Here is a 57,671-nt window from a genome sequence, read left to right as displayed (position 1 = left end):
CGTACACGGCGTCGGCACGCGGCGGCTGATAGCGGACATCCGGAGCGCGGCGTTCGGGCGAGAACGGGTCGCGCGCCAGCACCGCTTCGGCATCCACCACCGGCACACGCGACATGGTGGCCGTTGCGGCACCCCCGGCGGCGGGCACCGCGGTTGTTGCCGCGAACGCCGCGAGGGTTGCCGTCATGAGCAACGGCGCCGTCCCGTCATCGGCGGCACCGCTGCTGGGGGCGAGCTCCAACTGCTCCACCCGCACCAGGCGCGGCCCGTGCTCGAGCGCCTCGAGGAAGCCAAGCAATCCGGCCATGTCGCTTTCGGCGCGAACATCCACGCGCAGGGTGCGCAGCTGCGCGTCACCCGGCACGGCCGTCCGGTTGGAGACGAGCTGCAACCAGACGCCGTGCGCGGTAGCCAGCGCCTCCACATGTTCGGCAAACGCCGCGGCCGTGGCGACGTCGTCGCTGCCGACAAAGAGGCGCGCGATTGGATCGCGCCCGGCTGCCGCGTCCGCAGTGGCGCCCCCAGTGGAATCGCCGGACGCCGTCAGCGCCTCCTGCTCACGCGTGAGCAGCGATTGCTCGGCGTCAATCTGGTCGGCCAGCAGCGTGCGCCGCGCGAGGGATGGCCGCACCACGAGCGACACGAGTACCGCCAGCATCGCCACGGCGCCGCCCAGCAGCAGCGCGCGCCGGTCACGGGGCGAGAGGGCGCGCCACCGGCTCATGGCGTACCCGTCCCGGAGAGGGTGAAGGCAAAGCGGTCGAGCGGCACGCCATCCACCGCCGTTTCGCGACGCACCGGCGACGCCGCGGTGACCGTGCCAATGGCCGGCGCGCCGGTGAGCGCCGACCAGACCGCGCCGGCCCGCACCGCGCGCCCTTCGAGCGTCATGCTGTCGCCGCGCACGCGAACGCGCGTGAGATACGCGGCATCCGGGAGGGCCGTGCTGACGGCCGCCAGACGACGGGACACGGTCTGCCGGTTCGTGGCGTCGAGGGTGCGCAGCAGCCGGGCGCGTTCCACCTGCAGGCGTTGCGGCGCCGTGCGCTCGAGCTGCGGTGCCAGGGCTGCCCGATCAGCGCGCAGCTCGTCGAGCGCAGCACGTGCTCGCCATTCGAGCCCCAGCACGGCAACGGCTGCCAGCGCCGCCATCGCGATCACGGGTGCGACCCAGCGCGGCATGACCGTGGCGGCATCGTGGGCCGCACGGTCGGCGTGGTCGAAGCGCAGCGGCCAGCTTCGGGGTGACGTTGCAGTGAGTGACACCGCCGCCGCCAGTGATGCATCGCCGATGGTCGCCAGCGGACCGAAGGCACGCACCGCCTCGGCAAGGGCCAGCTCGTCACCCGCCTCGCGGAAGCGCCGCAGTGCACTCGGGGTGCCACCCTGCACCTCGATGAGCTCCTGCTGTCCCGCGTACGACACCAGCAGGCCGCGCTGGGCTGGTGAGACACCGCGGCTCCAGGCCGTCACGGCAGGCACGATTACGTCGACCGTGCATCCGGCGTCGCGCGCGGCCTGCCGCACCCGGGTGAGTACGGGCGCGGCCACGGCGGCCGCCAGCCGATCGACCAGCGCCCCTGCCTGCGCGACGGCCCCTCCACCACGTGCCGGCGCCACACCGACTACCGGCGCCTCGCGCACGTCGAGAAAGTGCCGGGCCGCCGTACGCGAGAGCAACCGCTTCGCGTCCGCCTCATCCACCGGAGGCAGGGCCACCATGCGCACCTCGGCGAGCGGCGGCAGCAGCGCCACGCGCAAGGTGAGCGCTGCGCCACCGCGACGCGCACGGTATGCCACCAGCGCCTCCTGCAACGAGGGCCAGCGATCGCCCAACGGGGGCTGCAGCGTCGCGCGGAACGTCTCCGCGTCACCGGTACCCGTGATCACGACGTCGGTGGCGGACAGCGCCATGCCGGCGGTGGCCGTGGCTCCGGAGGTCATCATCGCCGCCACCGCACATCGGTCGTGCCGTCATCGAAGCGGCGCAGCACCACCACCATGCCGGTCGTCGGCGGACCGGGTTCTCCCACCACCGTGAACTCCAGCGCGACCTCTCGGGTCTCGAGCAGCGTGCGCTCGGTCAGATCACGCACTAGGGCCTGATACGCCCCGTTGGCCGCGTCGTCCCCGCGCTGTGGCCCGCGTGTTCCACCAGCAAGCGCCGGAATGGACTCCACCCGGCGTCCGGCGCTGCGGAGTGCGAGTATGGTGGCGAGGACCGGCGGGGACATACCGGGCAATGTACGCAGGATCGGCTCCGGTGCAGCGTTCAGGTTGACGCGCACGTTGGCCCCGTCGACGGTGAGGAACGGGCGAATGGTGGCGAGGATCTCCGGCGTCATGCCAAGGACGTCCCGCAGGTCATCGAGGGCACGGAACGGTCCGTTCGTTGGCAGGGCACTGCGCAGCGCGCGGCGATACTCGGCCGCTTCGGCCCCGTTGGGACGCGACAGCGTGTCGGCATCGCGCCAGTCCGCAATGCGCCGGGCGAGTCGATCGGCCAGCAGGTCGTCCCGCAGCAGTGTTCCGAACAGCAGCCCCAACTCCCGCTCGCCGGCGAGATTCACATTCAAGACGGTCCCCAAGTCGGTGCTGCGCACGGCCACGAGCACCTCCCCCACACGCACCCCGTCGCCAAGCTGGGCATCGAGCGCCCGCCACGGATCGACGCGCGTGCTGCCGACCGCCGACCGGCGCCGGGCAGCTCGACCAGAGGGCATGCGGGACGGTGCGCGCAACTCACTCTCCAGGCGGGCCTGCACGATGGCCAGCGCCCCCTCCAGCGCAACGTGGTCACGTCCGCGATCCACCGCCGACAGCGCCAGAAAACGCCGGTCGCGCGAGACGGCGGCGAACTGCAGTCCGGCGGTGGTGATCATGACCACCAGCCAGAGTGCCGCCAGCAACGCCAGGCCACGCCGGGGGCGGCGCGGCCGGGGGCCAACCGGGCGGGCGTGACCGCGTACGGTGCGGGAACCGGTCACGAGGCGCCCCCGGTCAGCGGCGGGGAGTCCACCACGAGGGTGAGCGGCAGCTGCCAGAGCGGGGCCTGCGTGTCGTCTGGCGGAAGGGTGAGGCGCACCGCGCGCGGTCGTCCGGCCAGGAGTGCCGGTTCGCCGACCCACTGTCCCGTGGCGCGATCGAGATACTCGACCCGCAGCGCCGTCATGGTGCCGTCGAGTTCCTGCGTTCGCTGCGCTGCGCCACCGGTGGCACGAAAGGTGGCGCACAGGCCGCGTGTGGGAGTTTCCGGATCCGTGTCGATGTACAGGCGCACACGCGCACCGGGCGTACCGGTGGGCGTTCGCGCGTTGGTGATGATGTGCAGTTCGCCCGGTGGGGCAATGAGCGTGTCGAGCGACGCCGTGCTGATCCACTCCCGCAACGTGGTCCGCAGCGCGGCCGCGCGCTCGGTGCTGCGCGTGGCCTCCACCACAGTGATCCGGCGGTCCACCACCTGGCGAAACGCCAATGCCCCCACGGCGGCCACGGCGGCGGTGATGACCAACGCCACCACCAGTTCGAGCATGGTCGTGCCGCGGCGGACGGTCACAATCCCTCCTCCAGCGCTGCGGCCGGCGCACGACGATACAGTGCGCTGGCGAGGCGATGCGCCCCCTCGGGCCACGTCACCGCGATCTCGACTGTCACGAGGCCGGCCCACTCCGCGTGCGGACGTACCGTCGCGCGCCAGTCGTACTCGGCAAACGGTTCGGGAAACTGTCCGCCAGCCAGGGAGTCCGGGAGCGCACGCAGCGCGGCGTCGCTGGCGAGGGCGAGTCGGGCGTACACCTCCAACGCGAGCGCCTCGGCTTCGACCACATGGCGCGCGCGCGTGGCGGTGCGGAGTCCCGCACCTGTTGCGGCCAGCACCCCTGCACTCGTCGCGCCAACAATGGCCAGGGCTGCCACCGCTTCCAGCAGCGACAGGCCGCGCCGCGGGCGAGCCAGACGTCGTGCCGCACCGGGCACGGGGCGTGGCCGGTCAGTACGCATGGCGCGACACGTCGCCGCTGAGGGCATCGATGTGCACGGCCACCCAACCCTCGCCGTGACGAACACGCAGCGATTCGCCGAACGCCGCGCCGGAGGGATGAAAGGTGACGCTGGTGAGCAGATCACCCGGCTCGAGCGATTCACCGGCGGCCAGTGGCAGCGGGCCTTCATGCCAAACGCCGCTCCCGGCGGCGCCACTGGTATCGGCCCGCATGGTACGATTGGCCACGTCGAACCGGACCGTGACCACCTGACGCGTGGCGATGGCATGCCCGCGCGCCAGCAGGAGGGTGCGCGCGAGCAGGGTGCCCGGGGCGTCGCCGTCGAACAGCGCGTCGGCGCCCGCGGCATCGGTGGCCAGCGGGCGGTTCCATCGCGGCAGCACGAGGAGCCCGCCAATGACCGTGATGGCCAGCACCACCGCCACCTCGAGCAGCGTGAATCCGGGGCGGGCGCGCGTTCCGGTCATCGCGCAAAGGTCCCGGCATTGATGCTGTAGATGGCCTGCAGCAGGGAAAACGCGATCAACGCGACGACCCCACCGAAGAGCACGATCATGGCGGGCTCGATCAGTGCCGCAGTGCGTTGCGCGGCGCGCTCGGCGCGTTCGTCCAGCAGATCGGCCGCCTTGAGGAGAAACTCCCGCAGGCGGGAGGATTCCTCCCCGACGCCAACCAACTGCGAGAGGACCGGCGGAAAGAGCGAGCCGGCCTCGAGAGCGGCCCGCAGCGACAGCCCTTCGCGAATACGCGCGCGGACGGCCGCGGCCTCCTCACGAGCCACAGGGTCGTCAAGCGATTCGATGACGTCGCCCAGCGCCGCATAGAGCGGCGCACCACCACCAAGCAACCCGCTCAGCAGTCGGGCGAAGCGCGCGGCCAGCACCTGGCGCCGCAGCGTGCCCACCGCCGGCAGGCGCAGCAGCGATCGGGCCAGCGTGCCTCGCCCCGCCTCGCTGCGCTGCAGCCACAGCAGCGTCACGACTCCACCCACGCCGAGCGTCACCAGCACCGGCCAGCCGCGCACGGCCAGTGCCGAAACGGCCACCAGCAGTTGCGTGCTGCGCGGTAGCGCCGCGCCGGCATCGGCGAGCAGCGTGGTGAACTGCGGGAGCACGACGACCAGCAGCACCCCAATGGCGAACGCACCAGCGACCGCGAGCAGTGCCGGATAGAGCAGGGCAGAAACGAGACGACCACGCAGCTGCTCGTTGCGCTCCAGCTGTGCGGCCAGCTGGGCGAAGGCCACGGCCACTTCCCCACGTCGCTCCCCGGCCCGCACCACGCCGACGTAGAGGGGAGAGAAGAGCGTGGGGAAGGCGGCGAGCGCCTCCGCCAGCGATTCCCCGCGGATGACGGCGGCGCGGCATTCGGCGAGGGAGCGGCGGGTGGTGTCGCTGGTCAGGTCGGTCGCACTGTCCAGGGCCCGCGCCAGCGGCAAACCCGCCGGCAGGAGCGCGGCCATGGCCCGCGTGAACTCCAGCACGTCGCGCCGTTGCCGCGTGGCGAACAGCGATGGGCGCTCGACGGCGCCCTCGGTCGCATCGAGCAGATACAGTCCGCGCCCTTCGAGCGTCCGCGCCAGCGCGTCGGCATTGACGGCACTCTCGGTGCCGCGCGTGCGGGCTCCGCTGGCGTCGACCGCTTCGAAGGAGAACTCGGGCATGCGCGCGTGTCTGGCTACTGCCAGCCGAGGATGTCGGCGTTCTCGCCGTCGCCACCCGGGCGGCGGTCGGCGCCGTATGACAGCAGGTCGAACCCGTCGGGGTTGCTGGTCCCGGGTGCGAGATACACGTACGGCGCGCCCCACGGATCAACGGGGACGGCTCGCCGCAGGTAGGGGCCCCGCCACGTGGTCGTCGGATCCCCCGCGGGTGCGCTGACGAGTGCCGCGAGCCCCTGCTCGGTGGTTGGGTACCGGCCCAGGTCGAGGCGATAGGCGTCGAGCGCGGTCGCGAGCATCTCGAGCTGGGAGCGCGCGGTCGTGGAGCGCGCCGTTCCCACGTGCTGGAAGACGCTCGGCGCCACCAGCGACGCCAGAATGGCGATGACGGCAATCACGACGAGAATCTCGATGAGCGTGAAGGCCGCCCGACCAGCGGCGCCAGGACGGGGGCGGGGGTGGTTCAGGAAAGTCGGCCTCATGCGGAAAGTCTATCTCCCGGGCAAAGCGCCCACTACCAGTGGCAGACAGTTGCGCGCCGTGAGGCGCCGTTGCGCGATCCTGCCGTGACGCGTCCCCTCCGCGCGGGTGGCGGACCCGGCCCTTCTGGCAGAGGAGACTCCACGCGATGTAGCGTTCCACTTCACGTGACGTGGAAACCAGGGCGTTTGTAACGGCGCGATCCACCGCGGTGATACCAATCACGTGACTCCCGGCTGATTTGGCATTAACGTTTCGGCCGGAAGCGAGGTCGACAGCAGGACTCGGTTCACGGAGGCGACATGCAGCAAGTCGGACCACAGGAGCTGGCCACGCCGGAGTCGCGCCGCGACTTCCTGCGCATGATGAAGCGTCGTCCGGCTGAGCCGCCGTCGGCCCCGTCCGCTCCGCCGTCGTCGGCGTCATCGCCGTCGTCGTCGGCGAGCACACACTGGGACCCCGCCATGGCGCGAGTGGCCCCGCCGTCGCCATGGGCCGATGCACGCATACGCCTCGTGCGGCGTGCCACCTACGGACCGCGCGCCGCCGACATTGCCGACGTGCGCGCCGCGGGTTACCAGCGGTGGCTCAACGACCAGGTCTCGCTGCGCATCGATGACGCCGCCGTCGACGCCGAGGTGGCCGCGCGCTGGCCCAACCTGTCGCGAAACGGCATCGACCTGGTGAACGTGAATGCCGGCACACTGCGCGCCGAGCTGCAGGCGGCCACGTTGTACCGGGCCACCTTCTCGCGCCGCCAGCTGTACGAGCGTATGGTGGAGTTCTGGACCGACCACTTCAGCATCGACATCGAGAAGGTCGGTTACCTCAAGGTCCTCGATGACCGTGAGGTCATTCGCAAGCATGCGCTGGGCAAGTTCAGCGACCTGCTCAAGGCGAGTGCCAAGAGCCCGGCCATGCTGGCCTACCTCGACCAGAATCTCAGCCGCGCCGGCGCACCCAACCAGAACTACGTGCGTGAGCTCATGGAGCTGCACACGCTGGGTGTGGACGGTGGGTACACCCAGCAGGACGTGGACGAGTTGGCGCGCGTGTTCACCGGCTGGACCATTGCCGGCGCCGGGGATTTCGCCTTCAACGCCTCGCGTCATGATTTTGGCGCGAAGACGGTGCTGGGCACGACCATTCCGGCCGCGTCGCCGAGTACCGGTGCGGAGGGCGTGAAGGAAGGCGAGCTGATGCTCGACGTGCTGCTCAAGCACCCCAGCACCGGCCGCTTCCTCGCCACGAAGCTGCTCAAGTGGTTCGTCACGCCGGAGCCCACGACCGAGCAGATCGACGCCGTGGCCGGCGCCTACCGGGCGACCGGCGGCGACATCAAGCGCATGGTGCGCGCGACGCTCAACGAAGGGTGGCTTGCGCAGGCGCCGCTCAAGCTCAAGCGCCCGTTTCACCTGGTGGCGTCGGCGCTGCGTGGCACGTCGGCCGTGGTGGCCAACATTTCGGGATCGGTGAACAACGTCACGGCACTCGGCCAGCCGCTGTTCCTGTGGGACACGCCCGACGGCTTCCCCGATCTGATGGAATACTGGGTGGGCAACATCACCCCGCGCTGGGCCTTCGCCACTTCGCTCGCGAGCAGCAACTCCACCACGACGGTGCGCGTGAACGTGGCCCCGTATCTCACCGGTACACCCGACGCGGCGCTCGATCGGCTGAACGCCGAGATGTTCGGTGGCGAGATGGCCCCGGCCACCCGCGACCAGCTTCGTGCGTATCTCACCGGCGGCACTTTCAACGAGACGCGCATGCGCGAAGCGCTGTCGCTCGCCATGTGCAGTCACGACTTCCAGTGGTTTTGAACCCCGGAGCCTCCCGATGAGCGACCACGATCATTCGCACCACACCGGCTGCTCCGAGTATCGCGACCTCTCGCGCCGCCAGTTCCTCGCCAGTTCCACGGCTCTCTCCGCCGCCGCGATCGTTTTTCCCGAGTGGCTGCCGAAGGTCACGTTGTCGAATCACTTCTCGTCGACGCGTGACATCCTGGTGTCGGTATTCATGCGCGGGGCGACGGACGGTCTCGCCATGGTGATTCCGCACACCGAGGCGCGGTACTACGCCATTCGCCCGACCATTCGCACGCCGGCGCCCGATTCCATGGCGGCCAACCGCGCCATCGCGCTGGACAACCGGTTCGCGTTCCCGCCGGCCATGCGCGCCATGCTCGCGCCGTATCAGGCCGGCGACCTGCTCATCACGCACGCGACGGGGCACATCAACAACAACAACCGCTCGCACTTCGACGCGCAGCGGTTCATGGAAGTGGGCAGGCCGGTCGACCCGGATCTCACGACCGGGTGGCTGGGACGCCACCTCGCCTCGGTTCCGCCCATGCACCCCTCGCCGGTGCTGCGCGGAATCGGCATTTCCTCGGGGCTCGCCAAGACGCTGGTGGGCGCCCCGCAGACGCTGCCCATTGCCGACCCGGCCAACTACGGTATCGGCGGCTCGGCCGCCACGCGCACGGCGCGCATGGCGACGTTGCGTTCCAACTTCGAAGGCAGCGCGAATCCGCTGCGCGCGGCGGCGCTCGATGCCATCGGCACCATCGACCTGCTCTCGCGGCTCAACATCAATGCGTATGCACCGGCCGGTGGCGCGGTGTATCCCAACACGTCGTTCGGTCGTGGGCTGCGTTCGGTGGCGGCCCTCATCAAGGCCGACATCGGCATTGAAGCGGCGTCGGTGGATATTGGTGGCTGGGATACACATGCCGCGCAGGATCCCAACGCGGGGCAGATGGCCACGCTCATGACCGGCTTTGCGCAGGCCATGACCGCCTTCTGGATCGACGTCATGAACACCGGGCAGCGGGTCACGCTGGTGGCGGTGTCCGAATTCGGACGTAACGCCATTGAGAACGGCAGCCAGGGCACCGACCATGGCCGTGGTACCGTGATGTTTGCCATGGGCAAGGGCATTGCGGGCGGCCGTGTGTACACCAACGGCTGGCCGGGGCTCGAGGCCGCGCAGCTCGAAGACCGGCGCGACCTCCGGGTAACGCTCGATTACCGTGACGTACTGGCGGAAATCGTCCAGCGCCGCCTCGAGAACAACAACCTGGGGTACATCTTCCCCGGGTGGCGACCGACCTTCCGCGGCGTTACCCGTTAGGCGCGTCGCTCAACGCACGACCACGTCACCATCCATGCCGGGATGGATGGTGCAGGTGTAAGGGAAGGTCCCGGTACGCGTGAAGGTGCGCGGCACGACCACGCCCTTCACGATGGGGATGTCCGCCGGCTTCCCCGGCGCGTTCCCCGAGAAGATCACGTTGTGCCCGCGGCCATCGGGGGATTCGGAGATGCGCCAGCGGATCGTGCCACCCACGCGGATCTCCGCGCTGGTGGGCGAGAAGATGTTGCCGGGCGTGAACACGTCGAGCGTGTCGGGGCGCGCGGGGCCGGGGTTGGTGACCGCGTTGTCGGTCCCACCGGTATCGCCGGACGAGCAGGCCGCGAACAGCAGGAGCAGCGCAGCGGATCGCAGAATCGGATTTGCCGAACGAGGACGCATCATGATCGGATTGGGCGTGAGAGACAACCGTTGGACGCGCAATACTCGGGACTCGTTACGGCCGCGTGCCACCCGATGGACGGCGCTGGCCGCGCTGGTGATGCTGGCGGCGTGCGGCGACAGCGCCACCGGCCCCAAGCCGCCCAGCGCCAACGATCCTGCCGCCGGTACATTCGCGCTCACCACGGTGAATGCGCAACCGTTGCCGTTCACCCTGTTCAACGAAGCCGGTTTCCGTCTCGTCTTCGCGGCAAGCACGCTGGCGCTGCAAACCGATGGTCAGTTCGTGCTGGCCGAATCCACCGTGGAAACGGTGGCCGGCTTCGCGTCCACTTACGTCGATACGGTGCGGGGCACGTGGACGCAAAACGTGGGCACCATTGCCATGCGTTCGACTGACGGCGCCACCACCAACGCCACGTGGGATGGTCGGCAGATTGCGCTTGACCTGGTGAGCGAGGGGCAGCAGCTGCGTACCATCTACCGCAAGAATCCGTAGCAGCCTGCGGGCGTCTGCCTGATGCCGAGCCTGATGCTGTTCCTGGTGCCGGACAAGACGTGACGGCCGCCGAACGTCGCGCGCTGCTGCAGCAACTCGAGACCCGCTTCCTCGCCCATGCGGTGCGCCATCCAGGCGTGGCATGGACTGACGTGCAGACGTTGCTCACGAGGCGGCCGTCGCTGCTGGAGACCGTGCATCGCATGGAATCGTCGGGCGGGGAGCCCGATGTGCTCGTGCTGCCGGACGGCGCACTCGCCATGGTCGATTGTTCCGCGGAGAGTCCGGCCGGCCGTCGCAGCCTCTGTTACGACGAGGCGGCCCGCACCGGGCGCAAGGAGGCGGCGCCGGCCTCGAGCGCCGCGGAGATGGCCGCCGACATGGGCGTCGCGCTCATGACGGAAGAGGAGTATCACGCGCTGCAGCAGGTCGGGGCCTTCGACCGCAAGACCTCGAGCTGGCTGGCCACGCCGGCCCCGCTGCGCGCCCTCGGCGGCGCCCTCTTCGGTGATCGGCGCTACGATCGCGTGTTCATTTATCACAACGGCGCACCGTCATACTACGCCGTCCGCGGCTTTCGCGGCGTGCTGCGGCTGTGAACTGATCCGGCGCACGCCGCGGGGCGCCACGCCGCCATGGCGATCATGACCACGAATTCTCCACGCCAACGGTCCTGACTACCTTGCAGGAGCAGCGGGCGTTCACGGCTAGCATAGGAGAGTCGGTGTGAAGATCGGGATCATCGGCATGGGCAAGATGGGCGAAGCCGTGGCCCAGGGGCTCGCGAGGAACGGCGTGGACGCCACCATGCGCGGCGCCACGCGTACCACCGAGAGTGCGACCGACGTGCGCGATCGCCTCGGGATTCCGTGCGGTACCGACAACATCGAAGCGGCGCGCGGCGCCGATATCGTGCTGTTGGCGGTCAAGCCGCATCAGGCCGAGCGTGTGGTGCGCGGTCTGTCGGAGGCGTTCACCAGCGACCAGGTGCTGCTCTCCATTTGCGCGTCCATCACCACCGCGCAACTGGCGGAGTGGTCGGGCGGCGTGCCCACGATCATTCGCGCCATGCCCAATACGCCGTGCCTCATTGGTGAAGGCATGACGGTGTTCAGCGCCGGTGCGGGCGCACGGCGCGATCAGCTGGAAGCCGCCGAACGCCTCTTCGGGCCGCTGGGGCGCACCGCGGTGGTGGAGGAGTCGCTCATGGACGGCGTCACCGGTCTCAGTGGCTGCGGTCCCGCCTACGTGTACCTCATCATCGAGGCGCTGAGCGAAGCGGGGGTGAAGATCGGCCTGCCGCGTGAAACCGCCACGTTGCTCGCCGCCCAGACGCTGGCCGGTGCTTCGCGCATGGTGCTGGAACGTGGGGTCCATCCCGCCGCGCTCAAGGATGAGGTAACCACCCCGGCGGGATGCACGATCGACGGCCTCATGGCGCTCGAGGACGGCAAGCTGCGCGTGACGTTGATCAAGGGCGTGCTGGCAGCCACCGAGCGGAGTCGGAGCCTGCGCGGGGCGTGAGGCCCGCCGGAGGCGTAGCCCCGTGGTTCCCGCGCACCGGGCGCAGGAGGGCGACATGGTCCGACAGGCCGCTGATCATGGACCGATGCGGGATGTCGACATGCTGCTCCCCCGGCGTCTGTTCTGCCCGCATATTCGTCCCCGGTTGGTCTCCTCTTTCTCCGGAGTTGCCGGTGCGCCACCTCGTTCCTCTCGTGACCGTTGCGTCATGGCTCGTGTCCGGCGCCGCTCAGGCGCAGCGTCCCACCACGCTGGCCGGACGCTCCACGGTGTATGCCCCGCGCGGCATGGTGGCCACGAGTCAGCCACTGGCGTCGGCGGCCGGCCTTGAAGTGCTGCGCACCGGAGGCAACGCGGTCGATGCCGCAGTGGCGGCGGCCGCCGTGCTGGGGGTCACCGAACCGCACATGACCGGAATTGGTGGCGACATGTTCGCCATCGTGTGGCTGGCGAAGCAACAGAAGCTGGTGGCCATCAACGCCAGCGGACGCGCCGGCAGCCGCATGCTCCGCGACACCCTCGCGGCGCGCGGGTTTCGCAGCGGGTCGCAGCAGGGAGCCATGTCGGTCACGGTGCCGGGGGCGCTGGCCGGTTGGGACCTGCTGTTGCGTACGCACGGCCGCCGCACGCTCAAGCAGGTGCTGCAGCCCGCCATTGCCTATGCGCGCGACGGCTTTCCCGTGTCACCCATCATTGCCGCCCAGTGGGCCAACGAAACCGACTTCCTCAGGCGCGACAGCGCGGCCGCGGCCACGTATCTCCCTGGCGGACGCGCGCCGAAGGCGGGCGAGTGGTTCACCAATCGTGACCTCGCCCGCACCATGCAGACCATCGCCGACAGCGGCATTGGCGTGTTCTACGGCGGTTCGGTGGGACGGCGGCTCGTGCAGCATCTGCAGGCGCGCGGCGGGTTCCTCACCCTCGACGACCTGCGCCGCAACACCCCCACGTGGGTGACCCCCATGTCGGTGCCCTTCCGCGGCTACCGCGTGTGGGAGTTGCCCCCCAGCAACCAGGGGATCGCGGCACTCGAGATGCTGCGCATCCTCGAGCCCTACGATCTCGCCGCCATGGGGCACAACTCGCCGGCCTACCTGCACCATCTCATCGAAGCGAAGAAGCTGGCGTACGCCGATCTCGATCGCTTCGTTGGCGATGCGGATCATCTCGACATGCCAGCCGAGGAGATGCTGACCGACGCGTTCATCACGGCGCGGCGGGCTCTGCTCGATCCGGCGCGCGCCAAGGAGCGGGTGGATCCGGGGCCGCTGCGCACGAAGAGCGAAACGGTGTACCTCTCGGTGGCCGATGCCGAAGGCAACATGGTGAGCTTCATCAACTCCGTGTACGACTACTTCGGCTCGGGGCTGGTGGTACCGGGCACCGGCTTCGCGCTGCACAATCGCGGCGCGGGGTTCACGCTCACACCAGGGCGCCCCAACACGGTGGCGCCCGGCAAGCGTCCGTTCCACACGCTCATCCCCGGCTTCGTGACGCGCACGGTGAACGGGCGCGATGAGGCGTACATGAGCTTCGGCCTCATGGGCGGCGGCGTGCAGGCACAGGGGCACGTGCAGTTCCTGCTCAACCACTTCGTCTTCGGCATGGACCTGCAGGCCGCCATCGATGCCCCGCGCTTCCGCCACTACGACGGATATCGGGTGGCGCTCGAAGCGCCCATCACCGATGGCGTGCGTACGGCGCTGCAGGGCATGGGACACGTACTGTTCGAGCAGCCCCCCATAGCCTTCGGCGGCGCGCAGGCGATCGTGCGACTCCCCAAGGGGTGGGGCGCGGGGAGTGATCCGCGCAAGGACGGCATGGCGGTGGGGTACTGAGGCAGGCTACGCCTTCACCTCGCACGCCTCCAGCGCGTTGCCGTCGAGATCGGCGAACCGGAAGAACCACACCCCCGGCGTCTCCATCAGCACGCCCACCTCCACGCCCTGCGCCGTGAGCGCCGCATGCGCCGCCTTCGCATCGGGTGTGGCAAGGATGGGATACGTGTTCGACGGCGCCCATGCCACACCGTCGTCGAGCTGCCAGAGGGTGAGCGTACTGGCGCCGCTCCCATCGTCGTCCCCGCCGATTTCGATCACCGCGAGGCGTTGCTCGGCGTCTTCGTAGATCGCCTCGGCACCAAGGTGCTGCACATACCACGCGGTGGCCGCGCTGATGTCGCGCACGCGAATGATCACGGTGTCGAGGCCGGAGAAGTGGTGCGGCACAGGCAAGGTCTCGAAGAGGAAGTCACGGGGCCGCAGTGACACGGCCCGGTCATGCACGCGGTTATGGAAGGGCAGGGGCGCGTCGATCAGGAAGCCGGGGCCGCGGCCCTTCGTTCTTCCCCCTGACCGCCTTCTCCCTGCTTCCTCAGTGTCAACCTAAGGACGCGCCGCGAGCCGCGCTCGCAGCCGCGTTGGCAGCACTTACAGCCGGTACGCCATCCCCAGCTGCACCAGGCGCGGCAGCCCGGGGAGCAACCCGCGCGTACGGTCCACCACCACCGTGCGATCGGTGAGGTTCTTCACCGCCACCCACGCTGACAGCGCCGTGTTCGGCACCGGCACATTGGCGGTGACGTTCCAGAGCACGTTGCCCGCCAGCGGCCCCTGCTGCCCATCGGCCACCAGCACGCGGGTGTTGGCGGCATCGCCGAACTGTTCACTGATCGCCACCGCCTCGACCCGCAGTTCGCTTCCCGAGTGATGGCGCGCGCCCACCGTGGTGGTGAGCGTGTACTCCGGGGCGTAGGGGAGGCGGTTGCCCGTCACCGAAACCCGTGTGCGCGAACCGCCGGCGTTCTGTTCGGCGTACACCTTGCCTGCCACATCGCCGCCGCCGACGCCGAGGTACGCGAAGCGGCGGCCTTCGAAACGGGCCACGGGCGTCCATGCCGCGGCCACTTCCGTGAACAGACCTATGCCGGCCACGGTACGTGCCGGCTCGGCGCGCAACGACAGCTCGGCCCCGCGATGCAGCGTGCGGCCGGCGCTGGTGAGCGTGGCGCCGGTGCCACCGGCCACGCTCGCCGGCACGATCTGGTTGCTGAAGTCGAGATTGAACACCGTGGCTTCCACGCGCAGCGGACGGACGGGAAGCCAGCGCAGCCCCACTTCGCTGTTCCAGCTGAGTTCCGCGTCGATCTCCACGACACCACCGGTGCTGTTACTGATGATGTCTTCCGGACGCGGCGGTGCGAAGCCGCGGTGAATGCCGGCAAAGGCCGTGAGTCCTTCACGCAGCTGCAGGGTGGCCCCGGCGCCCGGAATGAGCGTCTGCATGGTGGTCGCGCCCTGCACGCCATCGGGGGTCGCGGTCGTGGGACGCCGGTTGATGCGCGTCAGCCGCAGCGCTTCACCGCGCAGCCCGCCGCTCAGGGTGAAGCGGCCCGTGGCCACGCGGGCCTGCACATACGAGGCGAAGGCGTCGGTGGTGCGTCGGTTGTCCTCCACCAGGCCGGCATTCACGTTGCCGCTGAGCCCCACCGTGCGCCCGCGTGGCGTGGAGGCGTTGACCTGCTGCCGTTCCTGCGTCTCATGGTGGGCGCGCGCGCCGGCATCGAGCTCGATGATCGCCGCCGCACGCACCCACTGCCAGGTGGCGCGTGGCTCGATCCCCACCACCACATACTCGCGCAGGCGCCCTTCGTTGCCGCAGGTGGTGACGAGGTTCGTCATCCCGCCGCAGGTGGGATCGTTGCGATCGTTGGGACGCTGCGCGGAGTTGGAGCTCTGTCGCCACCAGTCCCGGTTGATGCGATACCCGTACAACGTCGTGGTGAGGTTGCGCCGCTCCGAGCGCCCCACGCGGTGCGAGATGGCGCCACCCACCCGCGCAATGTCGAACCCGTCGTTCACGAAGGGATTCTGGCGCGCATCCGCTGCGTACTCCGCTTCGGTGAGTCCCGAGTACGTGACGGTGGACTGCTCCCGATAGGCATTGCCGCGCACGGTGAGCTGCTGGGTGCGGCTGAGCGGCACGAGCAGCTTGAACGATGCGTCGTCCACCGCGGAGGAGGTGTTTTCGCGCGCCCCGTCGCCGCTGCGGCGGATGTAGTCGGCAAAGACACCGGTTCCGCCGGCCTCGCCGAAGGTGCCCCCCGCCCTGGCGTGCACGTTCGTGAAGGCGCGCGAGCCACCGGCAATGGAGAGCCCGGCGCCCGGCGTGCGCGGAATGGACGGCGTGAGATAGTTGATGACGCCCCCCACGGTCTGCGGGCCGTACAGAATCTGCCCGGCGCCCTTCAACACCTCGATCGACTCCATGCGCTCGATCGGTGGGTGGTAATAGGCGGCGTTGTCGCCGTAGGGAGCGACGGTGAACGGAATACCGTCTTCGAGAAGCAGGACCTTGGTGGAGCGGGTGGGGTTGAGTCCGCGCACGCCGATGTTGGGGCGGAGCCCGAACCCTTCTTCGTCGCGCACCACCAGGCCGGCAACCTTGCGCAGCGCCTCGTTGGTGGTGAACACGCGGCTGGCCTTGAGCTGCCGCGCGTCCACCCGGTCCACCGAGCCGGGGATGCGGGAGAGCCGGTCGGGAGCGCCCACCACCGAAACGCCCGGGAGCTGGACGGTGTCGCGGCCAATGCGGGGCGTGGTGCCTTGCGCCTGGGCACGCAGGGCCTGCGGGAGCGTCAGGAGCAAACCGATCAGCGCGAGGCCGGTGCCGACACGAAGCGTGGAGAAACGAACGAGGTCCATCTTAGATGAGAATAAGTTTCAACAAATGTCATTGCAACTAAAACAATCGGGATTGCCTCGTCAAGGACGGCCAACCCTCGCGACTCCGGTGCGTCTACGGCTCGTGGTTGACGATCACTTCGAGGAAGTAATCGCCGTAGCGCTCGAGCTTCGCCTGGCCGACCCCGGGGACCTGCAGCAGGGCCGCGTGCGTGAGCGGTCGCCGGGCCACCATCTCCAGCAGCACCCGGTCGCCGAACACGATATAGGGCGGCACGCGCGCCTCCTCGGCCAACTCGCGCCGCAGGGTGCGCAGCGCGTCGAAGAGCACGCGATCGTCGCCATCAAGGTCGTCGGCCCCAAGCGTGGCGCGACGCACGCCGCGAGCAAGCGACGACGGACCGGTGCGCCATCCGGCCCGCGCGACACGCTCCAGCTCGAGCGCCTCGGTCAGGCGCGCTTCGACCGTCTGTCCGGTGCACGCATCGCAGGACTCCCCGCACGGAGCGATCTGTTCGTCGAAGTGCCGGACGAGCGCCTGATGCCGACACCCGGGCCGCTCGATGAGGTTGAAGAGCGCCTTCGTGGCGGCCCGGGTGCGCTCACGCAACTGTTCATCCTCCAGCCGATCGGTGAAGCGCTCGTGCGCCATGACATCGGCCCACGAGTAGAACATCACGCAGTCACTCGGCAGGCCATCGCGTCCGGCGCGGCCGATCTCCTGATACCACGACTCGATGTCCTTGGGCATGTCGCGATGGATCACGAACCGCACGTTCGACTTGTCGATCCCCATGCCGAACGCCACGGTCGCCACCATCACATCCACGTCGTCGCGCTGAAAGGCGTCCTGGTTGCGCGCGCGCTCCTCGGGGGCGAGGCCCGCGTGATACGGCAGCGCCTTCACGCCCTCCGACACCAGATACTCGCACGTCTGCTCGACGCTCTTGCGGCTCTGGCAATACACGATGCCGCTTTCCCCGCGATGCGCGCCAACGAGCGTGAGGATTTCGCGTCGGGTGTTGCCGCCCTGGCCCTTCTTGCGCAGGCCAATCCGCAGGTTGGGGCGAAAGAACGAGCCCTTGAAGCCGGCGGGCTTCCTCATGCCCAGCTGCCGCAGGATGTCGCGCGCCACGTCGCGGGTGGCGGTGGCCGTGAGCGCCAGCACGGGCACGTCGAGCTGCTGCTTGAGGCCCTGCAGGCGCCGATAGCTGGGGCGGAAGTCGTGCCCCCACTGGCTGATGCAATGCGCCTCGTCCACCACCAGCAGCGACACGGGGCACCCCTGCACGAAGTCGCCGAGGTAGCCGTCGAGCGCTTCGGGGGCGAGGTACACCAGTTCGTACCGGCCCGCGCGGAATCCGTCCAGGCGCACCCGACGTTCGTCGGGATCGAGCGTGGAGTTGATGGCGGTGACGGCGTAGCCGAGCCCGGCCACGGCGTCCACCTGATCCTTCATGAGCGAGATGAGCGGCGAAATCACCAGCACCGTGCCGCCCAGCAGGCGCGCCGGGATCTGGTACGTGAGCGACTTGCCGGCCCCGGTGGGCATGAGGGCGATGCAGTCGCGCCGCGCGAGCACCGCGTCGATCACTTCGCGCTGGCCGGGCCGGAATGCGGTGTAGCCGAACACCTCGCGGAGAATGTCGTCTGGCGTGCGGGTCGCGGGCGGTATGGCGGTCACGGGCAGATGGCGAGGCGAAGAGCGGGCCGGGCGTCCTGCAGGTTAAGGGAACGCGTCCCCAAAATCACCTGCCGGTGTCGCGCCAGATGCACGGCGCGCCATGGCCCGCCCGGTTGCGCGCCGTCAGCGCGGCGCCGTATTCACGCGCGCGCCGCCAATCCACACCGAATGCTGGCGACGGATGTTGCGGATGTCCTCGATCGGTGACGCGTGCAGCACCACGAAATCGGCCTGCTTTCCCGCCTCGAGGGTGCCCACTTCGTGGTCGATGCGCAGGCAGCGCGCCGCGTCGCGCGTGGCGCTGGTGAGCACGGCTGCCGGCGTGAGTCCCGCGTCCACCATCATCTCCATCTCCATCCACTCGAAGAATCCCTGGAAGCGTCCGACCGGCCCCGTATCCGTGCCCATCGCAATGGGCACGCCGGCCGCCACCAGCGTGGCCAGATTCCGCATGGCCACCGGCAATTGCGCCTTGTAGCGCTGTGCGCTCACGCTGCGCCGCGTGGCGGCCATGCGGGCCGAGTCGGTGACCGTGGCCATCCAGGCGCGATTGGCGTGCGCGCGGAACTGCGAATCGGCGAAGAACGCCGGCACCGTGTCGTACACGAAGGTGGAGACCTCGCGCATGAGCGTCGGGGAATAGCACACGCCACTTCGCCGCAGCGATTCCACGAAGGCGGCATCCACCGGCTGGTCCCGCACGCTGTGCGCGAGGTAATCCGCTCCGGCCGCCAGCAGGGCGCGGGCGTCGTCGAGATAGTAGAGGTGCACCGCCACCCGCTGCCCACGCGCGTGCGCTTCCGCGATCACCGCGCGGTACACCTCGGGGGGCATCTTCGGCGCGGTGCCCAGGTTGTCGTCCACGCGAATCTTGATGATGTCCACGCCGCGGGCCACCGCCGCCCTCACCTGCGCGCGCGCCTCGTCGGGAGTCGCCGGTGCAAGCACCGGGCCCGCCAGGTACACCCGGGCATGTGCCGGTGGGGCACGCCGCTGCGCGTCGCGCGCGCCGAACACCTCGGGGCCCTCGTCGCCGAGGGAGTACACCGTGGTCACCCCGTACGCGGCGTAGGTGGCCAGATTGGCCACGGTGGAGGCATGCCCGTGCCCATTGATGAGTCCCGGAATGATGACCGTGCCATCGAGCGGGACCCGGGTGGCGCCGGCGGGCACGGTGATGCTCCCGCCCGCACCGGCGGCCAGCACCTTCCCCTCGCGCACCAGCAGGGTGGCGTTGGGTACCGGGGCGCGTCCGGTGCCGTCAATGAGGGTGGCGCCGGTGAACGCCGTTACGTTGGGCGCCGGCTGCGCGGGCAGCGCGTGCGCGAGCGCCACGCCAGCCGCGGTGATGACCCGCATCAGGAGGCGGCGGCCACGCTGGGAAGCGGCGGGCGATGGGAGACGATGCAGCATGGGGAGAACATGCCGCGCCGGCGGAACGCGCGATAGCCAGCCATGCCGCCGTCTGCCACGCAGCGAGCGGAACGGCCCACTGCCGCCGAACGTCGGGCCTCGGCAATATGGAGCCATGCCGCCATTGTCCGTGCTTACCGACCTGACCCTCGTGCTGGGGCCGCCGTTGCACGACCGCACGCGGTTTCTCGATTTTCAGGCGGCGTCGAAGTCTGGCAACACCGCGGCGCCCCTCGCCGATCACGAGTGGGTACGGCACGAGCATGCCGCCGTGGATGCCCTCACGGCGCGCGACGGTTCGCTGACCGCCCGCACGCTGCTCGAGACCATGATCGGGAGCGTGCTGCAGGTGGACGTGACGATTGCCGACGCCGATCGCTGCTGGGTGCGGCATGCCGATGGGCAGCTCCACGCTGCCGTGCGGGTGACCACCGCCGACGTGCGCCCCCGCGCGGCGGCGCTGGCGTTGCAGCAGGCGCAGGCGATCGAGGCGCTCAACGCCGTGGCCACGTCGTTGGCGACGCTGGATGGACGGGCCTGGCTCGCGTGGAGCAGTCACAGCGAGCCCGACGAGGGCGGCGAGGAGCAGACGGCACGTGTCGTGAACGTCGTGGCGGCCATGGCGACGGCCGTGCTGGGCGAGGCATCGGTTGCGACGCCGGCCCTCGCGCGTGACGAGGAGGCTCCACTCGACCTGATCAGCGAACTGCTGTTGGCGATCGAGACCGGTGTGCAGCACGCAGATCAACCACAGCGGCCGCTGTCGGTCGAGTTGCGGGCACTCCGCCATCGCGACCCGTTGTGTCACGAGTGGCAGCGTGTAGCAATGGATGCCTACTTCCTCGCGGCGCAGCCCCCCGATCGGGTACGGGCTCACGTGGCCGAAACGGATGCGGCGGCGCTGGCGTACCTGTTCGTGGGGAAGGAGCGCACCGACCGGCTCAAGGCCGATCCCTTCGTGTCACCGCGCTTTCGCCGTGAACTTGCCGCGCGGGCATTCATGACGGCCTACGCGCTGCAGCGCCTCGCGCCGGCGGTGTGCGCGGCGCTGCGCGCGTACATGGCCGCGGCGCGCGCCTAGGCCGCCGGGCACCCGCTACCAGCGCACACGCGTCACGGCGCCAGCCCGCGGGGCCGACCAGCGGGTGTCCACGAACGGCGTGAGGCGACGCACGAGGGCTTCCGCATTGGTGCCCCGCACCACCCGCTCGGGGCGGCTCGAGGAGCGGAAGAAGTCCTCCCAATGCCCCACCAGCACATGCTGCGGCGTGAGGTGCGCCAGCAGCACGTCGGGGTACGCGTTGGCCTGATCGAAGTTGGCCGCCGTCATGATCACCACGGTCACGTGGGCTGGGGGCATCGTTGCCATCACCTCGGCGGCGCGGCGTTGCACGTCGGCATCGGCTGCCGCGTCGTGATACACCAGGCGCACGGCCACCGCGGCGGAGGGATCCGGCCGTTGCCGTACGTCCACCACCCACGCGTAGGGGGTGCCCATCTTCCAGCCGTGTACGGTGCGCGGAAGCGTGCGGCGCGGGGTGCGTTGGTGGCCGGGGGCGATGGTGAGGGAACCGATGTTGGGGGCATGCGCCCACGTGATGGCGCGCAGCTGGATGAGCGGACTCACGGCAATCGACTGCCCGGCCTGCGCCCCATGCCGCGCGGCCAGCGTGTCCACCGCCACCCGCATCGAGTCGGCAAGTGACGTGACAGGGGCCAGCAGGTTGCGTACGGTTTCGCTGCCGTAGACGCGCGCGTGAGGCATGCGTGGCAGCAGCGGCGGCAGATCGAGCAGGTGATCGTAATGGCCATGCCCCACCAGCACCGCCCGGACCCGGCCGAGGCGCTCGGTGCCGGCCGCCGGCATGGCCGCCAGGCGTCTCGTGATCTGTGCCGTGTCGGGACGTGTCCCCAACAGCAGGTCGCCCAACACCAGCCACGGCACGGTGGGGTTGGTGAACATGGGCGGGGTGAGCACGAGGCGGGTGGTGTCCTGCCACGGCACGAGCAGGTAACCGGCCACGCCCATGGCCACGAGATCGAGCGAATCGGCGCACGCGCTCGCACACGCATCCACGACCTGCACCGCATTGGCAGGCGCCGGACGCAACGCGGTGGGCGAGCCAGTGGTCACCCAGCGGCAGGCGGAGAGTGCGAGCACGGTCAGGACCGCGACGGATGCGCGAACGGGCCGGATTCGTGTTGCCCACGGTTTCACCATGGGGCAACGCTGAACCCGACCCGTGATTCGCACAAGCGGCGCCACCACCGCGACGCGCAGCACGTGTCACCAGGGGGAGGTACATCACGAGGACTGCGACGTGGTCCCCGTCGCCAAGCGTGAGCGCCGGCGTGCTGCGCTCGGCCGCGCCGGCCGGCCGAGCGAGGATCCGTACGGTCCCCGCGCTCAATCGCATGGCCGTGGGCGGAAAGGTGCCGCGCCCGCCCGTCCGGCACCCTGCGGGGCCGACCGGCGCCTGGGGCGCCGGGCGTGGTCGGGGGCGGCGCGCCGCCGTGAAACGCCCAATCCTCCGCTGACGTATCTTGAGTATCGCTTCGCAATTCCCCCATCTTCAACGCCATGACCAACTCCCTGACGCTCCTGTCCCGTGGCCGTGTCGGCGTGGCTCTGGCCGCACTGGCACTTGCCGCCTGCGGCCGTGCGCCCAAGCCCAGTACGGCCCCCTCGCCCGCCACTGATCCGCGCAACACGCTCAAGGCCGGCCTCTTCGATGCCGGCGAGTTCTCGTCCAACATGCGTGTGCTGGCCAAGGTCCCGAGCCCCAAGGGCTTCCTGGGCGAGACCAACTCCGATCTGGCCTTCACCGGCAATTACGTCATCCAGGGCAACTACAACGGCCCGGTGGTGTGGGACATCAGCAACCCCGCCAAACCGGAACTGGTGGTGGCCTACGAGTGCCCCGCGTCGCAGAACGACGTGTCGGTGTACAAGAACCTCATGTTCATGTCGGCCGAGGCGATGAACGGCCGCGTGGACTGCAAGCCGGGCGGCGTGCGCGAGGCGGTGAGCAAGGACCGCGTGCGCGGCGTGCGCATCTTCGACATCAGCAACATCCGTGAGCCCAAGCTGGTCGCCAACGTGCAGACCTGCCGTGGTTCACACACGCACACGGTGCTCGAGGATCCGAAGGACAAGGAGAACATCTACATCTACGTGTCGGGCTCCTCGGCCATCCGCCCCAAGGGCGAACTCGAGGCGTGCAGCAACATCGCGGCCGACGACCCCAACTCGTCGCGTCTGCGCATCGAGATCATCAAGGTGCCGCTCGCCGATCCCGCCAAGGCGGCGGTCGTGAATCGGGCGAACATCTTCTCGGGGCTGACCGCGCCCACGAACCATGGGCCGTCCGATGCCGACCGTGAGGCAATGGAAGCGGCCAAGCGCCGCGGGGCCTTCGTGGCCTTCATCCCCAGCATTGGCGTGGAGTTCGAACTGCCGCCGCAGATGGTCAAGCCGACCATCGACAGCATCATGAAGGCGCGTGGTGCCACCACGCCATCGGCTGCCGACTCGGCCGCTGCGCGTCCGGTGGTGGACGGCCTGGTGAAGCGCATGCTCGCGATGCAGGGGATGGGCGAAAACACGACCGGCAAGCTCAGCGAAACGTCGCAGTGCCACGACATCACGGTGTACCCGTCGCTTGGCCTGGCCGGTGGTGCGTGCGAAGGGCATGGCCTGCTGCTCGACATCAGCAACCCGGTGAATCCGGTCCGCCTCGACGCCGTGGCCGACTCGAACTTTGCCTACTGGCACTCGGCCACGTTCAACAACGATGGCACCGCGATGCTCTTCAGCGATGAGTGGGGCGGCGGCGGCGGCCCGAAGTGCCGCGCGGGTGACAAGCAGGAGTGGGGCGCCAACGCGATCTTCGACATCGTCACCGATCCCGCGTCGGGTCGCAAGTCGCTCAAGTTCCGCAGCTACTACAAGATTCCCACGTACCAGACGTCGAACGAAAACTGCGTGGCGCACAATGGGTCGCTCATCCCGGTGCCGGGGCGCGACATCATGGTGCAGAGCTGGTATCAGGGTGGCATCTCGGTGTTCGACTGGAGTGATCCGGCGAAGCCGTTCGAGATCGCCAGCTTCGACCGCGGCCCGGTGGACGGGACGCGCATGGAGATGGGCGGCTCGTGGTCGGTGTACTGGTACAACGGTCACATCGTGAGCTCGGAGATTGCGCGCGGCCTCGACGTGGCCGAACTGGTGCCCAGCCAGTTCCTCACGCAGAACGAGATCGACGCGGCCAACACGGTCAAGTGGAGCGAGCTGAACGCGCAGGGGCAGCCGAAGATTTCCTGGCCGCCCAGCTTCCCGCTGGCCAAGGCGTTCACCGACCAGCTGGAGCGCAAGGGGTGTGCGGCGGGTGCGGTGAGCGCCCTGCGTACGCAGATCGCCGCGGCCGAGAAGGCCACCGGCGCGGCGCGCAACAGCGCACTCGACGCGGCAGTGTCGGCGGCGGAAGGGGCACGCGGCTGCGATGGCAAGAAGACCGACCTCCTCAAGAAGGCGCTGCAGGATCTCCGCTCGCCGGCCATGTGAGGTACGGGACGAGGGCGGCCCGATGAACGATCTGCCGGACGGGCCGCGCCTCGTCACGCGTCGCACCCAACGCACGGCGCGCTACACCGTGCTGGGCGCACCTGTCGAGTCGGCGCAGTGTATCTGGTTCGTGTTGCACGGGTATGGCCAACTGGCCACCCGGTTCATCCGCAAGTTCGCCGGGGCCATCCCGGCGAACACGTGCGTGGTGGCACCCGAAGCGCTGTCGCGCTTCTATGTCGAAATGCCACGCGTGGACGGGCGGCACCTGCAGCGTGTGGGGGCCACCTGGATGACGCGGGAAGCGCGTGAGGATGATATCGCGGATACCCTGGCGTGGCTCGACCTGGTATACCGGGACGTCATGTCGCAGGCCTTGCCGGCGGCTCGCGTGGGTGTGCTGGGCTTTTCGCAGGGGGTGGCTACGGCCACCCGCTGGATCGTCAGCGGTTCGGTGTGCCCCGAAGCCTTCGTGGCGTGGGCCGGCCGCCCGGCGCACGATGTGCCCGATGCGCAACTCGCCACCGCGTTGGCGAACGCGACGGTCACGTTTGCCTGTGGTGACGCCGACGAGTTCCTGAACGCCGAGCAGCAACAGGATGTCGTCGCCACGCTGCAGCGGATACAACCGCACGCGGCAATGGCGCCGTTCGCCGGCGGCCATCACCTCGATGGCCCTCTACTGTCGAGCCTGTTGGCACTGCCTGAGCGCGAGGGGCCAAGGGACTCGCCGGAAGGGCCGCCCGCAGGATAGCTTCGCGGCATGTCGCTCTTCACGCATCCCATTGCGCGCGCCACGTCCGCCCGATTGCGCGCCGTCCTGCTCCCCGTCGCTGCCGGCGCCTGCGTCGTCCTGCAGGCATGTGCCACCGGACGCGAGCAGCTCGCCGACAGCACCGCCGCCGGTGCCGTGGCCGATACCCTCGCCTGGTCGGAGGGGATGATCGATGTGCCGGGTGGCCGTGTGTGGTACCGGCGCATCGGGAGCGGACCGGGGACGCCGCTGCTTGCCCTGCATGGGGGGCCCGGAGGGACCTCCTGCCGCTTCGAAGTGCTCGCCCCGCTGGCTCGTCAGCGTCCGGTGATCTTCTACGACCAGCTCGGCTCGGGACGCTCCGATCATCCCAGCGACACGTCGCTCTGGAACGTGTCGCGTTTCGTGGCGGAATTGGATGCCGTGCGACAGGCCCTGCGGCTCGAGCGCGTGCACCTGCTGGGTCATTCGTGGGGCGGAGCACTCGCCGCCGAGTACATGGCGGCCGCCAAGCCGGCGGGGGTGGAGAGCGTGATCTTCAGCAGCCCGCTCATCGACACGCCGCGGTGGATTGCCGACGCGGATTCCCTGCGGGCGCAGCTGCCGGTGTCGATCCGTACCGTCCTCGACGAGGAAGAGCGCAAGGGCACGCTCGACTCGCCGGCCTATCAGGCGGCCACCGACTCGTTTTATGCGCGCCATGTCCGCCGCCTGCCGGTGGCCGACGAGCCGCGGTGTGCCGGGGTGGCGAGCAACGACACCATCTATCGCCATATGTGGGGCCCCACCGAGTTCCTGAGCACGGGGAGCCTGCGGCAGTGGAGCCGCGCCGCCGATCTCGACGACATTACGCAGCCCACGCTGTTCGTGGCGGGGGAGTTCGATGAAGCCCGGCCGTCGACGCTGGAGGAGTTCCGGCGCACGATGCGCGATGCGCAGCTGGTGGTGATTCCCGGGGCCGCGCACGCGGCCATGCGCGAACGTCCGGCCGAGTACCTGGCGGCCATCGACGCGTTCCTGACGCGCGTGGAGCGACGGCCGGCCCCGTGACCGATACGGTGCCGACCAATCTGACGCGGCTCACCTTGCCCGCCCTGGTGGCGCAGTGGGCGCGCATCGTGGACTATGTGGCGCGCCATGAGGTGGCCACGCACGATCTGGCGGCCGACCTGCAGGTGCGGCACGAGATCGCGCAGCGGCTGCGGGCGAAGCCCACGACGCTGGAAACGCGCGAGATGCTGGCCGAGCTGGACGAGCACTTTCGCGAGGCCACGATCGAGTCGGCCGACTGTGTGCTGGGCGCGGACCGTGCGGCGGCGTCGGGGTGGAGCGCGGGGCGGGAGTGGTACCTGTGGCGTCGGGTTGCGGAGCGGGGGAATCACAAACCTGCTCTTGGCGGCTGATCTTGTGAAACTTTTCACAAGCGGCGATCGTTCACGGCGTGTACCCATGCCGGAGCCGTCATGCCATACCGTGCCACCAACCGCCCCGCCGATCCCCGCGCCGCTGACAACGGGAGCGCCGCGCGCGGCATTCATCATTCGCTGACGGCAACCGGCACGCATCGCGCCGACCCGCGGCCCCATGTCGTCATCATCGGAGGCGGCTTTGCCGGCCTCTCGGCCGCGCGCGCGCTCGCCAAGGCGCCGGTTCGCATCACCCTGCTCGACCGCACCAACCATCACCTGTTTCAGCCGCTGTTGTATCAGGTGGCCACGGCGGTGCTCAATCCGGCTGACATCAGCGTGCCCATCCGCTGGCTCCTGCGCAAGCAGCAGAACGCCACGGTGGTGATGGCGGAGGTCGACCGCATTGACCCGGAGGGCAAGACGGTGTCACTCGACAGTGGTACGGTGCTGCTGTCGTTCGATTACCTCGTGGTCGCGGCCGGGGCCCGGCACGCCTACTTCGGACACCCCGAGTGGGAGCAGCATGCCCCGGGGCTCAAGAGCATCGAGGATGCCCTCGAAATGCGCCGGCGTTTCCTGCTGTCCTTCGAGGCTGCGGAGCGCGCGAGTGCGGCGGGTGAGCGCGACGCGCTGCTCACCTTCGTCATCGTGGGTGGCGGGCCAACCGGCGTGGAACTGGCCGGCATGATCCCCGAAATCACGCACCATGCGCTCACGGGCGAGTTCCGGCGCATCGACCCGCGTCAGGCACGCGTGCTGCTGCTGGAGGGCGGACCACGCATCCTGCCGGCGTTCCCGGAGGAGCTCTCTGCCCAGGCGCAGCGTGATCTCGAGTCGCTGGGCGTCGAAGTACGGACGCGCTGCGTGGTCACGCACGTCGACAGCGATGGCGTGGTGGCCGGGGGCGAGCGCATCGATGCGCACACGGTGTTCTGGGGGGCCGGCAATCAGGCGTCACCGCTGGCGCGTCAGCTGGGTGTGGCGCTGGACCGGGCGGGCCGTGTGGTGGTCAATCCCGATCTCAGCGTGCCGGGGCACCCGCACATCTTCTGCGTGGGAGACATGGCGGCGACCACCACCGCCAACGGCGCGCCCGTGCCGGCTGTCGCTCCTGCTGCCAACCAGATGGGCAGCCTGGCTGGCCGCAACATTGCGCGCCACCTGGCCGGCGAGACGGCGGAACCGTTCCGGTATCTGAACAAGGGTGACCTGGCCACCATTGGCCGACACAAGGCGGTTGCCGTGATTGGCGGACTCCGGCTGCGCGGCACCTTCGCCTGGCTCACCTGGCTGTTCGTGCACGTGCTGTATCTGGTGGGCGTGCGCAACCGCGTCAGTGTGGTGGTCCAGTGGGCGTACCAGTACTTCACGTTCCAGCGTGGGGTCCGGCTCATTACCGGCACCACGGTGCACCGGCTGCTCAAGGCCAGCCGCGCCGCGCACGAGAAACGCCGCGTGGCCTGAGCCGGCACGTCCTCACCGGCGAAACCGTCGCGCCCGCGCCGTCGTACAGGTGACATGATCTTCCTCGTCAACCTGCTCTGGTTCATCTGCGGCGGCTTTCTCGCGTGGCTGGGCTGGATGCTCGCGGGCGCCGCCCTCGCCATCACCGTGGTGGGGCTGCCGTGGGCATTCGCGGCCTTCCGCATTGCGCCATTCGCCGCCTGGCCGTTCGGCCGGACGCTCGTGGACGCGCGCGTCGTGGGCGAGGGGCGTATCGTGGGTACCGGCCTCGCCAACGTGCTCTGGATCATCTTCGCCGGCTTCTGGCTGACGCTCGCGCACATCGTGGCCGGCGTTTCCCTGTGCCTCACGATCATCGGCATTCCCTTCGGCCTCGCGCACTTCAAGCTGGCCGAGGTGAGTTGGGCGCCGCTGGGCAAGCGCATCGTCCACCGATGAACCGCGCCGGGGACCGCTCGCTGTCACGCGATCTCCGGCGCGGGTGACGTGATCCCGGTTACGGGATGATCGTACGTGCGGGCAGCGCAATGGCGCCCAGCTTGAGTTGACTCGCGGCGGCGTTGAGTGCCGGAATGTCCGTGTTGAGGATCTCGGTCCACTGCGCGCGCAGCACCGCCCAGCGGGCGTTGAGCTCCTGCAGCCGTTCTCCGGCGCCACGTGTGGGCTTCCCGTCCACGCCGCCATTGATATAGCCGTTGGTGCCGGTGAGGTTGCCGTACAGCTCCGCCCACTGGTTGTCCAGCATGCCGGCAAAGCGAATCGGATCCTGGCCGCTCTTGCTCCGTACCTGCGTGAGCTGCACTTCGAGCCGGGTCAGCTTGCGCGCGAGTGAGTCGGCGAGTGCCGCGAGCGCCGCTTCGCTCCCCGCGCGCGTGGCGGCAGCCATGAGCGCCTCCCGCTGCCGCTGCACGTCGCGCAGGTCGCTAAGCGTGGTGTTGAGCGTGTTCATGGAATCGCGCACCTGGCTGGCGAGTCGATACTGCTCGGCGTAGTCGGCTGCCGTGATATGCGGCAGCCGCGGGTCGGGGAGCACCTGAAAGGCCTTGCGCATCGTCACGCCATTGGCGGTAAGCACGGCTTCGTAGCGTCCCGGTGGCGCCTTGACGCCACCGAGATACCCCCACGTGACCACGCCTTCCACGCGCTGCGGGCCGGGGTAGGTGATGTCCCACACCACCCGGTGCAGCCCGCGGCGAACAGGAAGCCGCGCCGTCTGGGCCGCACGCGCGGCCGCCGAATCCGACGAAAAGCGCTGCACGACGCGCTGTGTCGCGTCGACGATGTCGAGCGTGACCGGCGCCGTGGCCTCGCGACCCAGCCAGAGGTGAATGGCGGCCCCGCGATCGGCGGCATCAGGCACTTCCGGCACCGGATCGAAACTGTCGCCACCGCGCTGGGCGCGCACGAAATCGCTGGGCGTGAAGAGGTGGGCTGCCGACGCCACGATGGAGGCCGAGAGTTCACGCAGCGGGGCCAGGTCGTCGATGATCCACAGCGCGCGTCCCTGCGTGGAGATCACGAGATCGTCGTGCCGCGCCTCGAGATCGGCGATGGGGGTAATGGGCAGCCGCCCCGGCATGGGCTGCCATGCCCCGCCGCCATCGAACGAAACGAACAGGCCGTACTCCGTGCCGGCATACAGCAGCGAGGCCACCTTCGGGTCTTCCGCCACCGAACGCAGCGGGTAGTCCGCCGGGATGCCGTTCGTGCCCGTCGTGAGGCGGGTCCAGCTTCTCCCGTAGTCGTCCGTGCGCCACAGATACGGCCGGAAGTCGTCGAGGCGATAGGCCTGCACGGCAACGTACGCGCGCCCCGGCCGGTGCGCCGACAGGGCGATCTCCTCCACCGTCCCGTACTGCGGCATGCCGGGCGGCGTGATGTCGTTCCACGACGAGCCGCCGTCGCGCGTGATGTGCACGCGGCCGTCGTCGGTACCGGCCCACAGCGTACGCGCATCGGCCCGGTCCTCGGCCAGCGCAAACACGGTGTTGAAGATCTCCACGCCGGTCACGTCGTTGTTGATCGGCCCGCCGGCGGCCTGCTGATGCTGCGGCGTGTTGGTGGTGAGATCGGGGGAGATCCGGTCCCACGTCATGCCCGCGTCCCGCGTGCGCAACACGTACTGCGCGCCGTGGTACACCACCTGTGGGTCGTGACGCGACACGAGAATGGGCGCCACCCACTGGAAGCGATAGGTGAGATCCCTGGCCGCCTGCCCGAGCTGCAGCTGCGGGTACACGATGACGTTGCGGCGCTCGTCGGTGCGCGTGTCCCAGCGGTTGATGGCGCCACCGTAGCAGCCACCCCAGATCACGTCGGGTGCATCGGGGTGCAGCGCCACGGGGCCGGTTTCACATCCGGCGGCGTACCGATAGTCGGCGAACGGATGCACCGAGTTGGACGACGACCAGCTGGGCACGCTGATCGCGTTGTTGTCCTGCTGCGCCGTGTACACCCGATAGGGGAAGCGATTGTCGGTGATGACGTCGTAGAACTCGGCCGTCGGCTGATTCCAGTAGCTGCTCCAGGTGCGGCCCCGGTTGAGCGAGACCTGCGCGCCCCCGTCGTCGGCGACGATCATGATGCGCTTGTCGCCCGGATTGATCCACAGGTCGTGCACGTCGCCGTGCGGCACATCGATGGGGGTGAAGGTCACGCCGGCATCGATGCTGCGATAGAGTGACGTGTTGAGCGCGTACACGACGTTCTCCTCCATCGGGTCCGCGCGCACGTGCGTGTAGTACCAGGCGCGCTGGCGCAGCTTGTTCTCGCTGTTCGTGCGCGTCCAGCTGTCGCCGCCGTCATCGCTGCGATACACGCCGCCCTGCGGTTCGGCCTCGATGATGGCCCACAGCCGTTGCGGGTTTGCCGGCGACACCGTGAGACCGATCTTGCCGGTGAGTCCCGTGGGGAGTCCCCCGCTGAGCTTCTTCCAGCTGTCGCCACCATCCGTGGAACGCCAGATCCCGCCCTCGTTCGAGCCGGAGATCATCGTCCACGGCTTGCGCTCGGCGCGCCACATGGCCGCATAGAGAATGCGGGGGTTGCGCGGGTTCATTGCGAGGTCGACGGCGCCGGTGGAGTCGTTGAGGTACAGCACCTTCTCCCACGAGCGGCCCCCATCCTTCGTGCGGAAGATCCCGCGCTCGGCATTGCGGCCGAACGGTCGGCCGAGGACGGCGGCATACGCCACATCGGCATTCTGCGGGTGCACCTGGAGGCGGCCGATCTGGCCGGCGTTCCGCAGACCAATGGGCTGCCAATTGCGGCCGCCGTCGGTGGAGCGCCATGCCCCTCGGCCCATGGAAGTGTTGCCGCGCACGTCCACCGACCCCTCGCCCACGTACACCACGTTCGGATCACCCGGCGCGACCGCCACGCTACCAATGGCGCCGCCGAAGAATCCGTCGGAGACGTTGCGCCAGGTGGCGCCCGCGTCGTCGGTGTACCAGCGCCCGCCGCCCGTGCTGCCCATGAAGAAGGCATGCGGCTGGCCGGGCACACCCGACACGGCGGTCGAACGGCCACCGCGGAACGGCCCGAGCATGCGCACCTTGAGTCCCTTGAGGGCGGTGGTGTCAAGCGCGGCGGAGACGGCGGCGGACGGTGTCGAGGCGGGTGTCGCACGCGCATTCCGCTGCGCGCGGGCGGCGTGCGGCCACGCCACCAGCGTGGCGACGAACAGGAAACGCGACAGGGAGCGGGGCATGAGGGCGAACGGAGACGGGGAAAGGGGAGCGATGGGCAGCGCCACCGCGCAGGTCAGAGCTGTCCCAGCCACGACAGCTTCACGATGAGGGAGCGCGCCAGGGGGGTATTGCCACCCTGCACGGCCTGCCGGTCGTTGTAGACCACGTACAGGAACGAGAGCGGGAGAAACTCCCAGCTGAAGCGGGCGTTGAGCGACGCGCGCTCGGCGGCCGTGTTGTACTGGTAGAACGCACTCCACTGCACGCGCGGATTGAGGAACACGCGCAGCTCCGGTCCTGCGAGGTGCGTGGTGAACGACGAGTCCCGCGTGCCGAGGCTGCGCAACCGGTTGATCTCGTAACTGCCGCGCAGCGAGACGTACGGGTTGGGAGACCAGCGGCCCACCACTTCAACGCGGTTGAGCGCGCCATCGAAGAAGGCGCCCGTTGATGCCGTGAGCGTGGCGGCCAAGGGGGCGCTCTGGTCGCTGCGCGCGCTGAGCCCCGCGCGCAGGTAGCCGTACGATCCGGGAGCGATCTGCACGTTGGGAAAGAGCGGCACCGCCACCGTGGGGCGCTGCATGTTGTGCTCGATGGATGGCGTGATCGTGGCGCCGTTGCGAAAGAGCACTTCACCCGAGTAGGTGAGATTGGACTCCTGCAGCGCGCCCGATTGCGGGTCGTTGAAGGCGATGCCATTGGGGCCATGCCGCAGCCACACCACCCGCGAGGGGAGCCACGCCGGCTGCATCGTCCAGGTGGCAAACGGATTGGTCATGACCACGTCGGGGCGCGAGACGAAACCCATCTGCGGGTTGTAGTCGCGGGTGACCACGGCACCAAGAATGCCGGCAAGACTGGTGTTGGTGTTGCGGGTGATGCCGTACGTTCCCGCAAACCCCGTGCGCCCATTTTCGTTCGACGCCGACACCATGCCCGTGAACTGCACGAGTTCCCCGATGCGCGTGAGCGCATCCATGGCCACGACCACGTTGCGTCGCGATACCACGTCGAGATCCGCCTCGAGGGCGTCCCCATCGCGCAGCGCTGCCGTGGCCCCGATGCGCGTGGCGCGGCCGAAGAAGCGGCTGCCACGCATCACCCCGAAGGTGGCCGCGCCCTGTGAGCCCAGGGCCGCCTGCCGCATGGCCAGGGCGCCGGCCGTCGTCTTCCCGGTGCGGTAGGCGTAGCGCACCCCGGCATCAATGGGCTGCGGGGTGCCGTCCTCCCCCAGGCCGATGCGTCGCGTGAAGAAGGGTTGCACGAAGTAGCGACCGGACACGCCACCGATGCCACCGATGGTGCCGGCGCCCAGGCCTCCCGCGTTCAGCAGATCGGCGTTCTCGAGGAAGAACTGCCGGCGTTCGGGGAGAAAGACATTGAAGCGGGTGAGATTCACCACCTGGCGGTCCACATCGGCCTGCGCGAAGTCGGTGTTGACGGTGGCTTCCAGCAGGCTGTTGGCCGTGGGGGCCCAGATGATCTCGCCACCCACATCGCCGGTCTGGCCGTTGAAGGCCCGCGCCGTGCGATCGGTGACGCGCGTGCCCAGCACATATGGCCGCACGCGCACGTTGGTGCGCGGGGGCGGTGGCTGAATGGAGTCGAGGGCGCCGCCGTACGTGATGCGCCACGACGACAGCTGCCGCGGGTACGGCATCCAGGCACTCCACTGCGCCACGCGGCGCGTGTTGCGGACGAAGTTGATGTCCCAGGTCGTGAGGCCGGGGGCGTACCGCAGCGAGCGCCACGGAATGGAGAACTCGGCCACCCAGCCGCTGTCGCTGCGCGTGGTGCGCACGCGCCACAGTGCGTCCCAATTGAAGTTGAACGCGTCGCCGCCGTCGAAGGCCTGGACATCGGCCTGTGAACCGAGCGGCGTGGTGGAGAACTGCAGCACGGTGCGGCGATCGCCCAGCGGGCCGATGGTGATGCCGAAGACGTCGTTTTCGGGGGGTTCGAAGTCGCGTCGCAGGTCGGGCATGCGCAGCGACGAGAGTCCCGCACTGTCGCGGTTGAACGCGCCCACGTAGAGATTCTCGTCGTCGTACAGCACCCGCACTTCGCTGGGATAGCGCGTGGTGGGGAGAAAGTCGGGACGTGCCTGGACGAAATCGCCCCCCACAGGGGCGCGCCGCCAGTCTGCCTCGTCGAGTCGCCCGTCGATGGTGAGCCGCCCCGTGGTGCGCCGCGCCACGAGTCGCTTGCGCCCCTCTTCCGTGGGCTCGGGAACGGTCGGGGTCTGCGCACGCGCGGCATGCGTCAGGGACAGGCTGCCCACCACAAGGGCAAGCAACAGCGAGCGAGTGCTGAACGGGACGCGACACATCCCCGCAAGGTACGGCCGTCCGGGGCGTTCGTCACGCGCGGGTGTTCAAGCCGCGGCCGGTGCGCTAGCCTTGTGCCATGTCCAAACGGAACCTGCTTGCCGTGGCGCTGTCGCTGCTGTCGCTGGCCCTGCTGTGGCCCGGACTGGTGGAACCGGTGCTCACGATTCGCGCCACCATCGAGCTGTTCGGCACGGAGCGGGAGCTCACCAACGAAACGCGCAGCGTGCTCGGCGCCATTCGCAGCCTGCACGAATCGGGCAACGACTTCGTCGCGGGACTCATTCTGCTCTTCAGCGTCCTCGTCCCGCTCACGAAGGCCGCCCTGCTGGTACCCATCTTCGCGTGGCGGTCCACCCCGTCCGCGTACCGCCTTTCCCGCGTGGTGCAGGCGATCAGCAAGTGGTCCATGGCCGACGTGTTCGCCGTGGGCATGCTCATCGCCCTGCTGGTGGCCAAGGGGACCGCCAATCTGTCGGCGGTCGCGGGGCCCGGGTTCTACTTCTTCACGGCGTACTGCCTGGTCTCCAACGCGGCCTTTCAGGCGCTCAAGATCGACGAGCCGGTCAGCACCCGCTGACGAGGGCCCCCGGGGCTGGTGGCCTGTGCCCTATGGCTGCGGCTCGAGGCGACCCTTGGACTTGCCTGAGGCTGGCGGGGTGGCGGCGGGTTTCGCCGGAAGCGCGCCCGGCGCGATGCGGAACTTCGCCACTGGCTGCCCATCGAGGTTGACGAACCCCTCGATGGACCCGTTGGCGGCAATGGTGCCGCTGTGCTCGAGCAGCTTCCCCTCACCCGCCGTGACCCGGAAGCGCAGCGTGGCTCCCTGGCGCACCACGTTGCTGATCGCGCCGGTGCCTTGGCCAGGCACCATGGCCGTGCCGGTAATGGCGGGGGCGGTGCCGGTGAACTGGTAGGTCACGGGAACGACAATCGTGCTGTCGCCGAGTTGGACCGTGGCGGTCCCCGCATAGCTGCCGCTCACGCCCTCCGCCGGCTTGGTGGCGGACCCCCTGGCGCCGCTGCCACCGGTGCCGGTTCGCGCACCGGCGGGGGCCGCTGCCCGTGCCCCTTGTGCCTGCAGGTGGACCAGTGGCAGGGCGCTGCCGGGAGCGGCCGCGAGCAGGGCGGCCGCTGCGAGGACGGGGAACGAGTGGCGCATGCGCGGGGTGGGTGCGAGGCAACGAGGTGGAACCGAGCGCGATAAACTACACCACCCATGGCTGAACCGTTCAAGACCTTCATCAATCCGGAGGTCGTGACCCGTGCCGCCGGTCACCTGGCACGGCATGACCCTGGCTTCGACGGCGACGCGTTCTGCGCGGCCGTGGTGCCGCACCTGGCGGCGCTCGAGCTCAAGGCCCGCGCCATGTGCGTGGCGGACGCGCTCGAGCGGCATCTCGCCGCCGACTTCGAGGACGCGGCGGCGCATCTCGAACGGGCGTTGCGGCCGCTCAACGCGCCTCCCGGGACCGGGGGGCTGGATGGGTGGTTCCTGTGGGGCGCCGGGGAGTTCGTGGCCCGGCGGGGCATGGCCCAGCCGGTGCGAGCGCTCTCCTGCCTGCGGGAAATGACGCAGCGGTTCACGGCCGAATTCGCCATTCGCCCCCTGATCGCACAGCACCCCGCCCTCGTCTTCGACACCCTGCGGCAGTGGGTGCACGACGACAGTGAGCACGTGCGCCGGCTGGTCAGCGAAGGAACGCGGCCACGGCTGCCGTGGGGGCTGCAGCTGCGCGGGCTGATCGCCGACCCGTCTCCCTCGTTGCCGCTGCTTGCGGCGCTGCAGGACGACACCAGCGCGTACGTGCGTCGCAGCGTCGCGAATCATCTCAATGACATCGCGAAGGATCATCCGGTGGTGGTGGCCGCGTGGCTCGAACGACATCTCCCCGACGCGTCCCCCCACCGGCGTGCCCTGTTGCGCCACGCGAGTCGGACGCTGGTGAAGCAGGGGTATCCGCCGGTGCTCACGCTGTGGGGACGAGCCGAGCCTCTGCACGGAACCGCCACGCTCGCGCTTGCGCCGTCCCATATCGCGCTCGGCGACGACGTGGCGCTCACGATCACGTTGCGGTCGCAGGCCGGGGAGCCGCAGGCGCTGACCGTGGACTACGTTGTGCACCATGTAAAGGCCAACGGACAGACGTCGGCCAAGGTGTTCAAGGGATGGGAGACCCGGCTGGACGCGGGGCAGTCACTCACGCTGCGCAAACGCCACCCGGTGCGGCCGATCACGACGCGTCGGTACCACGCGGGGGAGCACCGTGTGGTCGTGCAGGTCAATGGCAAGGCCGTGGCCGAGAGCGCGTTTCACCTGACGGTCGGGTCGCCGGCCGCCCCGGGGTGAGCCGCACGCCAGTGCCGCCGCACGCCGAGGGTCGCCAGATTCCCGCTCGTCCTGTGTTCGCTCCCTGACCCGTCTGCCCGTTCCGGTTCGCCATGCCCCAGCTCTCCGACTTCTCGCTCGTGTCGCTCGACGGCGCCCCACTGCCCCTCAGCGCCTACCAGGATCGCGTGGTGTTGGTGGTGAATGTGGCCAGCATGTGCGGCTTCACGCCGCAGTATGCCGGACTGGAGCAGCTCTGGCGCAGCTACAAGGCGCGCGGCCTCACGGTCATTGGGTGCCCGTGCGACCAGTTCGGGCATCAGGAACCGGGCACCGAGGCGGAGATTGGCGCCTTCTGCAGCAGCCGCTACGACGTGACGTTCCCCATGTCGGCCAAGCTCGAGGTGAATGGCGACGGGGCCGACCCGCTCTGGCGATGGATGCGCGAAGCGGAGCCTGGGGTGCTGGGGACCACCGCGGTGAAATGGAACTTCACCAAGTTCCTGATCGGTCGAGACGGGCAGGTGATTGCCCGGTATGCGCCCACGACCACACCGGAGTCGATCGCCAAGGACATCGAGACCGCACTGGGCGGTCGCTGACGCGGCTGCGGAAGGGGCCGTAGAAAGACCGAAGAGGGGAACCGCCCCGGTTGTATGGTCATTCAATCGATGTCGCGGGTTTCCTCTTCGTCCATGTCTTCCTTTCCCCCAGACGTACTGCCTGCTCAGGCCGCCGCCATTCGCGCCGGCGATGAGGACGCGTTCCGCCAGCTCTTCGATGCGCTGCACGGGCCGCTCCTCGGCTTCGCGTCCTCGTTCATCAAGGACGATGCGGTCGCGCAGGATGTGGTTCAGGAGGCGTTCGTTCGCCTCTGGGATCGCCGGCAGCGTCTCGACGAGGAGATTCCCCTTCGGGCCTGGCTCTTCCGTACCGTGCGAAACCTCGCGCTCAACATCCGTCGCGACGACACCACCCGTGCGCGGTTGCTCGACGACCCCGCTGCGGCTGACAGTGCCGCCGCTCCCCGCGCCGCGACGCTCCCCGATGCCGCCACCGAGGGCGCGGAGTTGCAGGACCGCGTCGCGGTGTTGGTAACCGAACTCCCCAACCGACAGCGCGAGGCGTTGCTGCTCTCGCGCGTGGAAGGGCTCTCACATGCCGAGGTGGCGGCGGCGATGGGGTGTGCCCCGCGAACGGTGAACAATCACCTGGTGGCCGCGCTCTCCACCCTGCGGCGGCGTCTCGCCGAAGTGGGTACGTTGGTCGCCTCGCTCTCGGTGTGGCTGCCGTGAGCCGGCCCCATGATGCGGGCGCGGAGGCGCCCATGAACCCCGAGCTCTCGAGCATGCTGGAGGCGCGCCCCGATGCGCGCGAGCTGCACGCCGTGTACCGCGCGGTGCCGGTCACGCGGGCCCCGCTGTCGGCGGCGCAGCACGAGGCGGCATGGAAGCGCCTGCAGAATCGCCTGCAGGACCCGGCGCGGGCACCGTACGTCGACGACGCGCGCGCACCGCTCGAATTGGTGCGCGACGACCGGGCCGACGGTCGCGTGCCGGAGGCGCGGCATCCGGAGGCCACGTCGGTGCCACCGACCGGTGTGCGCCCCACCGCCTCACCTCGAGGCCGGTGGGGGCGCTGGGCTGCTGCGGCGGCCGTCGTGGGAATGCTGGTCGGCGGTGGGGGGTGGGCCACCGGGAGCGTCACCCATCAGGTGCCCGCCGGGGGGGCGCCGCGCGCCGTGACGCTGGCGGAAGGAAGCACGGTGTGGATGGCGGCGGGGAGTGAACTGTCCGTTCCCCGTCGGCTGGGATGGCCCGCCGTGCTGGCCACCTCGACGCGTGACGTGCGGCTGACCGGCGAGGCGTTCTTCATCGTGCAACGTGACGGACGCCGCTTCACCGTGCACACGGCCGACGCGCAGGTGCAGGTGCTGGGGACGCAGTTCGCGGTTCGTCGTGAGGCGGCGGGGGGCGTCACGCGCGTCGACGTGAGCGAGGGGCGGGTGGCGGTGGTCGCTGGCGCGCAGCGCGCGGAACTCGGTGCCGGGGAAGGCGTCACTGTGGGTGCGCGCACGTGGCTTCGCCGCAGCGTGACTCCCACGCGCGTGGCCACGTGGCGGACCGGCGGGCTGGCCGCGTTCGACGAGCCGCTCGGCGACGTGCTGGTCGAGCTGGGCCGCCGATATGGTGTGCGCATCGAGCATGACGCCAACGTCGACGTGGCGACGACGGTTTCGCTGGTCTACGCCAGTGCGCCGTCGGTGGATGTGGTGCTCGGTGATCTGTGCACTGCCGAGGGCCTCGTGTTCGAGCGCACGAGTCGCGGGTACCGCATTACCCGCCCGTGAACGGAACGCGGTCGGCGCTCGAGGTCACCGGACGTGTGCGGACGCGCCGGAGCGCGTCCGCGTGTGCCGTTGCGGCCGTGGCCGGTGCCCTCCTGTGGGGCGGGCAAGCGCCGGCACTGCAGGCACAGGACACACGCCCCGGCGCCTCCGCCCCGCGCCCACCGTCCCGCATCTCTCTGGCCCTCATCGACGTCCCGCTCGTCGAGGCGCTCGAAACACTGTCGCGTCAGGCGCAGCTGAACCTCGTGTGGCAGGCGGGTACGCTGGGTCCACGGGGGATGAGGCGCATTTCCTGTCGCCTGGAGGGCGTGCTTCCCGAAGACGCCCTCGTCTGCGTGACGCGAGCCGCCGGTCTCGACTTTGTGCGGTTGTCGTCGGGCACCTACGTCGTGATTGCCGGCGCCGAGCAACCGGCGTCGTGGGGTGCCTTTGCCGGTCGTGTGTTGGATGCCGCGTCGGGTGAGCCTCTGCCGCAGGCCCGCGTGCAGCTGGCCGAGGTCCCTGATGCCGTGCTGTCCGCCGACGATGGTGGCTTCAGTTTCGCGCGGCTGCGCCCCGGCACGTACGAACTGCAGGTTCGTGCCGTGGGCTATCGCCCGCATCGTGAAACGTTCGAACTGCCGCCCAACGGGTCGCGACTCGTGCGGTTGCCGCTCGTGCGTACCGAAACCGTTGCGCGTCCCATCATCGTGAACGGGCTGCGCGCCGGCGCCCTCAGCGCCACGCTGGGGTCGACCGTGGTTGCCGACAGTGTGGCGCGTCGGACGCTCATGGGGCCGTCGCTGTTCCTTCCTGGGGCGCCGGTTCCCCTGGGGCTTTCGCGTCGCGATGGCACGGCGGATCTGCACCTGCAGGGGGGGGACATCGGCGAGCATCCGTGGCGGCTCGATGGCATTCCCCTCTACGATCTCACCGCCCTCTCCGGGCTGCTCGGCCTCGTTCCGCCCGTCGCCATCGACGAACTCGCCGTTCGGCGCAGCGGATATCGCGCCAGTGAGGGAAGCTTCGCCACCGGGGTCATCGACCTCAAACACGCCGTGGGTGGCGAGTCGGCGGGCGGTGCAGACGTGCACGTGGACCCCATTGCTGCATCGGGACGCTGGTCACTGCCGGTGACCGTGGGGGGCGCGCGTGGCACCGTGATGGTGGCGGGGCGCACGGGACTCTGGCAATGGACCGCTCCGCCGGCGCTGACGCGCGCGCTGCGCCATTGGAGCGTGCCCGATCCCGTGCTGCTGGCGCGCCTCAGTGACTTCGGGGCGCAACCCGGCATGGCGGGGCTCGACGGGGCCGCGTTCAGCAGCAGCGTTGGTGACGAACGCGTCCGGCTGCACGATGTGCACACCGCCGGGCGCCTGCAGTTCGGTGTGGCGCACACGCTCTCGGCCTCGGCCTTCCTCAATGAGCATGGCGTCTCGTATCTGGGAGCCGCCGACGATGGGGCGGGGCGCACGTTGCGCACGGCCGATCGCTACGACAAGCGCACCATGGGAGGACAGCTCTCGCATCAGTGGTTGCTGGGGACACGGGTACGGCAGTCGCTGCAGCTGCGGGCATCGCAGTACGAGCTGGGGCACGGGGGCAGCATGGGCATGAATGCCGCGCCACTCGCGGGGACCACCGCCACCGAGAGCAATGCGCTCACCGAGCTTGCGGCCTCGGGAGAGTGGCGCGTGCGTGGCGGGGCGCGTACCGATCTCACGTTCGGGGCGGAGGTCGTGCACGATCGCGCGCATCTCGACCTGTCCAATCGTGTGCTGCGGCCGCTCGCCTACAAGACGGTGGTCACCCGTGGTACCCTCGTGGCCGATGTGACCCGTCAGCTCTCCGCCACGCACTTCCTGGACGCGGGGATGCGCATCACGCAGCTGCAGACGGGGCGGACGTACGCGGAACCGCGACTGGCGTTGCGCGGTGAACAACGGTGGGATGCGCGCACCTTCACCTGGCGCGTCGCGGGTGGCGGCTATCATCAATTCGTCAATCAGTTCGATGTGGCGAGCACCATGCCGGTGGCCTTCGTGCCGAGTGTGCGCTTCTGGCTGCCCAGCGATGGCAACGCCCCCGTGGCGCAGGCGTGGCATCTGGCCGGCGAGGGCGCCTACTCGCCGGCTCCCGGTTGGGAGCTGCGCGGTGAGTTGTACGCGCGGTGGCATCCCACGCTTCCCATGTTCGACTACGGGGTGATGTACGGCCCCGGGCTCACGCCCAACGTGCTGACTGATGCGGCGCAGTTCATCCGGCCCATGAGCGGGCAGGCGTTCGGTGGTGGGGTGCGCCTGCTGCGTGAGGCCTCGTGGCGCGGCAAGGCCATGCGCACCGAACTGGCGTATGATGGGGGCTCGAGTGTCCGGCGTTATCCGTCCCGCTTCGACGACCGCCTGCAGCCCACCCCGTGGCTGGAGCCGCATCGTGTGCTGCTGGCCAGTGAAGTGCGCCCCGCGCGCGGGCTCGTCATGGCGGTCCGTACGCGCGGCGTATGGGGCCGGCCATGGGCGTTGCGTCAGGTGTACTACGACCTGTTCGGGGCGGCACCCATGACGTCGCAGCTTCCCGTGTCCATGCCGGGGGTCATGCGCCGCCCGGCCTTGATTGACGTGGACCTGGGGCTCACCTGGCAGCGTGACGTGGGAACCACGCGCATGGAGCTCGGCGCCAGCATGCTGAACGTGATCGGCCGCAGCAACGTGCTCGACTACGGACTGCGGCGCGGTGCCGACGGCACGTACACCATGGTGCCCCGCTTCCTTCCCATGCGCCAGCCGGCGCTGACGGTGCGGTTGTTGTATTGACCTGCTGGTGGAAACGATGCCGGGGCGCGGCGGGTTGGTCCGACACCGCTGGTCCTGTCTTCGATTCCATCCCGCTCCAATGAAGCGTGCACTGCTGCTGTGTTTGCTCCTGCGTCCGGCCCTGCTTTCGGCGCAGGTCGCCCCGGCTACCGCCGGGTCAACCGGCGTCGTCACCGGGCGCATCGTGACCGCCACGACGGAGGCACCCATCGCCGGGGCCACCATCCGTGTGGTGGGGCAGGAGGCAGGCGCGCAAAGTGAGGCCGATGGACGGTTCACCGTGCGCGGCGTGCGCGTGGGAATCGTTACGCTCGAGGTGCGGCGCCTTGGCTTCGCGCCGGTACGGCGCGGCGACATTGCGGTCTCTCCCGCCAAGCCGGCCGAGGTGACCATTGTCCTGCAGCCGGTGGACGTCCAGCTCGATGTCGTCACCGTGCGTCCGGAGGCCTTTCCGGCGCGCATGCCCGCAAGCACGCCGGTCTCCACGCAGCGCTATGATGCGGAGGAGGTCCGGCGTCAGCCCGGCGCACAGGAAGATGTGCTGCGCGCCATATCCATCGCGCCCGGTGTGGGGGTCACCAGCGCCGCCCGCAACGACATCGTGGTGCGAGGTGGTGCGCCGTTCGAGAACCTGTTCGTGGTGGACAACATCGAAGTGCCCAACATCAATCACTTCGGTTCGCAGGGCTCCACAGGCGGTCCCATTTCGCTCATCAACATCCGGTTCGTGGAGAGCGCATCGCTCTCGGCCGGCGGCTTTGGGGCCCGCCTGGGCGATCGCACCTCGTCGGCCACCACGCTGACATTGCGTGAAGGCAATCGCGAGCGCGTGGCCGGCGAAGTGAACGTGGCGGCAACGCAGGTGGGCGCCGTGCTCGAGGGGCCACTCGGTCGCAATGGGTCGTTTCTGGCCAACGTCCGCCAGAGCTATCTCGACCTGCTCTTCAAGGCGATCGGCCTCAGCTTCATTCCCAGCTACACCGACGCCACCATGAAGGCCACGTGGCGCCCCAATCGGCGCGATGCCTTCAGCGTCCTGGCCATCGGGGCGCGCGGAACGATTTCCTTCGACAACAGCACGGACTCGGCGCGGGTGAACAACGCGCAGGTGCTCGCGCCAACGCAGGATCAGTACTTCAGCGGCCTCACCTGGAAACGGTTGCTGGGTCGCGGGGTGGCCACCACCACACTGGGGCGCACGTATACGCGCTACGTCACGGCCCAGCGCGACAGTCTGCTGGCGCCCATTTTCGAGAGTCGCTCCACCGAAGGGGAGAACTCGCTGCGTACCGACGTGACGCTGGTGGCCGGGCGCGGCGTGGAGATAGAAACGGGCACGATCTTCAAGTACGCCAGCACGCTGCGCTACGACGCCACGCTCGCCGGGTTCACGCGTCGCGATCAGGCCGGTGCACCGCAGCCACTGTCGGTCGATACGTCGTTCACCGCGTGGCGCAACGGGAGCTACCTGCAGGCCACGTGGCAGAGCACGCCCACGGTGCGCCTGTCGGCCGGCGTGCGAGGCGACTGGTATGGCTTCCTCGACAACGCGGTGCGCCTCGCGCCGAGACTGAGCCTCAGCTACCAGGCCAATGCGGTGACCACGCTGTCGCTTTCCGGCGGGCGTTACTGGCAGGCGCCCAGCTACATCTGGCTCGTGGGGGATCCCGGAAACGCCACGCGCCTGCGCCCGTTTCGCGCCGACCAGCTCATTGCAGGCATTTCCCGACTGGTAGGCCGTGACCTCAAGGTGCAGTTCGAGGTGTACGGCAAGCGGTACGGCGACTACCCGGTGCGTCGATTCCGTCCGCAGGCGGTGCTGAGTCCCAGTGGCTTCGACGATGCCACCACGGATATCCCCTTCGGACTCGAACCGCTGGCCAGCAGCGGTACCGGTACGGCGTACGGCGCGGAGCTGTTCCTGCAGAAGAAGCTGGGGGCGTCGCCGTTCTACGGGCAGCTGAGCGCGAGCCTCAACCGCACACGCTTCACCGGCCTCGATGGCACGGCCACGCGTGGCGCCTTCGATACGCCGGTGCTGGCCAACGGCGTGCTGGGCTGGCGCCCCAACGCCAAATGGGAAGTGGCCACGCGTCTGCGTGGATCGAGTGGCTTGCCCTTCACGCCCTTCGTGGCGCAGGGCAGCCTGGCCGGCACGCTCGACTTCGCGCAGTACAACGCGTTGCGCGTCCCCTTCTTCTTTGCGGCCGACGTGCGCGTCGATCGGCGCTTCCTCGTGGGCAACCGTCAGTTCATTGCCTTCCTCGACCTGCAGAACGTGACCAACCGGGTCAACACCACGGCGCCGCAGTGGAACCCCCGTCTGCGTCGCGCCGAGCCCAACGAAAGCATCGGGTTGCTGCCATCCATTGGCCTGAACTTCGAATTCTGAGGGTGCCGGGATGCAAGAACGGCCGCCGGCAGGTAGCTGCCGGCGGCCGTCTCGTTTCCTGAAGCGGTAGGTTACCGCAGGTTGGGATTGGTCTCGAGTTCGGAGAGCGGAATGGGGAAGCAGAGGTTGCGTCCCGTCATGTTCTCCTGGTCGCCCGGCCGGTTGAGCGCTGCCCAGCGGCGGAAATCGCCAAGGCGACGCCCTTCGAGCCACAGTTCGATACCGCGCTCGCGCTTGAGCGCCGTCCACGCTTCGGTCGCGTTGGCCGCCGTCCACGGGGCGAGGTTGAGTGCCGTACGACGCAGGTTGAGCCGGGCCATGGCGCCCGGGATGTCGTTCGCCACGAGCAGCGCCTCGGCCTCAATGAGGCGCATTTCCCAGCCGCTCGACAGGTTCATGGGCGATTCGCGCACCGGGTACTTGGTCTGGAAGAACCAGCGCACCTGTCCGCCAAGACTGGTCACGGCCGCGTCGCCGAAGCGGATGGTGAGGCTCGAGTCGAACGGAACGCGCGGGTCACGCGTGGTGCGGCGGTAGTTGTCGTAGAACGTGCCCCAGACCGTGTGGGCGCGGTACGGCTGGTTGGCCGATGCCCAGTTGATGCGATTGTACTGGTCCACAGTATTCACGAAGTACGGCATGCGGTACACGAACGCGTTGTTCGTGATGAGGCCCGCATCGGCCGAGGCACCGCTGAGGTTGCCACGCAGCAGTCGCACTGATGCCCGACCGGCCGTGGCCACGTCGCGCAGTGTGGCATTGTTGGCCGCCGTTGCCACGGCGATGGCCTCGGTGAAGGCGGCTTCGGCCCGCTCGAGGTATACCGTGTAGCTCTGGCGCGGTCCGCCGTCGATGACGCAGTCGCAGAAGTTCTCGCCGAGGTGGCGGTTGGAATAGCCAGCCCAGATCAGGGCCTGGGCCAACGTGGCGTTGTTGTTCGCTGCGGCACCGAGCACCTCCTTGATGCGCCGCACTCCCGACTCCGCCGTCCAGCGGGCGCGCTGCGCCTGATTCCACCAGTCGCCGCCGTCATCCGGCGACAGCACGCCGAGCTGCTGGCGCACGGTGATGCCGAAGGCGCCGGTGGATCCGGCGGGGAGGACTTCCCGCGTCACGGCGGCCCCCGTGTACGCCGTCCAATTGAGTCCTTCGCCCAGGTCGCGTCCGGCGCCGTTCACGATGGCCGTGAGGGCGGCCGGATCGTTGAGGAAGGCGGCCTGCACGGGCCCGGGATTGGTGACCTGCAAGTCGCATCCGGCCGCAAGCGCCAGCGCCGCGACGGGAGCCATGCGCACGAAGGCGCGAAGTGTCATCGTCATGGTCAGGGGCCTCAGAACGAGATGCGCAGGGAGGTCAGGAACAGCGCGGGCGCCGGAATGTGCTCGGAGATGTAGCGCACGCCCACGTTGAATCCGTCGTTGCCCGACATTTCGGGGTCGAACAGCGGCATGCCGAAATTGGTGCGGAACACGTTCTGCGCGGAGAAGACGAGCGAGCTGCTGGCCGTGTGCGGAATCAGCTTGCCCAGGGGCACCGTGACGGTGATGTCGCGAATCTTGAAGAAGTCCGCCGGGAAGATGAACATGTCCTGGCGCGCATTGCGCGGAATGCAGGTGAGCGTCTCACGCGGCGTGAGCGGCTGACTTGCCGCGATGGCCGCGTAGGCCCGCGTGCACGTCGGCCACAGCACCGACCGCGACAGCGCCTGGAACGAGGCGTCTTCGTTGATGAACGCGCCGCCCTGATACTCGCCGCGGGTCGAGATGTTGATGCCCTTCCAGGTGGTGATGTTGAGCGATGGCGAAAGAATGAGCGTCGGCTGCGCCGGGCCGAAGGTGTGGTTGAACACCGTGTCGATGGGGGCGCCGATCACGTCCTCATTCTTGATGAGCCGGCCGCGCAGCACCGGCGCCGGCTGTCCTTCAATGACCCAGCCGAAGTTGCCCACGCTGAACGACGGTGCGCCCCCGAGGCTCAGCACCTTGCTCTGGTTGGTGCTGACGTTGAGGCCGGCCTTGATGTCCAGGTTGGTCTTCTCGAGGAGCGTGGCGTTGATGGCCGCTTCGATGCCGCTCTTCTCGATCTTGCCGGCGTTGCCGAGCGAACTGGCCAGGAAGCCGTTCGAGGGCACGTTGCGCACGAAGAAGAGCGCGTCGTCGGTCACGGCGCGGAACCAGGTGAAGTCCACACTCAGGCGGCCGCCGAAGATCTGGTTGTCGAACCCGATTTCGGTTTCGGTGGTGCGCTCGGGGCCGAGGTTGGGGTCACCGAGGTTGAGCGGCCGCACGGCAGGAGCGGTGCCCCAGCCCACGGGGTTCCAGGTCTGCACGGCCGCGAAGGCGGTGGGGGCGCGGCCCGCCTGGCCATACGCCGCGCGCAACTTGAGCGTGCCGAACTTGTCCGACCAGAACCCTTCGTCGGAAACGACCCACGAGGCGCTGGCCTTGGGGTACGTCTGGAAGCCGAAGTCTTCACCGAAGGCGCTGTTGCCGTCCACGCGCGCGCCCACCGTGACGAAGTACTTGTCCTTGATGCCGAAGAGCGCCTGGGTGAACGCGCCGCCGGTGATGTTCTTGAGGCGGTTTTCATCGGCGTTGCGCAGCGACCCCGAGGCCACCGTGGGGTTGGTGGGTGCCGGGTAGTTTTCCGAATACGCCACCACGTCGCTCACGAGCGAGTTGATGTACTGGGTCCCGGCGGAGAAGGTGGCCTTCATGCCGTCGCCGAACTGCATCTCGTAGTTGTTGGCCCAGTCGAGGCTGATGATCTTGTTCTGCCACACCTGGTTCTGGATGATGCCGAGCGCCGCGCCGGGAAAGCCGTAGGGGCGCACGTTGCGATTTTCGAGTGCGGAGCGGTCGAAGCCCACCACGAGGCGGCTGGAGAAGCGCTCGATGGGCGTCCAGGTGGCCGTGGTGCCCAACAGCAGGCGATCGATGTTGCTGTTCAGCTGCTGCCCGTACACGAGCTTGATCGTGTCGGGATTGGCGTTGCCGAAGTAGTTGCGCTCCTGCCGGAAGGCGTTGAGCGTGATGCCCTGCGCGTTGTTGCCGGCCGGCGTCTGCGTGATGAGCGAGTTGTTGTACGCCGTGTTCCAGCTGAACTGCATGTTCTTGAACGGGCTGAAGTCGACGTTGGCGCGCACCTGATACTTGCGCTCGTTGTCGAGCTGCAGCACGCCGTCGCTGTTGTCGGCGCCGAAGGAGAACAGGTACTTCACGTTGTTCTGGGTGCCGCCGGCCACCTGGGCCTGCATCCCCAACCGGCCGCCGTCGCGCACGAAGGCGTCCATGTTGAGCAGCGGCACCGAGTCGGTACCGAACTGCTGCAGCCGCTGGAAACCCGAGTTGATCTGGGCGTTCCACTTGGGCGCGCCCTGCGACCCGCGCTTGGTGAAGATCTGGATCACGCCGGCCGCGGCGTCGGTGCCGAAGAGCGTCGTGGCTGCCGCCCCCTTCACGACTTCGATGCGCTCGATGTCGTCGGGATTGATGTCGTTGAGCGGGCTGCCGTAGGCGTTCGCGCCGCGCTGCGTGGCGCCCTGGAAGATGCCGTTGCGCGGGTACTCGTCGGAGCGGGTACGCACGCCGTCCACGTAGATGAGCGGCTGGTTGCTGAGCGCCAGCGACGTGGCGCCACGCAGGCGGATGGCGCTGCCACTGCCCGCGTTGCCCGTGCCACCGGAGATCTGCACGCCGGCCACGCGCCCGGCGAGCAGGTTGGACACGTTGGTGGGGACTTCGGGGAGATCCTTGGTGGACACCTGACCAATGGAGTTGCCCACTTCACGCTTGCGCGCCGAGCCGGCGGTGCCGGTCACGACGACCTGGTCGAGCGAGACCGGCGAGGTCTTGAGGACGAAGTCGGCGGTGGCCGTCTGCCCCGCCGCCACCGCGACGGCCTTCTCCGTCGGCTCGTAGCCGATCATGCGGACGCGCACCGTCACCGTGCCGGTGGTGACGCGCGTAATGGTGTAGCTGCCGTCGGCGCCGGTCTGTCCGCCGTTCTGCGTGCCGGCGATGAACACCTGCGCGTTCGGGACCGCGCTGCCGGCAGCATTGGTGACCCGGCCGCGAACGGTCCCGGTGGCCCCCTGGGCCTCTACCACCGCCCCGGTACCCCAGGGGGTACCGAGCAGGCCGGCAACGACGGCGCACGTCGTCAGGGCCCGACTCCACACACGTGAACAGAGCATCCGCACCTCTCCTGAAGTCTTCGTACTGCTGCACGAACCCGCCCGAACCGGGCGGGGGGGAACTCGGGGGTGACCGGGTCGCGGCAACGTCGCCGTGGTCGATCGGGCCGAACGGTTCGTCCGTTCCAAGAAGGCGCCTTCATCCCTTGCGAGGGACAGGACGAATACATGAGGGACGATAGTCCCGATAGTGCACCCAAGTGGCGCACATGGGCAAGCGTTCGTACCAAATGCCGGACCGTGCCTTGCCGCCCCCGGCACCGGGGGGCAGAATCTGCGGCAGTCGGTTCGCGACCGACCGGCCCTCACTCGATCCCGGAGTCTTCGTGCGCCTGCGCCCCCTTCCGCTGTGCGTCGCCCTGCTGGCCGCGCTGCCCCTTGGCGCCCAGGCGCCCGCTGACTCCCCTCGCGGCGCCGCGGCGCGTCCCCTGCCGCTGGAGGCCACGCGACGCTTCCCGCTGGACACGCGCGACGGCACCTGGCTGTCGATCGACGTGAGTCCCGACGGGCAATCGCTCGTCTTCGACATGCTGGGCGACCTGTACCTGCTGCCCATGGCCGGCGGCGATGCCGTGCGCCTCACCAGCGGGCTCGCCTTCGACGCGCAGCCGCGGTTCAGTCCCGATGGCAAGACGGTCGTGTTCATCTCCGACCGGCAGGGCGCGGACAACGTGCACACGCTCGACCTGGCCACGCGCGAGGTGAAGGAGGTCACGCGCGGGCGGAGCAATGTGTACCTCTCACCCGAGTACTCCCCCGACGGCAAGTACATCGTGGCGAGCAAGGGCGGATTCCGTGGCGGCCTCCCCACCCTGTGGATGTATCACGTACAAGGCGGGAACGGTGTGGCGCTTTACACCCCGCCGGCGAACGCGGCGCCCGGCGCCGCAGTCCAGCAGGCAGGGGCGGCCTTCACCGCCGACGGGCGCTTCGTGTACTACACGCAGCGCACCGGTGCCTGGAACTACAACGCGCAGTTCCCGCAGTACCAGATCTGGTCGTACGACCGCGAGAGCGGCGAGCGCGAGCCGCTGTCATCGCGCTACGGGTCGGCGGTACGCCCCACGCTGAGCCCCGATGGCAAGTGGCTCGTGTACGGCTCGCGCTACGAGAACAAGACCGGGCTGCGCCTCCGCGACCTGGCCACTGGCGACGAACGGTGGCTGGCGTACCCCACGCAGCGCGACGAGATGGAATCGCGGGCGCCCATGGACGCGCTCCCCGGCATGAGCTTCACGCCGGACTCGAAGGAACTGGTGGCCAGCTACGGCAATCGCCTCTGGCGGGTGGCGGTGGACGGCAGTGGGCAGCGCGAGATTCCGTTCCGCGCGCAGGCGCAGGTGGAAGTGGGTCCTGAACTGGCGTTCACGTATCCCATCGCCGACAGCGCCACGTTCACGGCGCGGCAGATTCGCGACGGGGTGCCCAGCCCCGATGGGACGCAGTTCGCCTTCGTGGCCATGGATCGCCTGTACGTCATGGACTGGCCGGGAGGCACACCGCGCCGCGTGAGCACGCTCGAGGTGATCGAGGCCGAACCGGCCTGGTCTCCCGACGGCAAGTCGCTCGCCTTCGTGACCTGGACGGAGCAGGGGGGACGCCTCTACAAGGCGACGCTCGCGCCCGGCCGCACCACGCGGCTCGTACCCTTGAGCGCCGGCCTGGCCACGCTGCGCCAGCCGGTGTTTGCTCCGGGCGGATCACGTGTCGTGGCGCTGCGCACCCCGGCGCAGGGGCGCCGCGACCAGACGGGTGTGACCGGTACTTCGGAACTCGTCTGGTATGCCGCCTCGCCGGCCGCGACCGACGGCGCAGCGCCCACGGTCATTGCCCGCGCCGCCGGCCGCAGCAAGCCGCACTTCACCACCGACAGCACGCGCATCTATCTCTCCTCGAGCAATGGCCTGGTGTCGCTGCGCTGGGATGGCACCGACGAGCAGCGCCACCTGCGCGTGGTGGGAGCCGGCGGCACCGGCGCGGCCGACGATGACCACGGCCACACCGAGCTCACCCTGTCCGAACTGGAACTGCTGCGCGGTGAGGAGCCGGGGCTGCAGGGGCCACCGGCGCAGCTCGTGCTCGCGGCGCCATCGGGAGATCTCGCGCTCGCGCAGATCGGTGGTGACTTCTACACGGTGGTCGTCCCGCCGCGCGGCACCCAGGCCACGGTGAATGTGGCGGAACCGGCGAGCGCCACCTTTCCGGTGCGCAAGCTCACCGATATCGGCGGCCAGTTTCCCGCCTGGTCGGCCGACGGCAAGCGCGTACACTGGTCCATTGGCAATGCGCACGTGGTGTACGATCTCGACGCGGCCGTGGCGCGCGACGCCGCGATCGCCGCCGCCCGCCGCGACAGCACGATGGCCGAAAGCGCGCGTCCGACGGCGTACACGCCCGCGGAAACACGGGTGCGTGTGGCCGCCACGCGCGACCTGCCATCGGGCACGGTGGTGCTGCGCAACGCGAAGATCGTCACGATGCGTGGTGACGAGGTGATTGCGCGCGGCGATCTGGTGGTGCGCAACAACCGCATCGCCGCCGTGGGCGCGTCAGGCGCCGTGACGGTGCCGGCCGGCGCGACCGAAATGGACCTGAGCGGCGCCACGGTCATCCCGGGCTTCGTGGATACGCACGCGCACCTGCGCGCCGAGCGTGGCACGATTCACGAAACGCAGCCGTGGGCATATCTCGCCAACCTCGCGTACGGGGTGACCACCACGCGCGACCCGCAAACGGCCACCACCGATGTGCTCACCTATCAGGACATGGTTGACGCCGGCCGCATTCTCGGGCCGCGCATCTACAGCACGGGCCCCGGCGTCTTCAGCACGGACAACATCCGTGACCAGGAGCATGCGCGCAGCATGATGAAGCGCTACAGCCAGTACTACGACACGAAGACCATCAAGATGTACGTGGCGGGCGTGCGGCAGGTGCGGCAGTGGATCATCACCGCCGCGCGCGAGCAGCAGCTCACGCCCACGACCGAAGGGTCGCTCGACGTGAAGCTCAATCTCAGCGAAACGCTCGACGGGTATCCCGGCCTCGAGCATTCCATGGGAATCACGCCGTTGGGCGGTGACGTGACCAGCTTCATGGCCTGGGCGAAGCGCGCCTACACCCCCACGCTGCTGGTGAACTACGGAGGGCCGTGGGCAGAGAACTGGTTCTACACCAAGGAGAATCCGTGGGCCGATCCCAAGCTGCAGCGATTCACCGCCTATGAGGAGCTGGCGCTGAAAACACGGCGGCGCATGGCGAGCATGCCCAACGGCGGCACCGCAGGGGGCTGGTTCCGCGACGAGGAGTACATCTTCCCCGAACTCGCCACCGACGCCACGAAGATTCTGCGCGCCGGTGGACGTGTGGGCATTGGCAGTCACGGCCAGCTGCAGGGCCTTGGCTACCATTGGGAGCTGTGGGCCATGGCCAGCGGGGGCATGACCAATCTCGAGGCGCTGCGTGTGGCCACCCTCGTGGGCGCCACGGCACTCGGGCTGCAGACCGACCTTGGCTCCATCGAGACGGGCAAACTCGCCGACCTCATCGTGCTCGACCGCGATCCGCTCGCCGACCTGCGCAACACCAACAGCATTCGCTACGTGGTAAAGAACGGCCGGGTCTACGACGGAAACACCCTGTCCGAGCTGCATCCGACCAAGCGCAACGGGCCGGAGGTGCCAAACCGACCGATCGCGCCGAGCACCAGGGCCGGTACGGGCAAGTAACCGCGGGGAACCGGGGGGAAGCGGCTCGGTGCCCCATCCCCGCCTCCCCGCCAGCCCGGTAGATTGCCCCCATGCCTGTCCCTCCCACGTCCGCTTCCTCCGCGAGCCACGCCACCAGCGCCCCGGCCACCACCACGGCGCATCTGGGCGCCCTGGCCGTGTGCCTTGCCGCCGCGCTGCTCCTGCTGTGGCCCCTGCTGACCGGCCAGATCATGTTCGGCGGCGGCCGCTCCGACATGTTCATTGCCGGCTACTCGTTCCGGCTGTTCGGCGCCGAGTGGTTCAAGGAGACGGGCAGCATTCCCCAGTGGAACCCGTATCTGTTCGGTGGCCTGCCGTACATCGGTGCCATGCACGGCGACATCTTCTACCCGTCGGCGTGGCTGCGCTGGATCATGCCGGTGGACCTGGCCATCACCTACGCCATGGCCCTGCACTTCGTGCTGGCGGGGTGGTTCATGTATCGCCTGGGGCGCTCGCTCGGCCTCGGGTGGGGCGCCGCGGTCGTGGCCGGCGTGGCCTACGAGCTTACCGGAATCGTGGCGTCGCAGATGAGCCCCGGGCACGACGGCAAGCTGTTCGTCTCGGCGCTCACGCCACTCAGCTTCTGGGTGCTGCTGGCGGCCATTCGCCACCAGAAGCCATGGGCGTTCGGTGTCTTCGCGATCACCGTGGCACTCATCATTCTCGGCCATTATCACATGGCCTACTTCCTGTTGCTGGCGCTCGGGTTGTGGGCCCTGTACCTCGTGTTCTGGGATCCGCAGCGCCCGGCGGAGGTGAAGCCGCTCCCCACGCTGGCGCTCGCCGCCGGCGCGGTGGCCCTCGGATTGGGGATCACGGCATTGCAGGTCATGCCCTTCTTCGCCTACATCCCGTTCTCGCCGCGCGCCGACGGCGCCACCGATCTCGGCTGGGAGTTTGCCACCAGCTACGCGCTCCCGCCCGGCGAGGTGTTTACGCTGCTGCTGCCGCAGTTCAACGGCGTGCTCGACCACTACTGGGGCACCAATCCGATCAAGTTCCACACCGAGTACATGGGGGCGTTGCCGCTGGTGCTCGCGGCGTTCGCCTTCGGTGACAAGTCGCGCCGCACCATGGCGTTCACGCTCGCCGGGTTTGCGCTCTTCTTCCTGCTGCTCTCGTTCGCCGGGCACACGCCGTTCTATCGCCCGTTCTACGAGTTCATGCCGCTGCTCAAGAAGATTCGCGCCATGGGCATGGTGTTCTACCTGCCCGCGTTCTTCCTCTGTGTGCTGGCGGGCATCGGCGCCGAGCGCGTGTTTGCGCGCACGGTGCCCATGAAGACGGTGCTCGGGGTGGGTGGCGCGGTCGTGCTCTTCGCGCTGCTGGGCGCGGTGGGGGCGCTGCAGGGGCTCGCCGAGTCCATGGCCATCAACGAGCGCTACGAGGCGGTCGTGGGCAATGCGCCGTATCTGCAGAGTGGTGCCGTACGGCTGCTGCTCTTTGCTGCGGCCGGCCTCGCCGTGCTGGTGCTCACGGTGAGTGGCAAGCTGGCGCGCCCTGTGGCCACCGGGTTGCTGGCGGCCGTGGTGGCCTTCGACCTGTGGAGCGTGAATCGCGAGTTCTACACCTTCTCGCCGCGTGCCACGGCGCTGTTTGCCGATGACGCCATCACGACGCGGTTGAAGGAGGTCAAGCCGCCGTATCGCGTGCTCGACGCGGCCAATGCGTACGGGTGGTCGTTGCTCATGGCGTACAAGGTACCCACGGCGCTTGGCTATCACGGCTTCGAGCTCCAGCGCTACCGGGAGCTCGGTGGCAAGGACAACGGGTGGCAGAATCTCTTCTCGCCCAACCTGCTCGACCTGCTGGCCATTCGCTATCTCATTCTGCCCGATAGCCAGCCCGTGCCCGGCTTCCGGCAGGTCGTGCCGAAGATGACCACGACCTTCGGCACGCCGGCGGTGCTCTACGAGCGTGATTCGCTGCCGGCGTACGCGCGGGTCATCCCCGCGTCGGCCAAGCTGGCCAAGGAACAGGCGGCGGCCACCATTGTGGATGCGCGCTTCCCCGTGAATCGCGTGGCCATCTTCGACGACAGCGCCACCGTGCAGTCACCGGCCGCTGCGCAGCCATTTGCCGAACCCAAGGCCACAGCCACGGTGACGAGTTGGCAGCCCGGCGCCATGGAGATCCAGGTGACCGGAGCGGAAGGCGCACCGTCGCACCTGGTGGTGAGCGAGAACTGGTACAAGGACTGGACGGCCGAAGTGGATGGCAAGCCGGGTGTGGTGCGCCGGGCCGATCTCTCGCTGCTGTCGGTCGATCTGCCGCCTGGGGCAAAATCGGTACGCCTTACCTTTGCCTCGCCGGAATACGCCACCGGCAAGCTCGTGAGTCTGGCGTCGCTCGCGCTGGCGGTGGCGTTGTCGCTGGTGCCGCTGGCCATGGGGCGCCGTCGTGCGGCTCCCGAGGGCGCGGCGTAATTGCCGTCGCGTGACCACGTTGGCCTGAGCGGCGCGGCGTGAGCGATTCACACCCTCGTCATTTCGGGTTCGCCGGTGCCACCTCGGTGCTGGTGGCCAACATGGTGGGGACCGGCGTCTTCACCTCCCTCGGTTTTCAGGCGCTCGACCTGCACACCGGGGGCGCGCTGCTCAGCCTGTGGATCGTGGGCGGGGTGGTGGCGCTGTGCGGCGCCATTGCCTACGCGGAGCTGGGGGCGCTGTTTCCCCGCTCGGGTGGCGAGTACGTGTATCTCGGTCAGGCGTGGCACCCGCTGGCGGGATTCCTGGGCGGGTGGGTCAGCATGACGGTGGGTTTCGCGGCGCCCATTGCCCTCTCGAGCCTGGCCTTTGGCCGCTACCTGTCGGCGATCATGCCGGTCGACCCGCGCCTCGCGTCGCTGGGCATGCTCGCGGTCGTGGTGGCGGTCCACCTGGCGGGGCTGCACACGGCCAAGCGCTTCCAGATCGGCATTACCGCCACGCAGCTGTGCCTGGTGGCGGCGTTCGTGGTGGCGGGGCTCACCTTCGCCCGTCCGGTGCCGCTCGACATGGGGCTGACGGGCGGCGCCGCCGTGCGTGAGGTGCTGTCGGCCCCGTATGCGGTGAGCCTCGTGTACGTGTCGTTCGCCTTCACCGGCTGGAACGCGGCCGGGTACATTGCCGGCGAAATCGTGGACCCGGAGCGTACCATTCCGCGCGCGGTGGTGGCGAGCACGCTGCTGGTCACGGTGCTGTACCTGCTGCTCAACTTCGCCTTTCTGCGCACGGTGCCGCTGGCGGAGGTGGCGGGCAAGGTGGAAGTGGGGGCGCTGTCGGCGCGGGCCATGTTCGGCACGTGGGGCGGTCAGGCGATGAGCGGGATCATTGCAGCGGTGCTGCTGGCGTCGATCAGTTCAATGGTCATTGGCAGTTCGCGCGTCACGCAGGCGGTGGCGGAATCGCTCCCACAGTGGCGGGTGCTGGGCGCGCGCGGCGCCGACGGCGTGCCGCGCAACGCCATTCTGGCGCAGGGAGGGCTCATTCTGCTGCTGCTGCTGACCAACTCCTTCGAGGCGGTCATGCTGTACGCGGGCTTCACCCTCAATCTCATGTCGCTGCTCACGGTGCTGGGGATGATGCGCCTGCGGCGCACGGCGGCGGGACAGCCGCGCCCCTACCACGCCTGGGGGTACCCGATCACGCCGCTGGTGTACGTGGCGCTGAGCCTGTGGACGCTGGGGACGCTGCTCGTGCAGCGACCGGCGGCGTCGCTGGCGGGGCTGGGGACGGTCGTGGTCGGGGTGGGGATATGGATGGCGGGGAGCCGACGGACGGGATGAGGGACGGCGTCATGGGTAACAGCGTCATGGGGGACGGCGTCATGGGGGACGGCGTCATGGGGGACGGCGTCATGGGGGACGGCGTCATGGGTAACGGCGTTATGGGGGACGGCGTCATGGGGACGGCGTCATGGGGACGGCGTCATGGGTGACGGCGTCATGGGGGACGGCGTCATGGGGATACGGCGTCATGGGGGCAACTTGGCGGTTACGAGTTTGCAACCTGGGCGCCATGCGCAAACGCGCGGCATCCCCTAGACTTGCTGTGCGTATCGGCGGCCACTGGCAGTGCGGCGATGAAGCCCCTGCCGGCGGACGCGAACCGGGCCTGTCACCGGTCCGATTGTTGGGATTGAATGTGTGCGATCGTATTGCGTGGCAGCGAGAGGCTACGGCGTGTGGTGCGCGCCGTGGATGAGGCGCGCACACGCGAGTAACGCCTCGTCCTTCCCGGGCGCTGCCAACAGCGACAGCCCCACCGGCAATCCGTCCACCTGCGCGAGCGGCAGCGACAGCTGCGGCAGTCCACCGAGTCCAGCCGGGCAGAGCAGGGCCAGCATGCGCTCGCGCACCGCCACCGTTTCCTTGGGCGGCAGGCCACGCTGGGGCGCCACGTCGGGGGCGGTGGGCATGAGCAATACGGTGTCGCCGGTGAGCAGCGACGCCAGATGCTCGCGAATGGCGAGGCGCTTCGCGGCCATCGCCGCCGCTTCGCGCCGGTCGACGTGCGATACCGCCTCGAAGCGCGACGCGACTTGCGGACCGAAGGCCGGGCGCGTCGCCTGCACCCATGCGGCATGCGTCTGCCAGATGTCGGCGTACTGCAGCACACGAAACACCTCGAACCACGCCGCCAACCCTTCCGGTGCCAGGACCACCGGCTGGGCGGTGCCAAAGAGCGCCTCCACGTGCGCCACGGCCGGCGCCAGCGCCGCCGCCGCCGCGGGGGTGGCCTGCGCAAAGGCATCAGTGGCCACGAGCAGGCGCACACCAGGCAACGGCCCGGGCACCGAGGTGCCGAGCAGGACGTGCCCCACGCGCGCCAGTACATCGGCATCGCGCGCGAACCAGCCGCACGTGTCGAAGATGGGCGCCAGTGGACAGGCCCCCTGCAGGGTGATGCGGCCATGCGTTGGCCGGATGCCATAAATACCGCAGAAGCTCGCCGGCGCGCGCACCGACCCGCCGGTATCGCTCCCAATGGCGAAGTCCACCAGGCCGCCTGCCACCGCCGACGCGGAGCCGCTCGACGATCCCCCCGGCACCCGATCGGGGGCCGCCGGATTGACCGGCGTGCCGTAATGGGCATTCTCGCCCGTGAGGCTGAAAGCCATCTCCTCGGTGTGCGTCTTGCCCACCAGGCGCGCGCCGGCGGCGAGCAGCGCCGACAGCACCGGCGCGTGTGCGTCAGCCGCCGGGTGGGTGCGCAGCCAGTCCGGGCTGCCGAAGCCGGTGCGATGACCGGCCACGTCGAAGAGGTCCTTCAGGCCGAAGGTGAGCCCGTCCAGTGGACCCGACGCCGTGGGTGGCAGTTCGACGTGCGTGTGACGACAGAAGGCGTTGAGCGAGTCGCGGTCGAGGATGGACATGGCGCAAGTATGCGCCACGAGCCTGTCACCGGGCCAGTCTTTCGCGAAGGCGTGGCTATCTTCCCGGCATGGCCGAGAACGCCCGCACGCGCATCACTCCCGAGTCGCACCATATCGAGCAGCAACGGGCCACGGCGCACGCGCGCGCCTGGGCGGGGCAGGTGCGCATTACCGGCGACCTCGGCACGGTCACGGTGCCCGGGGTCTGGCATCTCGAACTGCCGCAGGAGGCAAGGCCGCTCCGCGACCCACGGAGCGGTGCACTCACGCTACCGGCAACGGCGGATCTGCCGGCGTGGCGTGAACATCTCCTGCGGCTGGTCACGCTCAGCGTCCCCGGCATGCAGTTGCGTGTGCACGCTGGATCCACAGGAGGGTGGCACTCCCTCGAACTCGCCGCGCCCACCGTGCCGCTCTCGGTGGTGCACATCGATCGTGACGGACTCCGCTCGTTGCTCGGGCCCATGGCGCAACTCGAGATGTCCGTCAGCCTCACATCCGCGGACTGAAGCGGTCAGGGTCGATGTCAACGTCGGTGTGGGGGGCGGCAACACGCCCCCACGGAGCACACTGAGGCGGTCGAAGGCACCGAGCGCTGGCGCGCATCGGACACGGACCGCATGTGCTGTTCTCCGTGCCCTCACGGCCCTCCGTGCGCTCGGTGTGCACGCTGGTCGCGACCCGAACCTCGACCGCGCCGCAGACCCCGACGCAGACCCCGACCCAGACCCAGACCCCGACGCAGACCCCGACCCAGACCCCGCCGCCGACCCCGACGCCGACCCCTACCCAGCCCCCGACGCCACCCCCAACCCC

Annotated in this window: 44 protein-coding genes (1 of these 44 running past the window's edge); 24 read left to right on the top strand and 20 right to left on the bottom strand. The window is 69.1% G+C overall.

The annotated features are described in order from the left end of the window. The 8 genes in view from gspM to gspG are tightly spaced (at most 14 nt apart) and all read right to left on the bottom strand, a layout consistent with a single transcriptional unit that may run on beyond the window. Positions 1-724 carry the 5' portion of a type II secretion system protein GspM gene (gene gspM / locus LW840_RS09860; RefSeq protein ID WP_291267752.1) on the bottom strand. 269 nt of this gene lie to the left of the window's left edge, so the window shows 724 of its 993 coding nt (coding positions 1-724); the start codon lies at positions 722-724; its stop codon lies beyond the left edge, outside the window. After that, complete coding sequence (locus LW840_RS09855; RefSeq protein WP_291276907.1) at positions 721-1,947, bottom strand: PilN domain-containing protein; 1,227 nt, start codon at positions 1,945-1,947, stop codon at positions 721-723. The genes gspM and LW840_RS09855 overlap by 4 nt, the downstream gene beginning before the upstream one ends. Further along, positions 1,944-2,987: a type II secretion system protein GspK gene (locus tag LW840_RS09850; protein WP_291260511.1), complete on the bottom strand. Its 1,044-nt coding sequence runs from the start codon at positions 2,985-2,987 to the stop codon at positions 1,944-1,946. Before LW840_RS09850 ends, LW840_RS09855 begins: the two co-directional genes overlap by 4 nt. Then, positions 2,984-3,556, bottom strand: a complete 573-nt coding sequence (locus LW840_RS09845) for a hypothetical protein (protein WP_291267755.1) — start codon at positions 3,554-3,556, stop codon at positions 2,984-2,986. The genes LW840_RS09850 and LW840_RS09845 overlap by 4 nt, the downstream gene beginning before the upstream one ends. Beyond that, on the bottom strand, positions 3,553-3,999 hold the full coding sequence (locus LW840_RS09840) for a hypothetical protein (protein WP_291273778.1): 447 nt from the start codon (positions 3,997-3,999) through the stop codon (positions 3,553-3,555). Before LW840_RS09840 ends, LW840_RS09845 begins: the two co-directional genes overlap by 4 nt. Continuing rightward, on the bottom strand, positions 3,989-4,468 hold the full coding sequence (locus LW840_RS09835) for a type II secretion system protein (protein WP_291260508.1): 480 nt from the start codon (positions 4,466-4,468) through the stop codon (positions 3,989-3,991). The genes LW840_RS09840 and LW840_RS09835 overlap by 11 nt, the downstream gene beginning before the upstream one ends. Beyond that, positions 4,465-5,664 carry a type II secretion system F family protein gene (locus tag LW840_RS09830; RefSeq protein ID WP_291267757.1) on the bottom strand — a complete coding sequence of 400 codons (1,200 nt, stop codon included), beginning with the start codon at positions 5,662-5,664 and terminating at the stop codon, positions 4,465-4,467. Before LW840_RS09830 ends, LW840_RS09835 begins: the two co-directional genes overlap by 4 nt. A gap of 14 nt (positions 5,665-5,678) precedes the next feature. Then, complete coding sequence (gene gspG, locus LW840_RS09825) at positions 5,679-6,143, bottom strand: type II secretion system major pseudopilin GspG (RefSeq protein ID WP_291260506.1); 465 nt, start codon at positions 6,141-6,143, stop codon at positions 5,679-5,681. A 300-nt stretch (positions 6,144-6,443) separates the two neighbouring features. Between gspG and LW840_RS09820 the strand changes: the two genes are divergently transcribed. Both LW840_RS09820 and LW840_RS09815 read left to right on the top strand, forming a co-directional pair. Further along, positions 6,444-7,964, top strand: coding sequence for a DUF1800 domain-containing protein (locus LW840_RS09820; protein ID WP_291267758.1), 1,521 nt, complete (start codon positions 6,444-6,446; stop codon positions 7,962-7,964). A 16-nt stretch (positions 7,965-7,980) separates the two neighbouring features. Further along, positions 7,981-9,279 carry a DUF1501 domain-containing protein gene (locus LW840_RS09815; RefSeq protein ID WP_291267759.1) on the top strand — a complete coding sequence of 433 codons (1,299 nt, stop codon included), beginning with the start codon at positions 7,981-7,983 and terminating at the stop codon, positions 9,277-9,279. A gap of 9 nt (positions 9,280-9,288) precedes the next feature. Here LW840_RS09815 and LW840_RS09810 read toward each other — a convergent pair whose 3' ends face one another. After that, on the bottom strand, positions 9,289-9,684 hold the full coding sequence (locus tag LW840_RS09810) for a hypothetical protein (RefSeq protein ID WP_291267760.1): 396 nt from the start codon (positions 9,682-9,684) through the stop codon (positions 9,289-9,291). Between the two features lie 13 nt (positions 9,685-9,697). Between LW840_RS09810 and LW840_RS09805 the strand changes: the two genes are divergently transcribed. From LW840_RS09805 to ggt, 4 genes are all read left to right on the top strand, one after another. Then, a complete protein-coding gene (locus LW840_RS09805) occupies positions 9,698-10,180 on the top strand; it encodes a hypothetical protein (RefSeq protein WP_291267761.1) in 483 nt (160 codons plus the stop codon). 59 nt (positions 10,181-10,239) lie between these two features. Continuing rightward, positions 10,240-10,779, top strand: coding sequence for a DUF4256 domain-containing protein (locus LW840_RS09800; RefSeq protein ID WP_291276906.1), 540 nt, complete (start codon positions 10,240-10,242; stop codon positions 10,777-10,779). Positions 10,780-10,906: 127 nt separating this feature from the next. Then, positions 10,907-11,704 (top strand): pyrroline-5-carboxylate reductase, encoded by a 798-nt coding sequence (proC, locus tag LW840_RS09795; protein WP_291267763.1) that lies wholly within the window; start codon positions 10,907-10,909, stop codon positions 11,702-11,704. Positions 11,705-11,898: 194 nt separating this feature from the next. Further along, positions 11,899-13,542, top strand: a complete 1,644-nt coding sequence (gene ggt / locus LW840_RS09790; RefSeq protein ID WP_291276905.1) for a gamma-glutamyltransferase — start codon at positions 11,899-11,901, stop codon at positions 13,540-13,542. 6 nt (positions 13,543-13,548) lie between these two features. Here ggt and LW840_RS09785 read toward each other — a convergent pair whose 3' ends face one another. The 4 genes from LW840_RS09785 to LW840_RS09770 form a co-directional block, all read right to left on the bottom strand. Continuing rightward, positions 13,549-13,974 (bottom strand): VOC family protein, encoded by a 426-nt coding sequence (locus LW840_RS09785; RefSeq protein ID WP_291276904.1) that lies wholly within the window; start codon positions 13,972-13,974, stop codon positions 13,549-13,551. Between the two features lie 159 nt (positions 13,975-14,133). Beyond that, entirely contained in the window at positions 14,134-16,407 is a 2,274-nt protein-coding gene (locus tag LW840_RS09780; RefSeq protein WP_291273780.1) for a TonB-dependent receptor, read from the bottom strand. A gap of 94 nt (positions 16,408-16,501) precedes the next feature. Then, positions 16,502-18,070 (bottom strand): ATP-dependent DNA helicase RecQ, encoded by a 1,569-nt coding sequence (locus LW840_RS09775; RefSeq protein WP_291267180.1) that lies wholly within the window; start codon positions 18,068-18,070, stop codon positions 16,502-16,504. A gap of 123 nt (positions 18,071-18,193) precedes the next feature. After that, positions 18,194-19,483: an amidohydrolase family protein gene (locus LW840_RS09770; protein WP_291273781.1), complete on the bottom strand. Its 1,290-nt coding sequence runs from the start codon at positions 19,481-19,483 to the stop codon at positions 18,194-18,196. A 115-nt stretch (positions 19,484-19,598) separates the two neighbouring features. On the opposite strand from LW840_RS09770, the gene LW840_RS09765 reads away from it, so the two are divergent. Continuing rightward, a complete protein-coding gene (locus LW840_RS09765) occupies positions 19,599-20,564 on the top strand; it encodes a hypothetical protein (protein WP_291267182.1) in 966 nt (321 codons plus the stop codon). Between the two features lie 15 nt (positions 20,565-20,579). Here the strand turns inward: LW840_RS09765 and LW840_RS09760 are convergent, their stop codons facing one another. Continuing rightward, positions 20,580-21,644: an MBL fold metallo-hydrolase gene (locus LW840_RS09760; protein ID WP_291267183.1), complete on the bottom strand. Its 1,065-nt coding sequence runs from the start codon at positions 21,642-21,644 to the stop codon at positions 20,580-20,582. A gap of 420 nt (positions 21,645-22,064) precedes the next feature. On the opposite strand from LW840_RS09760, the gene LW840_RS09755 reads away from it, so the two are divergent. From LW840_RS09755 to LW840_RS09730, 6 genes are read left to right on the top strand one after another with little or no spacing between them, the layout of a single operon-like run. Then, on the top strand, positions 22,065-24,047 hold the full coding sequence (locus tag LW840_RS09755; protein WP_291276903.1) for a hypothetical protein: 1,983 nt from the start codon (positions 22,065-22,067) through the stop codon (positions 24,045-24,047). Positions 24,048-24,069: 22 nt separating this feature from the next. Further along, positions 24,070-24,801 carry a dienelactone hydrolase family protein gene (locus tag LW840_RS09750; RefSeq protein ID WP_291260491.1) on the top strand — a complete coding sequence of 244 codons (732 nt, stop codon included), beginning with the start codon at positions 24,070-24,072 and terminating at the stop codon, positions 24,799-24,801. Between the two features lie 9 nt (positions 24,802-24,810). After that, complete coding sequence (locus tag LW840_RS09745; protein WP_291276902.1) at positions 24,811-25,851, top strand: proline iminopeptidase-family hydrolase; 1,041 nt, start codon at positions 24,811-24,813, stop codon at positions 25,849-25,851. Beyond that, positions 25,848-26,204, top strand: coding sequence for a hypothetical protein (locus tag LW840_RS09740; protein WP_291267186.1), 357 nt, complete (start codon positions 25,848-25,850; stop codon positions 26,202-26,204). Before LW840_RS09745 ends, LW840_RS09740 begins: the two co-directional genes overlap by 4 nt. 60 nt (positions 26,205-26,264) lie before the next feature. Then, complete coding sequence (locus LW840_RS09735) at positions 26,265-27,674, top strand: NAD(P)/FAD-dependent oxidoreductase (RefSeq protein ID WP_291276901.1); 1,410 nt, start codon at positions 26,265-26,267, stop codon at positions 27,672-27,674. 54 nt (positions 27,675-27,728) lie between these two features. Beyond that, positions 27,729-28,112, top strand: coding sequence for a YccF domain-containing protein (locus LW840_RS09730; RefSeq protein ID WP_291268813.1), 384 nt, complete (start codon positions 27,729-27,731; stop codon positions 28,110-28,112). A 58-nt stretch (positions 28,113-28,170) separates the two neighbouring features. Here the strand turns inward: LW840_RS09730 and LW840_RS09725 are convergent, their stop codons facing one another. After that, positions 28,171-31,383, bottom strand: a complete 3,213-nt coding sequence (locus LW840_RS09725) for a hypothetical protein (protein ID WP_291276900.1) — start codon at positions 31,381-31,383, stop codon at positions 28,171-28,173. Positions 31,384-31,436: 53 nt separating this feature from the next. Then, positions 31,437-33,692 (bottom strand): DUF5916 domain-containing protein, encoded by a 2,256-nt coding sequence (locus LW840_RS09720; protein WP_291276899.1) that lies wholly within the window; start codon positions 33,690-33,692, stop codon positions 31,437-31,439. A gap of 77 nt (positions 33,693-33,769) precedes the next feature. On the opposite strand from LW840_RS09720, the gene LW840_RS09715 reads away from it, so the two are divergent. Beyond that, the gene (locus tag LW840_RS09715; protein WP_291267191.1) at positions 33,770-34,270 is read left to right on the top strand and encodes a paraquat-inducible protein A; all 501 of its coding nucleotides are present in this window, start codon (positions 33,770-33,772) and stop codon (positions 34,268-34,270) included. A gap of 30 nt (positions 34,271-34,300) precedes the next feature. Here the strand turns inward: LW840_RS09715 and LW840_RS09710 are convergent, their stop codons facing one another. Continuing rightward, the gene (locus LW840_RS09710; protein WP_291260483.1) at positions 34,301-34,852 is read right to left on the bottom strand and encodes a hypothetical protein; all 552 of its coding nucleotides are present in this window, start codon (positions 34,850-34,852) and stop codon (positions 34,301-34,303) included. A 57-nt stretch (positions 34,853-34,909) separates the two neighbouring features. On the opposite strand from LW840_RS09710, the gene LW840_RS09705 reads away from it, so the two are divergent. The 6 genes from LW840_RS09705 to LW840_RS09680 all read left to right on the top strand — a co-directional run bounded on the left by LW840_RS09705 (position 34,910) and on the right by LW840_RS09680 (position 43,553). Further along, positions 34,910-36,040 carry a DNA alkylation repair protein gene (locus LW840_RS09705; RefSeq protein WP_291276898.1) on the top strand — a complete coding sequence of 377 codons (1,131 nt, stop codon included), beginning with the start codon at positions 34,910-34,912 and terminating at the stop codon, positions 36,038-36,040. Between the two features lie 92 nt (positions 36,041-36,132). After that, the gene (locus LW840_RS09700; RefSeq protein ID WP_291267194.1) at positions 36,133-36,621 is read left to right on the top strand and encodes a glutathione peroxidase; all 489 of its coding nucleotides are present in this window, start codon (positions 36,133-36,135) and stop codon (positions 36,619-36,621) included. Between the two features lie 93 nt (positions 36,622-36,714). Beyond that, positions 36,715-37,314 carry a sigma-70 family RNA polymerase sigma factor gene (locus LW840_RS09695; RefSeq protein ID WP_291267195.1) on the top strand — a complete coding sequence of 200 codons (600 nt, stop codon included), beginning with the start codon at positions 36,715-36,717 and terminating at the stop codon, positions 37,312-37,314. Then, entirely contained in the window at positions 37,311-38,369 is a 1,059-nt protein-coding gene (locus LW840_RS09690; protein ID WP_291276897.1) for a FecR family protein, read from the top strand. The genes LW840_RS09695 and LW840_RS09690 overlap by 4 nt, the downstream gene beginning before the upstream one ends. Positions 38,370-38,446: 77 nt before the next feature. Next, positions 38,447-41,161 (top strand): carboxypeptidase-like regulatory domain-containing protein, encoded by a 2,715-nt coding sequence (locus tag LW840_RS09685; protein WP_291276896.1) that lies wholly within the window; start codon positions 38,447-38,449, stop codon positions 41,159-41,161. Between the two features lie 79 nt (positions 41,162-41,240). Beyond that, entirely contained in the window at positions 41,241-43,553 is a 2,313-nt protein-coding gene (locus LW840_RS09680; protein WP_291268819.1) for a TonB-dependent receptor, read from the top strand. A gap of 71 nt (positions 43,554-43,624) precedes the next feature. On the opposite strand, the gene LW840_RS09675 is transcribed toward LW840_RS09680, so the two are convergent. Next, complete coding sequence (locus LW840_RS09675) at positions 43,625-44,866, bottom strand: RagB/SusD family nutrient uptake outer membrane protein (RefSeq protein ID WP_291276895.1); 1,242 nt, start codon at positions 44,864-44,866, stop codon at positions 43,625-43,627. Between the two features lie 17 nt (positions 44,867-44,883). Next, positions 44,884-47,748: a TonB-dependent receptor gene (locus LW840_RS09670; protein ID WP_291261512.1), complete on the bottom strand. Its 2,865-nt coding sequence runs from the start codon at positions 47,746-47,748 to the stop codon at positions 44,884-44,886. Between the two features lie 326 nt (positions 47,749-48,074). On the opposite strand from LW840_RS09670, the gene LW840_RS09665 reads away from it, so the two are divergent. From LW840_RS09665 to LW840_RS09655, 3 genes are all read left to right on the top strand, one after another. Then, positions 48,075-51,476: an amidohydrolase family protein gene (locus LW840_RS09665; protein ID WP_291276894.1), complete on the top strand. Its 3,402-nt coding sequence runs from the start codon at positions 48,075-48,077 to the stop codon at positions 51,474-51,476. A 71-nt stretch (positions 51,477-51,547) separates the two neighbouring features. Continuing rightward, positions 51,548-53,926, top strand: a complete 2,379-nt coding sequence (locus LW840_RS09660; RefSeq protein WP_291267201.1) for a YfhO family protein — start codon at positions 51,548-51,550, stop codon at positions 53,924-53,926. 38 nt (positions 53,927-53,964) lie between these two features. After that, positions 53,965-55,266: an amino acid permease gene (locus tag LW840_RS09655; protein ID WP_291276893.1), complete on the top strand. Its 1,302-nt coding sequence runs from the start codon at positions 53,965-53,967 to the stop codon at positions 55,264-55,266. A gap of 389 nt (positions 55,267-55,655) precedes the next feature. On the opposite strand, the gene LW840_RS09650 is transcribed toward LW840_RS09655, so the two are convergent. After that, entirely contained in the window at positions 55,656-56,855 is a 1,200-nt protein-coding gene (locus LW840_RS09650; RefSeq protein ID WP_291266802.1) for an amidase, read from the bottom strand. A gap of 68 nt (positions 56,856-56,923) precedes the next feature. Between LW840_RS09650 and LW840_RS09645 the strand changes: the two genes are divergently transcribed. Next, positions 56,924-57,364: a hypothetical protein gene (locus LW840_RS09645; RefSeq protein ID WP_291276892.1), complete on the top strand. Its 441-nt coding sequence runs from the start codon at positions 56,924-56,926 to the stop codon at positions 57,362-57,364. The last annotated feature ends 307 nt before the right edge of the window (positions 57,365-57,671 follow it).

It is taken from the genome of Gemmatimonas sp., from assembly GCF_021298855.1.
GTDB lineage: Bacteria > Gemmatimonadota > Gemmatimonadetes > Gemmatimonadales > Gemmatimonadaceae > Gemmatimonas.
Note: the sequence above shows the minus strand (reverse complement) of the source record. Positions and strands in the feature narration are given on the sequence as shown.

What these genes read in the sequence shown, in the direction of transcription:
- LW840_RS09855 (WP_291276907.1), bottom strand. Translation starts at nt 1,947, where the DNA reads ATGATGACCTCCGGAGCCACGGCCACCGCCGGCATGGCGCTGTCCGCC.
- LW840_RS09840 (WP_291273778.1), bottom strand. Translation starts at nt 3,999, where the DNA reads ATGCGTACTGACCGGCCACGCCCCGTGCCCGGTGCGGCACGACGTCTG.
- LW840_RS09835 (WP_291260508.1), bottom strand. Translation starts at nt 4,468, where the DNA reads ATGACCGGAACGCGCGCCCGCCCCGGATTCACGCTGCTCGAGGTGGCG.
- LW840_RS09830 (WP_291267757.1), bottom strand. Translation starts at nt 5,664, where the DNA reads ATGCCCGAGTTCTCCTTCGAAGCGGTCGACGCCAGCGGAGCCCGCACG.
- gspG (WP_291260506.1), bottom strand. Translation starts at nt 6,143, where the DNA reads ATGAGGCCGACTTTCCTGAACCACCCCCGCCCCCGTCCTGGCGCCGCT.
- LW840_RS09820 (WP_291267758.1), top strand. Translation starts at nt 6,444, where the DNA reads ATGCAGCAAGTCGGACCACAGGAGCTGGCCACGCCGGAGTCGCGCCGC.
- LW840_RS09815 (WP_291267759.1), top strand. Translation starts at nt 7,981, where the DNA reads ATGAGCGACCACGATCATTCGCACCACACCGGCTGCTCCGAGTATCGC.
- LW840_RS09810 (WP_291267760.1), bottom strand. Translation starts at nt 9,684, where the DNA reads ATGATGCGTCCTCGTTCGGCAAATCCGATTCTGCGATCCGCTGCGCTG.
- LW840_RS09780 (WP_291273780.1), bottom strand. Translation starts at nt 16,407, where the DNA reads ATGGACCTCGTTCGTTTCTCCACGCTTCGTGTCGGCACCGGCCTCGCG.
- LW840_RS09770 (WP_291273781.1), bottom strand. Translation starts at nt 19,483, where the DNA reads ATGCTGCATCGTCTCCCATCGCCCGCCGCTTCCCAGCGTGGCCGCCGC.
- LW840_RS09765 (WP_291267182.1), top strand. Translation starts at nt 19,599, where the DNA reads ATGCCGCCATTGTCCGTGCTTACCGACCTGACCCTCGTGCTGGGGCCG.
- LW840_RS09755 (WP_291276903.1), top strand. Translation starts at nt 22,065, where the DNA reads ATGACCAACTCCCTGACGCTCCTGTCCCGTGGCCGTGTCGGCGTGGCT.
- LW840_RS09750 (WP_291260491.1), top strand. Translation starts at nt 24,070, where the DNA reads ATGAACGATCTGCCGGACGGGCCGCGCCTCGTCACGCGTCGCACCCAA.
- LW840_RS09745 (WP_291276902.1), top strand. Translation starts at nt 24,811, where the DNA reads ATGTCGCTCTTCACGCATCCCATTGCGCGCGCCACGTCCGCCCGATTG.
- LW840_RS09735 (WP_291276901.1), top strand. Translation starts at nt 26,265, where the DNA reads ATGCCATACCGTGCCACCAACCGCCCCGCCGATCCCCGCGCCGCTGAC.
- LW840_RS09730 (WP_291268813.1), top strand. Translation starts at nt 27,729, where the DNA reads ATGATCTTCCTCGTCAACCTGCTCTGGTTCATCTGCGGCGGCTTTCTC.
- LW840_RS09725 (WP_291276900.1), bottom strand. Translation starts at nt 31,383, where the DNA reads ATGCCCCGCTCCCTGTCGCGTTTCCTGTTCGTCGCCACGCTGGTGGCG.
- LW840_RS09720 (WP_291276899.1), bottom strand. Translation starts at nt 33,692, where the DNA reads ATGTGTCGCGTCCCGTTCAGCACTCGCTCGCTGTTGCTTGCCCTTGTG.
- LW840_RS09715 (WP_291267191.1), top strand. Translation starts at nt 33,770, where the DNA reads ATGTCCAAACGGAACCTGCTTGCCGTGGCGCTGTCGCTGCTGTCGCTG.
- LW840_RS09710 (WP_291260483.1), bottom strand. Translation starts at nt 34,852, where the DNA reads ATGCGCCACTCGTTCCCCGTCCTCGCAGCGGCCGCCCTGCTCGCGGCC.
- LW840_RS09705 (WP_291276898.1), top strand. Translation starts at nt 34,910, where the DNA reads ATGGCTGAACCGTTCAAGACCTTCATCAATCCGGAGGTCGTGACCCGT.
- LW840_RS09700 (WP_291267194.1), top strand. Translation starts at nt 36,133, where the DNA reads ATGCCCCAGCTCTCCGACTTCTCGCTCGTGTCGCTCGACGGCGCCCCA.
- LW840_RS09695 (WP_291267195.1), top strand. Translation starts at nt 36,715, where the DNA reads ATGTCTTCCTTTCCCCCAGACGTACTGCCTGCTCAGGCCGCCGCCATT.
- LW840_RS09680 (WP_291268819.1), top strand. Translation starts at nt 41,241, where the DNA reads ATGAAGCGTGCACTGCTGCTGTGTTTGCTCCTGCGTCCGGCCCTGCTT.
- LW840_RS09675 (WP_291276895.1), bottom strand. Translation starts at nt 44,866, where the DNA reads ATGACACTTCGCGCCTTCGTGCGCATGGCTCCCGTCGCGGCGCTGGCG.
- LW840_RS09670 (WP_291261512.1), bottom strand. Translation starts at nt 47,748, where the DNA reads ATGCTCTGTTCACGTGTGTGGAGTCGGGCCCTGACGACGTGCGCCGTC.
- LW840_RS09660 (WP_291267201.1), top strand. Translation starts at nt 51,548, where the DNA reads ATGCCTGTCCCTCCCACGTCCGCTTCCTCCGCGAGCCACGCCACCAGC.
- LW840_RS09650 (WP_291266802.1), bottom strand. Translation starts at nt 56,855, where the DNA reads ATGTCCATCCTCGACCGCGACTCGCTCAACGCCTTCTGTCGTCACACG.
- LW840_RS09645 (WP_291276892.1), top strand. Translation starts at nt 56,924, where the DNA reads ATGGCCGAGAACGCCCGCACGCGCATCACTCCCGAGTCGCACCATATC.